At 35.5% G+C, this 57,671-nt stretch carries 62 protein-coding genes and 1 riboswitch (1 of these 63 running past the window's edge); all 62 genes read left to right on the plus strand.

Going from position 1 to position 57,671, the window contains the following annotated elements:
- Positions 1–200, plus strand: a 200-nt coding sequence (locus C7958_RS06870) for a transposase (RefSeq protein ID WP_146608772.1), incomplete at its 5' end; no start/stop codon positions are given.
- 241 nt (positions 201–441) lie between these two features.
- Positions 442–795 (plus strand): response regulator, encoded by a 354-nt coding sequence (locus C7958_RS06875; RefSeq protein WP_111571939.1) that lies wholly within the window; start codon positions 442–444, stop codon positions 793–795.
- A 112-nt stretch (positions 796–907) separates the two neighbouring features.
- A riboswitch (cyclic di-GMP riboswitch) is annotated at positions 908–992 on the plus strand.
- Between the two features lie 57 nt (positions 993–1,049).
- Complete coding sequence (flgB, locus tag C7958_RS06880) at positions 1,050–1,436, plus strand: flagellar basal body rod protein FlgB (protein ID WP_111571940.1); 387 nt, start codon at positions 1,050–1,052, stop codon at positions 1,434–1,436.
- Between the two features lie 3 nt (positions 1,437–1,439).
- Positions 1,440–1,868 carry a flagellar basal body rod protein FlgC gene (gene flgC / locus C7958_RS06885; protein ID WP_111571941.1) on the plus strand — a complete coding sequence of 143 codons (429 nt, stop codon included), beginning with the start codon at positions 1,440–1,442 and terminating at the stop codon, positions 1,866–1,868.
- A gap of 16 nt (positions 1,869–1,884) precedes the next feature.
- Positions 1,885–2,181, plus strand: a complete 297-nt coding sequence (fliE, locus tag C7958_RS06890) for a flagellar hook-basal body complex protein FliE (RefSeq protein ID WP_111571942.1) — start codon at positions 1,885–1,887, stop codon at positions 2,179–2,181.
- 48 nt (positions 2,182–2,229) lie between these two features.
- Positions 2,230–3,768 (plus strand): flagellar basal-body MS-ring/collar protein FliF, encoded by a 1,539-nt coding sequence (gene fliF, locus C7958_RS06895; protein WP_111571943.1) that lies wholly within the window; start codon positions 2,230–2,232, stop codon positions 3,766–3,768.
- Between the two features lie 20 nt (positions 3,769–3,788).
- Positions 3,789–4,793, plus strand: coding sequence for a flagellar motor switch protein FliG (gene fliG, locus C7958_RS06900; RefSeq protein WP_111571944.1), 1,005 nt, complete (start codon positions 3,789–3,791; stop codon positions 4,791–4,793).
- Positions 4,786–5,535, plus strand: a complete 750-nt coding sequence (locus C7958_RS06905) for a FliH/SctL family protein (protein ID WP_111571945.1) — start codon at positions 4,786–4,788, stop codon at positions 5,533–5,535. Before fliG ends, C7958_RS06905 begins: the two co-directional genes overlap by 8 nt.
- A complete protein-coding gene (fliI, locus tag C7958_RS06910) occupies positions 5,528–6,835 on the plus strand; it encodes a flagellar protein export ATPase FliI (protein ID WP_181453813.1) in 1,308 nt (435 codons plus the stop codon). The genes C7958_RS06905 and fliI overlap by 8 nt, the downstream gene beginning before the upstream one ends.
- A 25-nt stretch (positions 6,836–6,860) precedes the next feature.
- Positions 6,861–7,301, plus strand: coding sequence for a flagellar export protein FliJ (locus C7958_RS06915; RefSeq protein ID WP_111571946.1), 441 nt, complete (start codon positions 6,861–6,863; stop codon positions 7,299–7,301).
- Positions 7,298–7,837: a MotE family protein gene (locus tag C7958_RS06920; RefSeq protein WP_111571947.1), complete on the plus strand. Its 540-nt coding sequence runs from the start codon at positions 7,298–7,300 to the stop codon at positions 7,835–7,837. The genes C7958_RS06915 and C7958_RS06920 overlap by 4 nt, the downstream gene beginning before the upstream one ends.
- A gap of 71 nt (positions 7,838–7,908) precedes the next feature.
- Positions 7,909–9,558: a flagellar hook-length control protein FliK gene (locus C7958_RS06925; protein WP_111571948.1), complete on the plus strand. Its 1,650-nt coding sequence runs from the start codon at positions 7,909–7,911 to the stop codon at positions 9,556–9,558.
- Positions 9,559–9,571: 13 nt separating this feature from the next.
- Positions 9,572–10,003, plus strand: coding sequence for a flagellar hook capping FlgD N-terminal domain-containing protein (locus C7958_RS06930; protein WP_111571949.1), 432 nt, complete (start codon positions 9,572–9,574; stop codon positions 10,001–10,003).
- Between the two features lie 20 nt (positions 10,004–10,023).
- The gene (locus C7958_RS06935) at positions 10,024–10,419 is read left to right on the plus strand and encodes a TIGR02530 family flagellar biosynthesis protein (RefSeq protein ID WP_111571950.1); all 396 of its coding nucleotides are present in this window, start codon (positions 10,024–10,026) and stop codon (positions 10,417–10,419) included.
- Positions 10,420–10,612: 193 nt separating this feature from the next.
- The gene (locus C7958_RS06940; protein WP_111571951.1) at positions 10,613–12,238 is read left to right on the plus strand and encodes a flagellar hook protein FlgE; all 1,626 of its coding nucleotides are present in this window, start codon (positions 10,613–10,615) and stop codon (positions 12,236–12,238) included.
- A gap of 81 nt (positions 12,239–12,319) precedes the next feature.
- Positions 12,320–12,529 (plus strand): flagellar FlbD family protein, encoded by a 210-nt coding sequence (locus tag C7958_RS06945; RefSeq protein ID WP_111571952.1) that lies wholly within the window; start codon positions 12,320–12,322, stop codon positions 12,527–12,529.
- Entirely contained in the window at positions 12,530–13,339 is an 810-nt protein-coding gene (locus tag C7958_RS06950; RefSeq protein WP_111571953.1) for a motility protein A, read from the plus strand.
- Positions 13,329–14,183 (plus strand): OmpA/MotB family protein, encoded by an 855-nt coding sequence (locus C7958_RS06955; protein ID WP_111571954.1) that lies wholly within the window; start codon positions 13,329–13,331, stop codon positions 14,181–14,183. Before C7958_RS06950 ends, C7958_RS06955 begins: the two co-directional genes overlap by 11 nt.
- Positions 14,176–14,631: a flagellar basal body-associated FliL family protein gene (locus tag C7958_RS06960; protein WP_111571955.1), complete on the plus strand. Its 456-nt coding sequence runs from the start codon at positions 14,176–14,178 to the stop codon at positions 14,629–14,631. The genes C7958_RS06955 and C7958_RS06960 overlap by 8 nt, the downstream gene beginning before the upstream one ends.
- Positions 14,632–14,643: 12 nt before the next feature.
- The gene (gene fliM, locus C7958_RS06965) at positions 14,644–15,651 is read left to right on the plus strand and encodes a flagellar motor switch protein FliM (RefSeq protein WP_111571956.1); all 1,008 of its coding nucleotides are present in this window, start codon (positions 14,644–14,646) and stop codon (positions 15,649–15,651) included.
- The gene (gene fliY / locus C7958_RS06970; protein ID WP_111571957.1) at positions 15,641–16,897 is read left to right on the plus strand and encodes a flagellar motor switch phosphatase FliY; all 1,257 of its coding nucleotides are present in this window, start codon (positions 15,641–15,643) and stop codon (positions 16,895–16,897) included. The genes fliM and fliY overlap by 11 nt, the downstream gene beginning before the upstream one ends.
- Positions 16,898–16,909: 12 nt before the next feature.
- Positions 16,910–17,275 carry a FliO/MopB family protein gene (locus C7958_RS06975; RefSeq protein ID WP_111571958.1) on the plus strand — a complete coding sequence of 122 codons (366 nt, stop codon included), beginning with the start codon at positions 16,910–16,912 and terminating at the stop codon, positions 17,273–17,275.
- Positions 17,268–18,032, plus strand: a complete 765-nt coding sequence (gene fliP / locus C7958_RS06980) for a flagellar type III secretion system pore protein FliP (protein ID WP_111571959.1) — start codon at positions 17,268–17,270, stop codon at positions 18,030–18,032. Before C7958_RS06975 ends, fliP begins: the two co-directional genes overlap by 8 nt.
- Before the next feature lie 61 nt (positions 18,033–18,093).
- Positions 18,094–18,363 (plus strand): flagellar biosynthesis protein FliQ, encoded by a 270-nt coding sequence (fliQ, locus tag C7958_RS06985; RefSeq protein ID WP_111571960.1) that lies wholly within the window; start codon positions 18,094–18,096, stop codon positions 18,361–18,363.
- 13 nt (positions 18,364–18,376) lie between these two features.
- Positions 18,377–19,162, plus strand: a complete 786-nt coding sequence (fliR, locus tag C7958_RS06990; protein WP_111571961.1) for a flagellar biosynthetic protein FliR — start codon at positions 18,377–18,379, stop codon at positions 19,160–19,162.
- Between the two features lie 74 nt (positions 19,163–19,236).
- Entirely contained in the window at positions 19,237–20,295 is a 1,059-nt protein-coding gene (gene flhB / locus C7958_RS06995; RefSeq protein WP_111571962.1) for a flagellar biosynthesis protein FlhB, read from the plus strand.
- Between the two features lie 152 nt (positions 20,296–20,447).
- On the plus strand, positions 20,448–22,481 hold the full coding sequence (gene flhA, locus C7958_RS07000; RefSeq protein ID WP_347877297.1) for a flagellar biosynthesis protein FlhA: 2,034 nt from the start codon (positions 20,448–20,450) through the stop codon (positions 22,479–22,481).
- Entirely contained in the window at positions 22,482–23,939 is a 1,458-nt protein-coding gene (locus tag C7958_RS07005; protein WP_111571964.1) for a flagellar biosynthesis protein FlhF, read from the plus strand.
- Positions 23,932–24,825 (plus strand): MinD/ParA family protein, encoded by an 894-nt coding sequence (locus tag C7958_RS07010; protein ID WP_111572045.1) that lies wholly within the window; start codon positions 23,932–23,934, stop codon positions 24,823–24,825. The genes C7958_RS07005 and C7958_RS07010 overlap by 8 nt, the downstream gene beginning before the upstream one ends.
- A 17-nt stretch (positions 24,826–24,842) precedes the next feature.
- Complete coding sequence (locus C7958_RS07015; RefSeq protein ID WP_111571965.1) at positions 24,843–25,484, plus strand: flagellar brake protein; 642 nt, start codon at positions 24,843–24,845, stop codon at positions 25,482–25,484.
- A complete protein-coding gene (locus tag C7958_RS07020; protein WP_111571966.1) occupies positions 25,485–25,859 on the plus strand; it encodes a hypothetical protein in 375 nt (124 codons plus the stop codon).
- Between the two features lie 26 nt (positions 25,860–25,885).
- Positions 25,886–26,632, plus strand: a complete 747-nt coding sequence (locus tag C7958_RS07025) for a sigma-70 family RNA polymerase sigma factor (protein WP_111571967.1) — start codon at positions 25,886–25,888, stop codon at positions 26,630–26,632.
- 22 nt (positions 26,633–26,654) lie between these two features.
- Positions 26,655–28,250 (plus strand): DUF342 domain-containing protein, encoded by a 1,596-nt coding sequence (locus tag C7958_RS07030; RefSeq protein WP_243834291.1) that lies wholly within the window; start codon positions 26,655–26,657, stop codon positions 28,248–28,250.
- Between the two features lie 30 nt (positions 28,251–28,280).
- Complete coding sequence (gene flgF / locus C7958_RS07035; RefSeq protein ID WP_111571969.1) at positions 28,281–29,033, plus strand: flagellar basal-body rod protein FlgF; 753 nt, start codon at positions 28,281–28,283, stop codon at positions 29,031–29,033.
- 133 nt (positions 29,034–29,166) lie between these two features.
- Positions 29,167–29,949, plus strand: a complete 783-nt coding sequence (gene flgG, locus C7958_RS07040; protein WP_111571970.1) for a flagellar basal-body rod protein FlgG — start codon at positions 29,167–29,169, stop codon at positions 29,947–29,949.
- A gap of 38 nt (positions 29,950–29,987) precedes the next feature.
- Positions 29,988–30,959, plus strand: coding sequence for a flagellar basal body P-ring formation chaperone FlgA (gene flgA / locus C7958_RS07045; RefSeq protein WP_111571971.1), 972 nt, complete (start codon positions 29,988–29,990; stop codon positions 30,957–30,959).
- Positions 30,960–30,973: 14 nt separating this feature from the next.
- The gene (locus tag C7958_RS07050) at positions 30,974–31,558 is read left to right on the plus strand and encodes a flagellar basal body L-ring protein FlgH (protein WP_111571972.1); all 585 of its coding nucleotides are present in this window, start codon (positions 30,974–30,976) and stop codon (positions 31,556–31,558) included.
- Between the two features lie 21 nt (positions 31,559–31,579).
- Positions 31,580–32,713 (plus strand): flagellar basal body P-ring protein FlgI, encoded by a 1,134-nt coding sequence (locus C7958_RS07055; protein ID WP_111571973.1) that lies wholly within the window; start codon positions 31,580–31,582, stop codon positions 32,711–32,713.
- A 40-nt stretch (positions 32,714–32,753) separates the two neighbouring features.
- Positions 32,754–33,080, plus strand: coding sequence for a rod-binding protein (locus tag C7958_RS07060; protein ID WP_243834285.1), 327 nt, complete (start codon positions 32,754–32,756; stop codon positions 33,078–33,080).
- A gap of 143 nt (positions 33,081–33,223) precedes the next feature.
- The gene (locus C7958_RS07065; RefSeq protein ID WP_111571974.1) at positions 33,224–33,751 is read left to right on the plus strand and encodes a tryptophan transporter; all 528 of its coding nucleotides are present in this window, start codon (positions 33,224–33,226) and stop codon (positions 33,749–33,751) included.
- 61 nt (positions 33,752–33,812) lie between these two features.
- On the plus strand, positions 33,813–34,346 hold the full coding sequence (locus tag C7958_RS07070) for a tryptophan transporter (RefSeq protein WP_243834286.1): 534 nt from the start codon (positions 33,813–33,815) through the stop codon (positions 34,344–34,346).
- A gap of 157 nt (positions 34,347–34,503) precedes the next feature.
- On the plus strand, positions 34,504–34,938 hold the full coding sequence (locus C7958_RS07075) for a MarR family winged helix-turn-helix transcriptional regulator (RefSeq protein WP_111571975.1): 435 nt from the start codon (positions 34,504–34,506) through the stop codon (positions 34,936–34,938).
- A 42-nt stretch (positions 34,939–34,980) separates the two neighbouring features.
- Positions 34,981–37,701 carry an MMPL family transporter gene (locus tag C7958_RS07080; RefSeq protein ID WP_111571976.1) on the plus strand — a complete coding sequence of 907 codons (2,721 nt, stop codon included), beginning with the start codon at positions 34,981–34,983 and terminating at the stop codon, positions 37,699–37,701.
- A 36-nt stretch (positions 37,702–37,737) separates the two neighbouring features.
- Positions 37,738–38,556, plus strand: a complete 819-nt coding sequence (locus tag C7958_RS07085; RefSeq protein ID WP_111571977.1) for an outer membrane lipoprotein-sorting protein — start codon at positions 37,738–37,740, stop codon at positions 38,554–38,556.
- Between the two features lie 31 nt (positions 38,557–38,587).
- The gene (locus C7958_RS07090; RefSeq protein WP_111571978.1) at positions 38,588–39,991 is read left to right on the plus strand and encodes a DUF1302 family protein; all 1,404 of its coding nucleotides are present in this window, start codon (positions 38,588–38,590) and stop codon (positions 39,989–39,991) included.
- A gap of 221 nt (positions 39,992–40,212) precedes the next feature.
- Entirely contained in the window at positions 40,213–40,383 is a 171-nt protein-coding gene (locus C7958_RS07095) for a DUF362 domain-containing protein (protein WP_111571979.1), read from the plus strand.
- Between the two features lie 238 nt (positions 40,384–40,621).
- Positions 40,622–41,851 (plus strand): serine hydroxymethyltransferase, encoded by a 1,230-nt coding sequence (locus C7958_RS07100; RefSeq protein ID WP_111571980.1) that lies wholly within the window; start codon positions 40,622–40,624, stop codon positions 41,849–41,851.
- Between the two features lie 76 nt (positions 41,852–41,927).
- Positions 41,928–42,746, plus strand: a complete 819-nt coding sequence (locus C7958_RS07105; RefSeq protein ID WP_111571981.1) for a Cof-type HAD-IIB family hydrolase — start codon at positions 41,928–41,930, stop codon at positions 42,744–42,746.
- Positions 42,747–42,849: 103 nt separating this feature from the next.
- Positions 42,850–43,512, plus strand: coding sequence for a hypothetical protein (locus C7958_RS07110; protein WP_111571982.1), 663 nt, complete (start codon positions 42,850–42,852; stop codon positions 43,510–43,512).
- A 40-nt stretch (positions 43,513–43,552) separates the two neighbouring features.
- Positions 43,553–44,527, plus strand: a complete 975-nt coding sequence (locus tag C7958_RS07115) for an ROK family protein (protein WP_111571983.1) — start codon at positions 43,553–43,555, stop codon at positions 44,525–44,527.
- Positions 44,520–45,437, plus strand: coding sequence for an HPr(Ser) kinase/phosphatase (hprK, locus tag C7958_RS07120; RefSeq protein ID WP_111571984.1), 918 nt, complete (start codon positions 44,520–44,522; stop codon positions 45,435–45,437). The genes C7958_RS07115 and hprK overlap by 8 nt, the downstream gene beginning before the upstream one ends.
- Positions 45,438–45,463: 26 nt before the next feature.
- Positions 45,464–46,402, plus strand: a complete 939-nt coding sequence (locus C7958_RS07125) for a glucodextranase DOMON-like domain-containing protein (RefSeq protein WP_111571985.1) — start codon at positions 45,464–45,466, stop codon at positions 46,400–46,402.
- 26 nt (positions 46,403–46,428) lie between these two features.
- Positions 46,429–47,397 carry a squalene/phytoene synthase family protein gene (locus tag C7958_RS07130; RefSeq protein WP_111571986.1) on the plus strand — a complete coding sequence of 323 codons (969 nt, stop codon included), beginning with the start codon at positions 46,429–46,431 and terminating at the stop codon, positions 47,395–47,397.
- A 47-nt stretch (positions 47,398–47,444) separates the two neighbouring features.
- Entirely contained in the window at positions 47,445–48,293 is an 849-nt protein-coding gene (gene rapZ / locus C7958_RS07135; protein WP_111571987.1) for an RNase adapter RapZ, read from the plus strand.
- 48 nt (positions 48,294–48,341) lie between these two features.
- On the plus strand, positions 48,342–49,622 hold the full coding sequence (gene yvcK / locus C7958_RS07140) for a gluconeogenesis factor YvcK family protein (RefSeq protein ID WP_111571988.1): 1,281 nt from the start codon (positions 48,342–48,344) through the stop codon (positions 49,620–49,622).
- A gap of 67 nt (positions 49,623–49,689) precedes the next feature.
- A complete protein-coding gene (whiA, locus tag C7958_RS07145) occupies positions 49,690–50,613 on the plus strand; it encodes a DNA-binding protein WhiA (RefSeq protein WP_111571989.1) in 924 nt (307 codons plus the stop codon).
- A gap of 149 nt (positions 50,614–50,762) precedes the next feature.
- Complete coding sequence (locus C7958_RS07150) at positions 50,763–51,812, plus strand: sugar-binding transcriptional regulator (protein ID WP_111571990.1); 1,050 nt, start codon at positions 50,763–50,765, stop codon at positions 51,810–51,812.
- A 100-nt stretch (positions 51,813–51,912) separates the two neighbouring features.
- Positions 51,913–52,908 (plus strand): type I glyceraldehyde-3-phosphate dehydrogenase, encoded by a 996-nt coding sequence (gene gap, locus C7958_RS07155; RefSeq protein ID WP_111571991.1) that lies wholly within the window; start codon positions 51,913–51,915, stop codon positions 52,906–52,908.
- Positions 52,909–53,065: 157 nt separating this feature from the next.
- Positions 53,066–54,250 carry a phosphoglycerate kinase gene (locus tag C7958_RS07160; RefSeq protein ID WP_111571992.1) on the plus strand — a complete coding sequence of 395 codons (1,185 nt, stop codon included), beginning with the start codon at positions 53,066–53,068 and terminating at the stop codon, positions 54,248–54,250.
- Between the two features lie 87 nt (positions 54,251–54,337).
- Positions 54,338–55,102, plus strand: a complete 765-nt coding sequence (gene tpiA / locus C7958_RS07165; RefSeq protein WP_111571993.1) for a triose-phosphate isomerase — start codon at positions 54,338–54,340, stop codon at positions 55,100–55,102.
- A 27-nt stretch (positions 55,103–55,129) separates the two neighbouring features.
- Complete coding sequence (gpmI, locus tag C7958_RS07170) at positions 55,130–56,674, plus strand: 2,3-bisphosphoglycerate-independent phosphoglycerate mutase (protein ID WP_111571994.1); 1,545 nt, start codon at positions 55,130–55,132, stop codon at positions 56,672–56,674.
- Between the two features lie 136 nt (positions 56,675–56,810).
- Positions 56,811–57,671 carry the 5' portion of a phosphopyruvate hydratase gene (gene eno / locus C7958_RS07175; RefSeq protein WP_111572048.1) on the plus strand. It continues 426 nt past the right edge of the window, so the window shows 861 of its 1,287 coding nt (coding positions 1–861); the start codon lies at positions 56,811–56,813; its stop codon lies off the right edge, out of view.

Below are 57,671 nucleotides of genomic sequence, written 5' to 3' on the forward strand. Positions count from 1 at the left end.
CCTGGAGAAAGATCTACAACAAAAGAACCAGTGTTGAAAGAACTTTTTCCAGACTAAAAGAGCATTTAAATTTAGAAAACTTAACTGTAATGGGAACTAAAAAAGTTAAAACTCATCTGCTATTAAGTTCTATCAGTTTGATAGCTGCAAGAATTGCAGCCGAGAAAATCAAACTCCAAAATCAAGTTTTAGCTGCTTAAATATCTTTTTAAAACATGATTTTAAGATACCCAAGCTAAGTGCGTCTAAATTTAGCAGTAAATCTATGGTAAATCATTAAAACCTATAATTTCAAGTTAAAAGGCTTATTTTTATGATTCGTAGACAATATTTTTTTGAATTAAACTAAATTAAGCGTATTATGAAATTCGCTTAAATAAAAATCATTTCTGTTATTATAGTATTTAATAGCGGATATAATCTAGAGGAGGTAATTTTTAAATGCCTAAGGTGTTAATTGTGGATGACGCAGCATTTATGAGATTAAACTTAAAAAATATATTAAAAGACGATTTTGAAGTAGCCGGGGAAGCCGAGAATGGGAAGGAAGCAGTAGAATTATATCAGGAATTGAATCCCGATATAGTAACAATGGATATTACAATGCCAGTAATGGATGGTTTAGAAGCAATAAAAGCTATTCAGGATATTGACCCAGATGCTCAGATTGTAGTCTGTAGTGCTATGGGACAGCAAAAAATTGTTATCCAGGCAATTGAGATGGGTGCCAAAGACTTTATTGTTAAACCCTTTAAAAAAGATAGAGTTATGGAGTCCTTAAAGAAATTATTGTAAAGATTTAAAATTCAAAAATCTTTAATTTGTACTATATTTAACATATAGTGCTATAAATATAATATATAGTACAATATTACATATATTTATTTAAATATATTTGAGTAATTGTATTAAATATTAGCAAAATTAGCGAAAGCTAATGACGCAAAGTTATGGGTCTAAGATATTTTGATTATGACTGCCAGACTGCACATTCGAAAATCTATGGTTCCAGACTATAGATTTTTTTGAGTTCAAAGGGGGAATAGATTATGGAAAACTTAGAAATAATAACCAGAGCCCTTAACGGTTCTGCAAGGCGGGGAGAATTGATTGCTAATAATTTAGCTAATATAAGCACCCCCGGTTATAAACGGCAGGATATTGATTTTAAGTCTGCTCTGAAAAAGGAAATGGGATCAGCCAGTTCAATAAGTTTAAAAACTACCCGGAGCAATCATTTACCTTTCAGTAAACAATATGCTTCCGTTCAAACGGAGCAAAATAGTAGAAACTATAGAAATGATGAAAACAGTGTTGATGTAGATGTAGAGATGGCTGAATTAGCCAAAAACAGCATTTATTATAATGTGATGTCAAATCGTGCTGCAGGACATTTCTCCAGCTTGAATCGTGTTATTCAGCAGGGAGGTCAGTAAATTATGTTTAAAGGAATAGATATCAGTGCATCTGGTTTAACAGCACAGCGTTTGCGGATGGATACAATTTCTTCTAATATTTCTAATTCAGAAACAACTCGTGATGAAGATGGCAATACATATCGAAGAAAAGTTCCTATTTTTAGACAAAAATTGGATAGAGAAATGGGAGCGGGTATCGGAAATGGTAGCGGGTCTAATTCAGCAGGAGTTGAAGTTGACGAAATTGCAGAAGATCAGTCTCCATTCCGTCTGGAATATCGCCCTGAACACCCTGATGCAAATGAAGAGGGTTATGTTGAACTGCCCAATGTTAGTGTGATGACAGAAATGGTAAATATGATAGATGCCAGTCGTGCTTATGAAGCAAATATTCAGGCCATTACTAATTATAAGAGTATGGCAAACAGTGCTTTAAATATCAGCACTTAATTAAGGAGTGGAAAGCATGGAAATAAATCCAATTAAATTTCAGAGTGGATTTGAAAACTTTGCAATTGAAAAGGAAAATAAGAACAACCAGACACAGGCTTTTTCCGACTTATTCCGGGAAAAGCTAAATCAGGTTAATGAACTACAAAAAGATTCTCAGGCAATGACAGCCAGTTTTGCTGCTGGTGAAACAGATAATGTACATGATGTAATGATTGCAGCAGAAAAGGCAAAAGTTGCTGTTAATTTAACTACAGCTGTGCAGACAAAGGTAATAGATGCTTATAATGAAATTATGCGTTTGCAGGTATAAGGTTAAGGACAATATTTATCAAAGAGTATTTACGGAAGAGGTATAGTGATGGCCGAAATTTTCGCAAAATACAAAGAAGAATTACAGAATACATGGCAAAAACTAAATAAAAGTGTACAAATTCTAATTATCATTCTCACAATTATTATGGCTGGTGTTTTCGGCTATCTTATTTTTAGAGGAACTTCTAATAGTTATCAACCACTTTTTACTAATTTAACTACAGAGGATACTGCAGCAATTGTGGAAAGATTGGATGAAAACAATGTTGATTATCAGCTTGGAGGTAATGGTAATACAATTTTAGTTCCAGAAAGTGAGATTTATCGATTGAGATTGGATATGGCTTCAGCTGGCCTTCCGGATCAGGGAGTGGTCGGTTTTGAAATTTTTAACAGCAGTGACTTTGGTACCACCGAGTTCGAAAGAAGAGTTAATTATTACAGAGCACTCGGAGGCGAATTAAGCCGTTCAATTCAATCAATTTCTGGTATTGAATTTGCTCGAGTTCAGATTACTCCGCCTGAGGAAAGTCTCTTTTTAGCTGAGGAAAAGTCCGCTACTGCTTCTGTGATGGTTAAGCTGAGAGCTGGCTATAATATGAGCCCGGAGCAGGTTAGTGCTGTCCAAAATTTAGTTGCCAGTGGAGTTCAAGATCTACCTTTAGATGAAGTGACCATTGTTGATACCAGGGGTAACCTGTTATCTCAACCTTCTAACAGGGGTGATAATAACTGGTCTAATCCTCAAAACTTTGCTATGCAGCAGGAATTTGAATCTTCATTAAAAAATGATTTAACTGCACTTTTAACCAAAGTTTTGGGTCCAAATAATTTTGCAGTTCAGGTTAATGCTAATCTCAATTTTGATCAGAGACAGGCAGAAAGCAAAACTTATACTCCGGTTGTTGATGACAGCGGTATTGTCCGCAGCGAAGAAATCAACACTGAGACTCAGGAGAATGGAGTAACTGGAGGAGCACCTGGTGTTGATGCAAATATTCCTCAATACCAGGGGGCTGGTGCTGCAGAAGCAAGCAGTTATGAACGGGAAAATACAGTTACTAATTACGAAATAAATGAAAGAATAGAACAGCATGTATATGCACCGGGAGAGGTAGAACGTTTATCTGTTTCAGTAATGATTGATCAGAATACTGAGGAAGAAACAATTGATCAGATCAGAAATGCTGTCGGAGCAGCAATTGGTTATAATGAAGACAGAGGCGATGTTTTAAATATTAGCTCTATTGCTTTTGATGATTCTTTAGAAACTGCAGCTCAGGAAGCTATGCAGGCTCAGCAGGCAGCAGAAAGGCGTCAGATGTATATTTATGGTGGTCTTATTTTGTTAGTCTTAATTTTAACTTCCGCTTTAATCATCTACTTATATCGCAAAAAACCTGCAGCAGATAGAGGCAGCAGTGTTAATGTAGCGGTCGAAGAAGATGAAGAAGAAATGGATTTATTTGAACCGGATGCAGATCAGAAAAAAAGAGCTAAACTTAAAAATGAACTTGAAAATGTTATTCATTCCGATCCAGAAAATGCAGCTAAATTAATTCGCAGTTGGTTAGTTGATGAATAAATGTCGAAGGGGTTTTAGTTATGAGAGATGAATTATCAGGTAAAGAAAAAGCAGCTATTTTGTTAATTTCACTTGGACCAGATGTCTCATCAGATGTATTTAAACATTTAGATGATGAAGAGGTAGAGAAATTAACTTTAGAAATTGCCAATCAAAATAAAATTGATCCTGAAATGAAAAGAAAAATTCAGGAAGAATTTCTGCAGCTGCAGAAAGCAAATGATTATATTAATTCCGGTGGAATAAACTATGCCAAAAAAATACTGGAAAAATCTTTTGGTAAAGACAAGACACGAAGTATTATTAATCGTTTAACCGCCACTCTGCAGGTTCGACCCTTTGACTCTATCCGCAAATCAGATCCGACCCAACTCCTGAATTTCATTCAGGGAGAACATCCCCAGACAATCGCTCTGATTCTTGCGTATATTGATGCAACTCAAGCTTCTCAGGTTTTATCCTCACTTTCTCCAGATATCCAGAGTGAAGTAGCTAAAAGAATAGCTGTTATGGATAGAACCTCTCCAGAAATAATTAAAGAGGTTGAATCTGTGCTGGAAAAGAAACTTTCTTCAGTTGCTGCCAATGAATATGCCAGTGCTGGTGGAGTTCAGGCTATTGTTGATGTTTTAAATCAGGTAGATCGAGGTACGGAAAAAAATATTCTTGATAAGCTGGAAGAAGATGACCCAGAATTAGTTGAAGAAATTAAAAAGAGAATGTTTGTCTTTGAGGATATTGTGCTTCTGTCTGATAGAGCAGTGCAGCTTGTACTGCGTCAGGTTGAAACCCATGATCTGGCATTAGCATTAAAAACAGCCAGTGATGAAGTTGAAAATATTATAACTGGTAATATGTCCCAGCGAGCTGCAGAAATGTTGGAAGAAGATATGGAATTTATGGGACCTGTAAGAATTAGAGAAGTAGAAGATGCACAGCAGCGAATTGTTAATGTGATTAGAGAGTTAGAAGAAAGCGGAGAAATTGTCATCGCCAGAGGCGGGGAGAGTGAAGTAATTGTCTAAAGTTATTAAGGCATCCAAGGTTACAGGGGAATATAAAATAAATCAAAAGCCTAAGACTCTTTCTTTTAAGGACAATGATTCGCAGGGTGATTCTAATTTAACTAATAATAAAAAAGTGAAAAAACAGCAGCAGGTTATTGGTAAAGCTGAACAGGAAGCAGAGGAAATTATTAAAAATGCAGAAGCAGAGGCAAAAAAAATAATTGAAAATGCGAAAAAAGAAAAAGAAGATATTTTGGCTAACAAGGATCAAATATATAATGAGATTAAATCTGACGCTAAAGCTGAAGGTTTAGAAAATGCTGAGGCAGAAATAGATCGCTTAAAAAAGGAATTAGCTTCTCTTATTTCCGGTTTTGAAGAAGAATTCAGCCGGGAAAAAGATAGAATTAGAACAGATATTATTGAACTGGCTGTTAAAATTGCAAGTATAGTGATCGATGTTAAATTAGAGACTGAACATGAGATGATTAACAATATTATTTCTGATATGTTGAGTAAAATAGATGATAACCATCGGGATATTGTGGTTAGAGTAAATCCCCAACTGTTACCGTATATTGAGGAAAATCGTTTTTATGAACATATAAATCAGAAAAATATCGAATTTGTTTCAGACCCTGAACTAAAAAAAGGGGACTGTATAGTGGAAACCAGTCTTGGTGGTAAAGAAGGAAGCCTGGAGCACAAACTTGATCAAATTAAAACTGAGTTATTAAAAGAGGTAGAACAGCATGATTAATCTGGATATGTCAAAATTAGAAGATAAGCTTAAAGATATTAATATGACGCGAAACTTTGGCCATATTAATCGTGTAATCGGACTTGTAATTGAGTCAATTGGACCTCAGGCTTCACTGGGAGAACTCTGTTTAATCAAAGGGGATCACGAAGACATTAAAGCAGAAGTAGTTGGCTTTGATGATAATAAAGTTTTGATGATGCCGATTGGTGAGATGGAAGGGATCAAACCTGGGGCCAGAGTAGTAGCAACTGATCAGAAATTAAAGGTTAAAGTAGGTAGAGAGCTGCTTGGTAAAATAATTGACGGCAGTGGAAATGTGATTAGTGATGATAATCTCTCTGGTTTAAATGAAGTTCCTGTCACTCGCAAGCCCCCCAATCCATTAACTCGAGAAAGAATTAAAGAACCATTATCTTTAGGGGTCCGCTGTATTGATGGCTTTTTAACCTGTGGTAAGGGCCAGCGCCTGGGTATTTTTGCCGGTAGTGGTGTTGGTAAATCAACTTTGCTAGGTATGGCTGCCCGAAATACTAATGCTGATATTAATGTAATTGGTCTGGTTGGTGAGCGTGGACGTGAGGTTAGAGATTTTATAGAAAAAGATCTGGGTCCAGAAGGTTTAGAACGCTCAATTGTGGTAGTTGCTACCTCTGATCAACCAGCACTGTTAAGAGTTAAAGCGGCTAATATAGCAACAGCAATTGCTGAATATTTTAGAGATCAGGGTGAAGATGTACTGCTGATGATGGACTCTGTTACCCGGGTCGCGATGGCTTTAAGAGAAGTTGGACTTGCTATTGGCGAGCCCCCGGCAACAAGAGGTTATCCACCTTCTGTATTTGCTGAACTACCGAAGTTATTAGAAAGAACCGGAACAAATGATCTGGGTTCTATCACTGCCTTATACACTGTCCTGGTCGAGGGTGATGATTTTAATGAACCTGTTTCTGATACTGTTCGTGGTATTTTAGATGGACATATTTCTCTATCCAGAGAGCTGGCAGAATCCAGCCATTATCCTGCAGTTGATGTTTTAAGCAGTGTCAGCAGAATTATGGAGGATATAGTGAGTGAGGAACACAGTCAGGCGGCAGCCAGACTGCAGAAATTAATTGCAACCTATAATCAATCTGAGGATTTAATTAATATTGGTGCCTATGAGAAAGGTTCTAATCCAGAGGTTGATAAAGCAATAGATAAGATTGATGAAATAAATGATTTTTTAACTCAGGGAATTAACGAAGAAGCCAATTATGAGGACACTGTCCAGCAGTTAATCAAAATAGCTAATAATTAGTCTAAGTAATAAAGGTGGCTGAAATATGAAGGGATATAAATTTAAGTTTGAAAAAATCTTAAATTTAAGAAACAGACAGGAAGAACAGGAAGAAGACAAATATTTATTTTTAAAAAAAGAGTTAAATGATATTAAAAATAAGATTAAAGCTATAAAATCTGAAAAAGAAGATGTTTTTGAACAGCTGCGGGATCAGGAAAATGATCTTACTTTAAATATCAGCCTCAGACGATATTTAAAGAATTTGAAAGCTAAAGAAGCAGCTGCCCAGAAGGAAAAAGATAAAAAAGAGGAAGAAATAGCTGAACAGCTCGAAGTTTTAATGGAGAAGAAAAAAGAAAGAAAAACTATGGAAAAATTAAAAGAGCGAGAAATTGAAGAGTTTGTAAAAGAATATTTAGAAGATGAACAAAAAGAACTTGATGAATTGGGCAGACATTATTCTATGGGTGGTCGATTAACTTGATAAAAAAGATTTTATTTTTTTTAGCATTATTTTTAATATTATTTGCAATGTTATCCTGGTCTTTTGATGCGCTGGGAATAATTGATATAAAAACAACGGTAAGTAATCTAGCTAACAGCACACCAGTGGTTCAAGATTATATAATTGTCCGGCAGGAGTTAGATTCTTTAGAGGAAGAAAATGCTTCCCTGAGGAATACTATAACTGAAAAAGATAGTCGGATAGCAGATCTGGAAGCTCAAATAGAAGATTTAAATGAGGAACTCGCTCAGAGGGATAATGCAATTGCTGATTTAGAATCAGATTATGAAGCCCTAAATACAGAGGATCAGAACCGAGAAGCAAGATTGGAGAAGATCGCAAATATTTATCGTCGGATGGAGCCAGAAGCTGCAGCAGCTGTAATTCAGGAATTAGAAAATAATCTAGCTGTTGAAGTTTTAAGTAGACTAAACGATGAACAGGCGGCTTTAATTTTAGAGTCTATGCCCCAGCAGCAGGCTGCACAATTTATCAGTCAGCTGGGTTTAGAATAAATAATGGATATATTTCCTTATCCAGCGTTATTAAGTTGGATGATTAATAATCAAAGAAAGGAGGTGAATAAATGACAGAAGCGTTATTAAACAATATTCTTCAGGCAGGCAAGAATGATTTTTCGCCAGCTAAAAGGAAGCAGGCACCTCAGAACAGCAGCAGGAGTTTTTCTGAAACAATGCAGGAGATCAATCAGCGTCGCCAAAGCAGTGAAAAAACTGATTCAAAACGTGATGACTCAATTAAAGCTAAGTCTTCATCGCCCAGTGATCAGGAATTTCTAAGTAAATTAAGAAAAATTCTAAGTAAAAATAACAAAGAAGTTCCAGCAGAATTACTGGCTCTGCTCCAGGGTGGCAGTTTGAGCAGTCAGCAGAAAGCTATGTTAGAACAGCTGATGCTTAACCTGAAAAATAATAATCTGGATGTTTCAGATCTCAAATTACTACTTGCAAAAAATAGCGATAATCAAACTACAGTTAATTCTAAGGAGATTCAGTTCTTTGATCAGGAAAAAATAAGTAAAGAGTCTAAGACTATTAATCCTGACCAGCTGGAAAAACTGGCTTCATTATTAGAAACTGGAGACCAGGAGTTAACTGCACTAGAGAGTTCTAAATTGAAATCAGAACTTGATCAACTTGCTAAAATGCTGATCAACTCAAATTCTGGCAAGCTTGAAAATCCAGAAGTTAAGCTGCAGCAGATTTTAGGTACTGATAATCTAGCTGAAAAGTTAACAGAACTAGCTTCTACTTTAAAGAAAAGTGATCTTAGTTTAGAAGATTTAACTGAAGTTTCTGAGCAAAAAGATTTAAAACTTCCCTTATTATCTCAGACACTTGCTTCTGAAAGCTTAAACTTTAGTCAATTAGGAGAAACTCTCAGTCTGGAAGATAATTCATCACTCTTTGCAGAGCTTAGTGCTCAATTAAAAGAAATGATGACTGAAGAAAACAATAAAGTGGCTAATCAGGAAACACCAACTAATGTTGACTTTAGTGATACTAATATTTTCAGCTTAAACAGTGATTCTACTCTAGAACTTAATTTTGGAGGCGGAGAATTAGAGAGTAAAAATCAAAATAACTTTTTTGATTTAAATAATTCTAATCTCTTATTTAATTTTGATCTGGATAATCAAAGTCCAGCTAATAATTTAAATATTGAAAACTTCAGTCTCAATAGTGAGAATACTACTAATTTAGCTGAAAATGCTGAGTTGAGATCTCAGGTTGTAGAACAGTTTAGAGGAGAATATACTCCGGAAACGAAAGAAATGCAGATTCAATTAAAACCAGAATCACTCGGCAAAATTGATATCAGTCTTGCCTATGATAATGAGAAACTAACAGGAAAAATGTTGGTTGAAAGTGAACTTGTGAGAGCTCAACTGGAAAACAGCCTTAAAGGCTTAAAATCCGATCTGCTTAAACAGGGTATTAATATAGAGCAGTTTAAAATTGAAACTGCCAAAAATGCACCCCAGCAGGTTGAAAAACAGAACAATTTTGCTTTCGAGGATCAAGATGCTGCTTTTAGTGATGGAGAAACCGGTCAAAATCAGGAATATGAACAGCGACAGTTTTTTCAGGGTCAGTACTATGTTCAAAGAAATAGTGGTAATTCAAAACTCGATGGTGAAAATGCAATTATGAGACAGCAGGAAATATTAAGTAGAGCAGCTTTTTCTAACGAAAAGCTTAATCTGCTTGCATAAAGGAGGTAGTTAAATGTCAGATATTACGGGTGTAGCAGCATCACAAAGCACTCAATATGAACAGGAAACACAGCGGCAAAGTCTTGACGGCAATAATGGTTTAGGTCAGGATGCATTTTTTAAGCTATTAATTACTCAGCTTCAAAATCAGGATCCGCTAAACCCAATGGAAGATAGACAGTTTATATCTCAGATGGCAGAATTTAGTTCACTTGAGAAAACTGAAAAACTCTATACTTTATTAGAAGACAAATTAAGTTCCAACCAGGTGATTGATAACAGTAATTTAATTGGAAGAGAAATCACAGCTAATGTTGAAGGTATTGAACTTAAAGGGATTGTGGAAGCTGTTAAATCTTCTAATGACAAAGTATTAGCAGTACTGGATACTGGATCAGAGATTGAGATTAATAATATTACTCAGGTTAAGAATGTTGAAGCTTAAAGTTAAAAGAGGTGTTAAATATGGATAATAGACTACAAATAAATCAGCCAATACAGCCTCTTCGTAAAACACAACAGCAGAATAAGCCGGCTCAGGAAAATAAAAAGTCTGATTCTCCTTCTTTTAAGGATATACTGGGAGAAAAGATAAAGGGAAAAGCAAAATTGTCATTTTCCAAACATGCACAGAAAAGAATTGACTCTCGTTCTATTCCAGTTTCTAAAGCTGAAATTGATAAGCTAAACAGTGGAGTAGAAAAAGCTAGAGACAAAGGTGCAAGAGATTCTCTGGTAATGGTTAATAATGTGGCTTATATTGTTAGTGTGGAAAACAACACAGTCGTTACAGCTGTAGATGAGGATAGTATGGACGATAATGTATTTACCAATATTGATAGTGCTGTGTTTATGAAATAAGGATCTTTATCAAGCAATTAAATAATTGAAAAAAGTAAAATAGAAGCAAAATAAAGAATATGAGCAAGACTTTAAGCTGAAAAATTATAAAATTTAGCTTAAAATCGGATATGAGCTGGACCTTTTTCAGGAAGCTCTGTTCTGCTGTCGATAACAGTGGGGCTCCGATAAATACTGAAGGAGGAAAAATTATATGTTAAGATCGATGTATGCCGGTGTGTCAGGTTTGAACTCACACCAGCAGATGATGGATGTAACAGGTAACAATATTTCTAATGTTAATACAATTGGATTTAAAAGCAGCCGTGTTACTTTTAAGGAAATGTTAAGTCAGACTATTCAGGGTGCTTCTGCACCACAGGATAATCGTGCTGGTACTAACCCACAGCAGGTTGGACTTGGGGTTGGAGTAGGAAGTATTGATAGTGATATGTCTTCCGGTAACCTGCAGTCAACTGGAAAAACATCTGATGTTGCAATTCAGGGAGATGGTTTCTTTGTCTTGAGAGATGGCAATAATCAGGTATATTCTCGAGCAGGGAACCTAAACTTTGATGAGCAGGGAAGGCTATATTCATCCAGTACTGGAATGTTAGTTCAGGGTTGGATGGCAGATGCTAATGGTGACTATGGTGATTTTAATGCCCAGACAATTGATGATATTACCTTAAAACAGGAAATTAACGCTCAGGAAACTGACAGTGTCCGTTTTGGTAAAAATCTTGATGCTGATGCTATGAATACCCTGGAAATACTTGAGCAGAGTTTAGAATTGAGTGCAGGTGGCAATTCTGATACTCTTGAATTTTCACTAACCCCTGTGGAAGGTCAGCATAATGTCTGGGATTTTACACTTTCTGGTGCAGAAACAACTACTGATATTGCTGGTTCAGGCTCAAATAAAATTTCTGGAACTTTAATTACAGATAATGACGGTGAAGTAGTAACTTTTGAAACTAGTAGTAGTACAGACTTAACTTCTGGTTTTAATGTTGATTTAGATGGTTCATCAGTTACTATGGATGCATTAGTAGACTCTTCGGGTAGTTCAATTACAAATATCAATGATGGTTTTTTGATTGCTCAAAATGGGGATACAACTAAAAATGCTAATTTAACTTTTGATCAAACAGCGGTCAGAAACATTGCTGTTGATGTTTTTGATAGTCAGGGAGCAAAACACACTGTTAACCTGGAACTAGAAAAAACTGACAACAATGAATGGACAATTAATGAAAATGAAGTGGAAATTAACGGTAGTACTGTGGCTGGAGTTTTAGGTGGAAGTGACCATCCAATTTCTTTTGATAGTAATGGTAATATCGATGGTGGAGAAACTGTAGACCTTACTTTTACACCCCCAGGACCAGGAACTGCGCAGACAGTGGAACTTGATTTTAGCTCTGTAACTCAGTTTGCTGGTGACATGACCGCTAACTTCTCAAATGTTAATGGTTATGCCTCTGGTGCTTTAGAATCTTTCTCCTTTACAGAAACTGGTGATGTGGTTGGTTCTTACAGTAATGGTTTAACTCAAACTCTGGCTAAGCTGGGTTTAGCAAACTTTTCTAACCCTGCCGGTTTAACCAGACAGGAAGGTGTTTTCCAGACTTCAAGTAACTCCGGCGATCCAGAATTAGGTGCTGCGGCTCAGGGTGGATTTGGTTCCTTGGCTCCAGCGACCTTAGAAATGTCCAATGCTAATCTTTCACAGGAGTTTACAAATATGATTACAGCTCAGAGAGGTTTCCAGGCAAGTTCAAAGTTGATCACAACCTCAGATGAGATGCTACAGGAATTAGTTAATCTAAAAAGATAACTTGAATTAAACTGTCAGGCTGAAGTCTATTTTAGATTTCGGCCTGATAGATAATAATGGTTTTTAATAAGGAAGTGTATGATGATTAAATTGACCAGGACAAGTGGAAAAGAATTTGTATTAAATGCTGACTTGATAGTAGAGGTGCAGGAAACTCCTGACACCGTCATTACTCTGACTAATGGCAAGAAACTGCTTGTCAAAGATACAGCAGATGATATAATTAATAAAGTAGTTAACTTTAGACAGGAAATAATGGCTGGAATTTCTAGAACAGGGGAGAGATCTTAAATGGATTTAGCGACAATAGTTGGATTAGTAGCAGGAGCAATAATATTTTCACTGGTAGCTATACTGGGTGGTAATGTAGTAATCTTTGTTAGTATGCAGTCTGCCCTGGTAGTTCTCGGTGGTACCCTGGCCGGTGTAATGATCAGTTATACTTTCCAAGATTTAAAAAACATACCCAATCTTTTAAGAGTTTCACTACAGAATGACAACATGGAATCAGAACATGTAATCGAAAATTTAGTTAATTTTGCCGAAAAAGCGAGAAGAGAAGGGCTTTTAGCTCTGGAGGATGACGCAGCAGAGATGGATGATGAGTTTTTACAAAAAGGTATTCAGCTGGTTGTTGACGGTACAGACCCAGAATTGGTTAAAAATATTCTGGAAACTAAACTTACTTTTTTAGCAGAGAGACACGCTAAAGGTAGAGGTATTTTTGCAACAATGGGCCAGCTGGCACCTGCCTTTGGAATGATTGGTACTTTAATTGGATTGGTCCAGATGTTAAGTCAGCTTGATGATCCAAATCAGCTTGGTTCAGGGATGGCTGTAGCATTGATTACAACTTTATATGGTGCTCTGCTTGCAAACTGGATATTTATACCGCTTGCTAAAAACTTAGAAACTCAGAGTAATCATGAAATCCATGTTAAAGAAGTTATTATCGAAGGGATTCTTTCAATACAGGCCGGTGAAAACCCGAGAATTGTAAGAGAAAAACTACATGCTTTCCTTTCAGAAGAAGAGAAAGAGGTAGTAGAAGCCAGAATCAACGAAACCGGAGAGGTGGGTGCTGTAGAAAATGCCTCGTAAAAATAGAAACAATAACGGTGGAGGCGATGATGGAGGCGGTTCTCCTGCCTGGATGACCACCTTTGGTGACATGATGACCTTACTCTTAGTGTTTTTTGTGCTGCTTTATTCTTTTTCTTCAATGGATGTAGTAAAATTTCAGGGTTTTATTTCAGCCCTGCAGAGTCAGCTAGGTATTTTAGATAGTGGTAAAACCATTACTGAAAACCCAAATATTGATGCAGGAACATTGGGCCAGGATTATGCCCAGGCACCGCAAAATATTCAGCAGATCATGAGAGAACTGAATAATTATATAGAAAGAAATAATTTGGGAGATCGAGTTAATGTTGAAAATAAAAGAAAAGGCCTGGTAGTCAGTCTGACTGGGGAAATATTGTATGAACAGGGTAGGGCTGAGATAAGGGAACAGGGGATAGATGTGCTGGCTATGATTTCTGATATTTTAATAGATATTCCCAATGATATAATGATTGAGGGACATACAGATGATGTTCCAATTAGAACTAATGAATTTCCTTCTAACTGGGAATTATCAACTGCAAGAGCTGTAAATGTAATAAAATTTTTGATTGAAGAAAGAAATTTTGAACCAGCAAGGCTTTCAGCTGCTGGTTATTCAGAATATAGGCCCGTTGCAGATAATGATAATGCAGAAGGAAGAGCAGAAAACCGAAGGATCGAAGTAGTGGTATTAAATTCTCAGTATACAATAAACAATGGATCTAATGCTGAAACAGTAAATAATAATGCGGCAGATGAAGTAAATATAAATAGTCAGGTTAATACCGAAAATGGTGGCAGCACTGATAATACTGAGGAAGGAGGAAATATAGATGGCTGAAGACGGACAGATGAATTATAAGATGCTGGCCTTAATTGTAGTTTTAGTGATTATTATAACTGGGGTGGCAAGTTTTACATTTTTCACATATTTTTCAGTTTCCAGTGATGAAGAAAATAACGAAAATGAGATTACCAGTGTAGAAGATATTAGACCAACCTATAATGCTGGGGATTACACTGTTAATATTTCCAATAATAATCAAATTAATTTTGTTAGAGCCAGTATAGTTTTTGAACTTGAAAATGCCGAACTGGCAGAAGAACTGGATAAAAGATCATCACAGATTAGAGATCGAGTTATCTCAACTTTAAGAGCACAGAACGAAGAGATATTAGAAGAACCAGGTGCAGATACAATAAAAGGAATTGTTCAGGAAAAAATAAATGAATTATTAATTTCAGGCGAAATTACAAATGTCTGGTTTACAGAACTGGTTGTACAATAGGGAGGACAAAAGATGGCTGATGTACTAAACCAAAACGAAATAGACTCTCTGCTCTCTGCAATCAGTGATGGTAGTCTTGATGTAGAGGAAGCTAAAGAACAATCAGAGGAAAAACAGATCAAAGATTATGATTTTAGAAGACCTGATAAGCTTTCTAAAGAGCAGATGCGTACTTTACAGATGATACACGAAAATTTATCTAGATTATTTACAACCACTTTATCTACTAAACTTCGCAGTATGGTTAATTTCGAAGTAGCCTCAATTGAACAGCTTTCATATTCTGAGTTTATTCACTCCTTACCTGAGCCAACAATTATTGGAATCAGTAATTTGGAACCTCTGGAAGGACAATTTATTTTTGAGATTAATCCAGAAATCGGCTTTGCAGTGATAGATCGCCTCTTTGGAGGTTTTGGTAATCCGATTGATGAGGTTCGTTCATTTACAGATATTGAACAGGTAGTAATCAAAAGAGTTATGAACTGGCTTTTAGAAGGTTTTAGTGAGGCCTGGGAAAATATTTCAGATTTAAAACCAAAGCTGCTTGAACTAGAATCAAATCCTCAATTTACCCAGATTGTTCCTGATAGTGATATGACAATAATTATTACTCTTTCAGCGCGAATTGGTGGTAGTGAAGGGTTGATGAACATCTGCTTACCATATATTATGTTGGAGCCAATTGTAAGTAATTTGAATGCTCAATACTGGTTTTCAAGCACAAGAGAAAAACAGACTCCAGAACATATAGCAAAATTGCGTAAAAGATTAAATGAGGCTCTGGTTGAAGTTGATGCAGTTTTAGGCAGTACAGAAATCACAGTAGAAGATTTTCTTTATCTTCAATCCGGAGATGTAATTCGTCTTGATAAAAAAGTTGAAGAAAATGCTGAACTTAAAATTGGCAGCAGAAGAAAATACGAAGCAGTTGTAGGTAATAAAAACAAACATAAAGCAATACAAATAATTGGTGTAGCGGAAAACTTGTTAGAGGAGAGTGAAGACGATGACGAATGATGGTAACTTTTTATCACAGGACGAAATAGACGCATTGATGAATGATGAGGATGAAGAATCTGTAGCGGAAACTGAAGCTGCTGAGAATGGAGCAGATTTTTCTGATTTAAGTTCAGAAGAAATTGATGTTATTGGAGAAGTAAATAATATTGCTATGGGCTCTTCAGCTACAGCGCTCTCCACATTACTTGACGAAAAAGTAGATATTACAACTCCGGAAGTTGAAGTTCAGACTTTCAAGCAGTTAATTGAAGAATATGATCGTCCCTGTGTATTGGTTAAGGTAGAATATGTAGAGGGAATTGAAGGTTTAAGTTTACTTGTTATTGATACAGAAGATGCTGCAGTAATTGCGGATTTAATGATGGGGGGAGATGGTCTGGAAGGAATGGACCAGGAAATGTTAAATGAAATTTCCATTAGTGCTGTTGGAGAAGCCATGAACCAAATGATGGGAGCTGCTTCTACAGCAATGTCCAATATTTTAGATGTACTGGTAAATATTTCTCCTCCTACAGCAGAATATATTGATCTGGATGATGTGATTGAAGAAGGTAGAGATTGGTTTGATCCGAAAGAGAAAATTGTTGTTACTTCCTTTAAGTTAAAGGTTGGAGATGTAATTGACAGCAGCTTTAAACAGATTTCGTCCTATAAATTTGTCAAAAATTTGGCTGAATCACTTTTAGGCGGCAATACAGGTTTAATGGATAATACAATAGATGAAGCGGAAATTGAGGAAGAGGTAAAAGAGGAAGTTGATACTTCTGTTAAAGAGGAATATCAGGAGGAGACTGCAGCAGGACCAAAGAAATCTGCAGCTTCAAATACAGCTCCGGCTTCTTCCCGGGATTCTCAGTCCAGTTCCAGACAGCAGGCCCCCCAGCAGCGCCGACAGCCTCAAAACAGAAATATTGAGCGGGAAGAGAAAGTGGATGTCCAGTCAGCACAGTTCCCTGAGTTTGACGAGGCTTCTACTCAACCGCTGCCAAACAATATGGAATTAATCAAAGATGTTCCCCTGGAAGTTACAGTCCGCCTTGGTAAAACGGTCATGAAAATCAGAGATATTCTGGATCTGGGAGATGGCTCAATCATAGAGCTGGATAAACTTGCCGGTGAACCTGTAGATTTACTGGTTAATGGTAAGCTGGTAGCTAAGGGAGAAGTTGTTGTTATTGATGAGAACTTTGGTTTTAGAGTCAAGGATATTATTAGTCCCGTTGAACGTTTAAGTAAGATATAGGCTGGTGATATAATGGATTATTTATGGGAAACATTTAAAATAACATTTTATCTTGTTTTAGTAATTGGTTTTATTCTGGCTATTTATTATTTGCTAAAAAATAGATTTAATTTAAATAATTCCCGACAGATGGAAATTATTGATACGATGAGGCTTGCCAATGGAGAAACAATTTATCTGGTCAAGGTTTTTGATGAAATTGTAATGCTTGGCGGCAGCAAAGAAGAACTGAATTATCTTCGAAGCTGGCCTCTGGATGAAATTGATTTAAATTCCAGGGAATTAGAAAAAAATAAAAATAAAACTGATTTCAAGGAAAAATTGAAAAGTCTTATAGCTAAAGACAATAATTCTAACAGCAGTGATCCGGATGCTTAAGAAATTATTTTTACTGATTTTTATCGGGTTTCTATTATTTAGTGTAACTCTTTCAGCTTCTGCTCAGGAATTTAATCTTCCTAACGTTTCTTTTGAAATTGGAGGTGGAGATGCTGAAAATCAGGGTGACGATCTGGTAATGTCACTGCAGATTTTAATGCTTTTAACAATTCTGTCTTTAGCTCCAGCAATCATAATTCTCTTTACCTCGTTTACCAGGATTATAATTGTTTTTTCCATTTTAAAAAGAGCTCTTGCCCTAAATAATATGCCGCCTAATCAGGTTTTAATAGGAATTGCAATCTTTTTGACGATTTTTATTATGGCACCAGTCTGGCAGGGAGTCAATCAGGATGCCCTGCAGCCTTATTTAGCAGAAGAAATATCTTTAGAGGAAGCATATCAAAATACTATTAGTCCAGTCAGAGAATTTATGTTCAATCAGGTTGATGAGCGTTCTTTAGCTTTATTTACTAATATAGCTGAGATTGAACGACCGGAGACCCGGGAAGATTTACCCACCTTTGTTTTGATACCTGCTTTTTTAATTAATGAAATTAAAATTGCCTTTCAGATAGGGTTTTTATTATACATACCATTTTTGATGATTGATATGATTGTGGCCAGTATTTTAATGTCAATGGGAATGATGATGTTACCACCGGTAATTATTTCTTTACCGTTTAAAATCCTGCTGTTTGTGCTGGCTGATGGATGGCACATCTTAATTGGTTCACTTGTAGAAACTTTTATGTAATGAATTTATACAGCTTAAAATATATGAGCTGTGAGCTTTAATAATTTAGGAGTTGAAAATAATGGGAGAAGCAGTAGTCCTTGATGTTGGACGCCAGGCGTTATTTATAGTTATTATAGTTGTGCTGCCTGTTTTAGGTGCCGGTCTGATTACAGGACTTTTGGTTGCCATTTTTCAGGCTACAACTCAGATTCAGGAGCAGACCTTAGCTTTTGTGCCGAAAATATTTGCTGTGCTGGGTTCAATAGCATTTTTTGGCCCCTGGATTATGACAACAGTGGTAGAATTTGTACAGGAACTTTTGCGGACAATCCCAACCTATGTGGGTTAGGGGCTGACAAAAATTGATAGAAAATTTAATGATTAATGAATATATATATTTATTTTTCCTTATTTTTAGCCGCTATCTTGGGATGATGCTCTTAACTCCGGTTTTTAGCAGTCAAGTAATTTTATATCAGGTTAAAGTTCTGGTTGCACTGACTTTAGCTGTCTTAACATTCCCTCTGGTTTCGGGAATGTATCCTCCAGTGTCTCCGGACAATAATTTACTGGTAATTGTTGAGATTATTAGTGAAGCCAGCATTGGCCTTTTTATGGGACTTACTGTTTTTTTAGTTTTTTCAGCAGTACAACTTGGTGGACAAATAATTGATATGCGGATGGGTTTTAGAATAGCAAATGTAGTTGACCCTTTTAGTGGGGCGAATTCTCCAGTTATTGGTCAGCTAAATAATATATTTGTGACTTTGCTTTTTCTGGCTTTAAATGGTCATCTTTATTTAGTCAGGCATTTATATGAGTCCTTTGAGATCATACCACCGGGTAGAGTTAATTTTTCTTCTCAACTCTGGCAGTATTTTTTTAGAAGAAGCGCTGATATGTTTGTTCTGGGTGTTAAAATTGCGCTGCCGATTGCAGGTGCAATCTTTTTTATAGATATTATACTTGCTTTTTTGGCAAGGTCTGTACCCCAGATGAATCTTTTTGTGATTGGGCTGCCAATTAAAATTATGGCCGGCTTGATTCTATTATTCGTCTTAATGCCGGTTTTAAATAATTACTATTCGGAAATAATAATGAATGTAATTAATGAAATACCAGCTCTTTTTCGGCTGATTGCACCTTAATCAATTTTTATAATTTTAATTAACAGTATTTGGAGAATACTTTTAGCTTAGTTTGAATAAAAGGAGTAAAATTTATGGCAGATGGTGGAACTGGAGAAAAAACTGAACAACCCACGGCGAAACGGAAAAGAGAAGCTAAAGAAGAAGGTAATGTAGCCAAGGGGAAAGAAATTGGTCAGGCTGTTACTTTACTGGCAAGTTTTATGTTTCTTTATTTTTTGATGCAGCAGATATTCCTGGGGCTTTTAGATCAAATCCAGTATTATTTTAAAAATTTAATTATAGAGCCATTTACAATTAATATGAGTTTTAATATTTTGTATGATGCTTTTTATGGTGTTGTTGAAGCAATTTATCCGATTATGATTGTGACAGCATTTGCGGGTATCCTGGTTAATTTTTTGCAAATCGGGGCACTTTTTACTACCAAACCACTGGTTCCTGATCTAAAAAAAGTTGATCCGATCAAAGGGGCCAAAAATATCTTTTCCCTTAAAGGTGTTGTGGAATTATTAAAATCTTTATTTAAATTGGCCATGATTGCAGCCATTGCTTATCGATTTTTAATGGGCAATCTTGAAATATTCGAAAAAAGTATTCATCAGGGTTTAAATGAATCATTAATTGCTATTGCTGGCTTAATATCCAGAATGGCCTTTGCGATAATTGCTGCTTTAATTGTGCTGGGAGTATTAGATTTACTCTATCAGCGCTGGCAGCATAATAAGGATCTCAAAATGTCTAAGTATGAAGTTAAACAGGAAAGAAAAGAGATGGAAGGAGATCCCATGATTCAGCAGCAGCGGAAACAGAGACAGCGTGAGATGAGTATGAACAGAATGATGTCTTCTGTTAAAGATGCAGATGTTGTAATCACTAACCCGACCCATATTGCTGTGGCTTTAGAATATGACTTAGATGAAATGGAAGCTCCGGTAATTGTGGCCAAGGGTGAGGACTTTATTGCCCAGAAAATCAAAGAGAAGGCAAGAGAAGCAGAGGTTGAAATAATAGAAAATAAACCTCTTGCTCGTTCGTTGAATAAAATGGCTGAAATTGGAGACCAGGTTCCGGTAGAACTTTATCAGGCAGTTGCTGAAATACTCGCAAAAATATTTCAAAATAGAAATTAATAAGATTACTGCATTAATTGCTGTTTTTGGTTTTAATTTTACCTGATTGTTGATATAATAGTTATGTATTATATGTAGATTTTTGTTTTAAGTGATGGAGGTTAATTTTATTAGTGGATAATAGTGCAGCTTTTACAAATATAACAAAAAATATGGATATTGTTTTTGCCTTAATGGTAGTTGGAATTATAGTAATGTTTATTATTCCACTTCCTACTATGCTTTTAGATATGCTGCTGGCTGCAAATATAACCTTCTCAATGGTTGTTATTCTGGTGAGCATTTATACAACTGAACCGCTTGATCTTTCAGTTTTCCCCTCCCTTTTACTTTTTGCAACTTTATTCAGGTTGGGACTAAATGTTTCTACAACCAGACTGATTTTAGGTCAGGGATATGCTGGAGAAATCATTTTAAGTTTCGGTGATTTTGTTGTCGGAGGTAACTATGTTGTTGGTCTGATTATCTTTTTAATCCTGGTAATTATTCAGCTCGTTGTAATTACCAAAGGTGCAGAAAGAGTTGCCGAAGTAGCAGCCCGTTTTACTCTGGATGCTATGCCCGGTAAACAAATGAGTATCGATGCTGACTTAAATGCCGGTATTATTGATGAACATGAAGCAAAAAGAGAAAGAGAAAAAATTCGTCAGGAAGCAGATTTTTATGGAGCAATGGATGGTGCCAGTAAGTTTGTCAAAGGTGATGCTATTGCAGGTATTATTATCACTTTTATTAATATTATTGCCGGTCTGGTAATTGGTATGCTGCAGCAGAATATGGGCTTTGCTCAGGCTGCCGAAACTTATATATTATTAACTGTTGGTGATGGTCTGGTATCTCAAATCCCGGCCCTGTTAATATCTACAGCGACCGGTATGGTTGTGACCAGAGCCGCCTCTGACAATAACATGGGTAATGAAATGACAGAACAGCTTTTAAAACAGCCAAAAGCTTTATTTATAGCTGCTGCTGTTTTAATGATTCTTGGTTTTGTACCTGGTTTACCAACTCTTCCATTTTTAGTGCTGGCAGTATTTATTGCTACCATGGGTTATTTAATTATTAGAACTGCTGAGATTGAAACTCCCAGGGAAAAAGCTAAACAGAAAAAACCGGAGTTAAGCTCGGAAGAAAAACAGGAAATGAAAGAACGGGAAATCAAGCAGCTAATTAAGGTTGATAAATTAGAGATTGAAGTAGGATATAATTTAATTTCTCTGGTCCTTCCCGAGCAGGGTGGAGATTTTTTAGATAGAGTGGCCAATATTAGAAAACAGATTGCTATGGATTTAGGAATTATTTTACCACCGGTCCGGATTGTAGATAATTTACAGCTGCAGCCCAACACCTATAAAATCAAATTACAGGGAGTTGAGATCAGCGAATATCAGCTTTTTGCTGATAAGTATCTGGCGATGGATCCCGGTGATACTTTTGAAGATATTGAGGGGATAGATACAGAGGAACCGGCTTTTGGAACTCCAGCCATCTGGATTGAAGCTGAACAGCGAGAAAGAGCTGAAATGGCTAACTACACTGTTGTAGATCCGGGTTCAGTAATGGCAACTCATTTAACTGAAATTATCAAGTCTCATGCTTACGAATTACTGGGCAGAGAAGAAGTTAAGAAATTAATTGATAATGTTAAAGAGGAAAATCAGGCAGTTGTAGATGAATTAATTCCGGACTTAATGAATTTAGGAGAAATTCAAAAGATATTACAGAATTTATTATGGGAGAATATTCCAATCAAAAACTTAGTCTTAATTTTAGAAACTCTTGCTGATCATGCAGGTCGAACCAAAGATCAGACAATATTAACTGAATATGTTCGTCAGGGATTATCCAGACAGATCAGCAATCAGTTTACCGATGAAGCTAATAACTTAAATGTCTTTACTATAGATCCACAGAAGGAAGAAAAACTTGCAAATTCCCTGGAACAATCAGATCAGGGGAATTATCTATCACTACAGCCAGCTGAAGCTCAAAATTTAATTAATAATATTGTGCAGCAGGCTAAACAGTTATTAGAGCAGGGTAAAGAACCAATATTATTAACTTCACCAATGATCAGAAGACCAATTAAAGAGATGGTACACCGTACTTTCTCCGATCTGACAGTACTCTCTTTTAATGAACTGGAATCTGATGTTGAACTACAGGTTCAGGGGGTTGTAAAGTAAATGAAAGTAAAAAAATATACAGGTGAAACAATGCAGGATGTAATTTTTCAGGTAAAAGCAGATTTAGGACCAGAAGCTGTTATTGTAAATAAGCGGAAGTTTAAAAAGGGAGGACTTTTTGGTTTTTTTGGCAGAGAAATGTTTGAGGTAGTAGCTGCTTTAGAAGCTAAAAGCGGCAGCTCAAATACTGAACCCTCAGACAATAAGGGTGAACAGGTAGATGATGTTGTAGAAATCTCAAATTACGGCCGAAATTCAAAAAAAGTTGATAGAACAAAGATCCAGAAAACAGCCAGTAAGGATCCTGAAAATAAAAATGCAATCAAAGAATTTATAACTGATTTAAAAACTGCTGCCGATTCTGCTGAAGAAAAAGTTGAAGAAAAAGTTGAAGAAAAAGCTGAAGAAAAAAAGGACAGCCAGGACCAGCTGGATAAAAAAAATATAAAGGCTGATTTTAGCGAAAAATTAACTGAAGAGCAAAGTAATCAACAGAGATATAATTATCAGCCTCAAGAAAACCAGCAGCAGAACAGGAACAAACAGAATTTTAATAAAAACAATAAGATCCAGGGACAGCAGAGTGAAAATGAAGAAAGAAAATTAACAGCTGCTCAGAAATTTCAAAATAAATTTCAAAATAAAACTTCTAACGGCAGTAATCAAAATAAAAAGTTAAATAATAGCAATCAATTATATAATTATCTACTGGATCAGGGAGTAGACAGCAGAAATGTAAATCTTTTTTTAAAACAGATGGACGCTCAAATTGATACAGGTGATGATGCTGATTTTGAAAATCAATTAAAAGAATTTTTAGGCTTCTATTTTTCAGATAATGGTGAAATAAAACTTACTTCAGATCAAAAAATTATTTCATTTATTGGTCCAACTGGTGTTGGTAAAACCACAACTATGGCAAAGATTGCAGCTCATTTTGCAGTTGATAAAAATAAAAATGTTGGCTTGATTACAGCAGACACTTATAGAATTGCTGCAGTGGAACAGCTGCAGACTTACAGTAAAATTATCGATATTCCTTTTGCAGTCTGTTACAGCAGTTCCAGACTGGAAGAAATGATTCGAGGCCAGTTTAGAAACTGTGATTTGATTTTAATTGATACACCAGGCAGCAGCTGGAAGGATCAGCTGCAGCTGGGGAGATTAAAAGGGTATGTAGATCACAGTTTTGTGGATGAAGTTCATCTGCTGTTGAGTTTAAACACAAAGAGCAGTGATTTAAGGAGTATCGTCTCTAAATTCTCCGAACTGGAGCCGGACAGTGCTCTGCTGACCAAACTGGATGAGACCAGCAGTTATGGGGATATCATTAATATTAAAGAAAATTATAATTTGCCGCTTTCTTATCTAACTTTTGGCCAGGATGTTCCCGAAGATCTTGAAGCAGCCACAGCTGATCAGATTTACAAATATTTATTTGGTGATTTTTATGCGTAGTCAGGCGGCAAAGCTTAAAGAAATAATGCAGCAGAAAAGGGAAGAAAAAGGAACTCCAGAATTTAATGCTTCTTCTACCAGAACCATAGCAATTGCAAGTGGTAAAGGTGGAGTTGGTAAATCAACCTTTACTGTTAACTTTGCCTATAATCTACGCAAACTGAACAAAGAAGTGCTGATTATTGACAGTGATATAGGGATGGCCAATCTTGATATTATGCTGGGAGTACAGCCCAATTACGACATGGGGCATCTTCTGCGTGGGGAATGCAGTCTGGATGATGCAGTGATCGAAGGCCCGGCGGGAATTAAACTTCTAAGTGGGATTACCGGGGATGACAGTTTTATTGATATCCAGAATGATGCTATGCAGAAATTAATTGAGCTTGGTGATCAGATAGAAAAAAATTACGATTATCTATTGATTGACCTGGGAGCCGGTGCAGCAAAGAGTATTGTGAATACTATACTGGCTGCAGAAGAGTTGATTTTATTATTAACCACAGAACCAACTTCAGTTATGGATAGTTACAGTCTGATTAAGATTTTGGCAAATCATGAGTATCATAAATCTATTAAGCTGGTTATAAATCAGACAGAAGACGAAAAAGGCGCAGCGAAGACAGCAAAACGAATAATTAAAACTGTAAAAAATTATCTGGATTTAGATTTAACTTTAGTTGGGAGTATCGCCCATGACCGTAAAATTAGTGCTGCTTTACGAAAACAAAAGCCCTATGCAGAAATCTTTTCAAATCGAAAAGCAGCAAGAGATTTTGAAAAAGTAGCCAGAAAAATAGCTGGAGAAGAAAAGGAACAGCAGGCAAGTGGTGTAAAAAGTTATTTTCACAAAATGGTTGGTTTTTTTAATAAACATGTTAAATAGTTGATGGAGTTGAGAATATGAAGCAGTTAGAAATAAACCAAAAAGTCGAAATTGAGGTTTTAACAGGCACCTATCAGGGAAACTATTTGAGCAAAGTTGCTGATTTTGTGGAAGCAGGAGTTATTATTACCGGTCTTTATCGGGAAGGATCACCACTTCCAATTAGACTTAATCAGCTGGTTAATGTTTATTATACTACTGATCGGGCGGCCTATAAATTTGAATCAAAAATTTTGAAAAGAACCAATAAGCCGATACCATTACTGTTAATTGAGGAGTCTGATTCAGTGACCCGGATTCAGCGGCGTGATTATTTCAGGCTGGATGTTACCGGTACAGTTGATGTCTATAAAATGATTGAGGATAAAAATTATCCTAAAAAGCTTGCTGAAGCTCGTCTGCAGGATATAAGTGGCGGCGGAATTGGGATTCAGTTAAAAAAGAAATTTGAAAAAGGGGAAGAAATATTAATTAATTTAAAGAACATTTTAAAACCAAAAGAATTTATTAAATCAAAGATAGTAAGAATCGACAGGGAAAATAATGAACTCTATAATTATGGAGTTGAATTTTTGAAAATAGAAGAAGAGCAGCGAGAAGAAATTATTCAGTGGATTTTTGCCTATCAGAGAAAAAGCAGAAAAAAAGGTTTGAGATAGATGTTAGTAAATTCACTTATTATGGGGTTAATTACATATACAGCTGCAGTGGTTTATAATTTACTGGTCCGGAAAAGCCTGGAAACTGTATTCTATTTAGGTTTAAGATTTCTTATCTATACAACTTTAATGGCTTTATTTATTCAATTAAGCTTTTATCTTATTAAAAATTACAATTCCGAATCTGACCAGGAAGAAGCAGACGATTCTGAGGAAGAAATTACTGATTTATCGCCAGAAGCAGAAGAAAATACAGAGACCTCAGAGTTCGAAAATCAGGAGTTTGAAGAATCTGCAGTTGATAATGAATTTGAAAGTGAAGGATTTTCAGCACTTAATACAGAGGATTTTGATTATCAGCAAAGCAACAATTAATATATACTTACTAAAGGAAGATTATTATGGCTGTAGATAAATCACTATGGAAAAACTACAAAGTTAATGATAATCAACAGGCCAGAGAGGAAATTATTTTAAAACATCTGGGACTGGTAAGATATGCTGTGGGAAGAATAATTATCATGCTTCCAGATCATATTGAGGCTGAAGATTTAGAAAGTTATGGGATTATAGGTTTGATTGAGGCTCTGGAGAAGTTTGATTATCAAAGAGGAGTTGAATTTTCTACTTTTGCCTTACCCAGGATTAAGGGAGAAATTTATGATTATTTAAGAAGCAAAGACTGGCTGCCTGATAATATGCGCCGGGAACTCAAACTGGTAAAAGAAGAAAGAGAGAATTTTAAAGCTGAAACAGGCAGAGAACCAGATCAATCAAAGCTAGCAGAGCTGGCAGGAATCAAAGAAGATAGATTGAATACTATAGAAAGACACAGTCAGCTGGCTAACTGGATTTCGCTTTCCCATGAATTTGAAGGTGTGGAATTAATGGAATTAATTGCTGCTGACTTAGATCAGGCTGTTGATAAACTAACAGATGAAGAAGCACTAAATTTATTGACCCAAAAGCTTGAGCTGCTTTCGAAAAATGAAAAACTGGTTTTAACTTTATATTACTACGAAGAATTAACTCAGGTCGAAATAGCAGAAGTAATGGAGCTGTCTGCTGCAAGGGTTTCCCAGATTCACAGCCAGGCAATCCGGCGTTTAAGGGGAATGTTAAGTAGATCAAAAGAATATTTTTTCTAATGAGAGGTAGGTAATCAAAGTGATGAAAGAGCAGGTTGATCGAAAAGACAAAAATTGTCTGCTTAAGTTTACTGAAGATGAGGTACTACTAAAGTTAAGGTTAGAAAACAATCCGGATATAATGGAAATAGAGGATTTTCTAAAAAAACATAGCATTATGGAAGCAGATTATGATAAAATAAAAGATAAGCTGACTATTCAGGATCAAAACTGGTTTAAAGTAGCTGAAAATATTAATTTACCTTCAGAGGATGATAAAATAAATATTGAAACTTCCAGTGATGGTTTAAAGGCTGTGCTTGATTTTACTCCCGGCAGAGATGGCAGAGAAGTTACATATGAGGATCTAAAAGAACTTCTGGCTGAAAAAAATATTAGTTATGGTATAAATGAGTCCAGGATAAAAAAAGTATTAAAAAGACGCCAGCCGGTCAGTAAAGAGGTAATAGCTGAAGGAGAAGCCGCTAAACCAGGTGAAGATGGATATTTAATTTACCATTTTGAAGAAAAGGAAAAGAAAGTTGGTACAATGCGGGAAGATGGAACAATGGATTTTCACTCCAAGAATTTAATAAATAATGTTCGTAGGGGTGAAAAAATTGTAACTCTGGTTGATCCAACTGAAGGGGAAGCCGGAATAGATGTTTTTGGTAACGTGATAGAACCTCCAGCTTCAAAAGCAGTTAAACTTCCCAGAGCTAAAAATACTGTCAGTAAAGATGATAGTGTCTATGCTGCTAAAGATGGCCAGATAGTTAGAGACGGCCAGAAAATATCAATTGATCCTGTCTACCAGGTTCGAGGTGATGTAGATCTGGAAGAAGGTAATATTGATTTTGTTGGTAGTGTTAAAATCGGCGGTAATGTGCGAGAAGGTTTTATAGTTAAGGCTTCCGATGATATCGAAATAGGTGGTAATGTTGGAGCTGCAGAAATTGAAAGTGGAGGCAGTGTTTTAATCAAAAAAGGATTTTTAGGCAGAAACAAGGGCAAAATCATTGCTAAAGGTGATGTAAATGCTCGTTTTGTAGAGAATGCCGAGATAAAAGCGAATAATGTCCGCATTCATGAGGCAATTATGCACAGCCACGTAACCGCTAAGGACAGTATTATTGTCAATGGTGGTAAAGGTTTAATTGTTGGAGGGCGGGTAATGGCTCAAAATATAATAGAAGCCAATATGATTGGTTCCAGCCTGGCTACAAAAACATATGTAGAAATTGGTCTTGAACCAGAGTTAAGAAAGAATTTTAAGGCTGCCAAAGATGAGCTGGAAACAGTGGAAGATAACCTTGATAAGGTCAATAAGAGTGTTGATTTATTAAAAGCAATGAAAGAAAAAGGGATAAAATTACCCCCTAATAAAAAAGAAATGTTTACTAAATTAAAGACAACTAAAGATGAGCTTGAAACGAGAAAAGTAGAACTGAAAGAAGAGATTGAAGAGTTAGAAGAACAGCTTACCGCTTCTGATGAAGCAGTTATTAAAGTTAATAATTGTATTTTCCCCGGGGTACAGCTTTTAAGCAGTAAAGATAAAATGATAATCAGAAATAAAATATCAAGATGTGCCTTTACCGAGGTGAATAAAGAATTAAGACAAAAAACTAATGCTTAAGAACAATCAGAAATAAAAGGAGGTGTTAAAATGATTAGAGGTTTATATACAGCTGCTTCCTCGATGGATGTGCTGGAGAAAAAGACAAATATTCGCTCCAATAATCTGGCTAATGTTAATACAAATGGTTTCAAAAAATCAGAAGGTATCACCCGCTCATTTCCAGAAATGCTTTTAAGTCGAATTGAAGCTGGTAAAGTTGATCAGGAAATTGGTGAATTATCAACTGGTGCTTATCTGGAAAATTCTTTTAAAGATATGTCCCAGGGGGCTTTTCAACAAACCGGAAATAGTCTTGATTTTGCGGTTGAGGGAGCAGGCTTTTTTGTAATTGAAACTGAAGCAGGCGAGAGATACAGCCGGGATGGCAATTTTACCATTAATGCTGATTCGGAGCTTGTAACTCAGACTGGAAATCATGTTTTAGATACTGCAGGTGAGCGAATTCAGTTAATCCCTGATCAGGATTTTAGAGTCAGTGCAGATGGACAGATTACTTTTAATAATGGTCTGCAGGGGGCTCAAATTGATCTTGTTAATTTTGAAGATGAGGCAGAACTGGTGCAGGAAGGTGATAATCTCTATGCCGCTCAGGATGGAGCAGCTGTCGTAGAAAGTGAAGCTGGAATAGCTCAGGGGTATTTAGAAGGATCCAATGTTAAAATTGTAGAAGAGATGGCAAAGATGATTAAGACTACCCGTCATTATGAGTCAAATCAAAAGGTGATTAGCAGTATTGATCAATCATTAAACAAAGTGATCAACGAAGTAGGACAGGCGTAAATATTTACTTAAATAGAGCCGGACCTGAAGAAGGAAGCTCTTTACTGCTGTTGACCGAAAGAGACGGCAGTTATTAATTAAGCTAAGTATTTATGATGTCTGCTTCAACAAAATATAATTGAGGTGGAAAAATATGATTAGTGCACTATGGACATCAGCAACAGGAATGAACTCACAGCAGACTAATATTGATGTGATTTCTAACAATCTTGCAAACGTAAATACAAGTGGATTTAAAAAATCAAAAATTAATTTTGCAGATTTAATTTATACCAATATGAGACAGCCCGGCACACCTAATGCTCAGGGAGCAGAAATACCCACAGGGATTGAGATTGGACATGGTTCAAAAGTTAACAGTACTCAAAAAATATTTACTCCGGGAAATATTCAAAATACAGATAGTCCTCTAGATATGCTTATTGAGGGAGATGGTTTTTTTAGAGTTCAGCTGCCTGATGGTAATTTTGCTTATACAAGAGACGGTTCTTTTAAACAGGATAGTAATGGTAATGTAGTTACTTCAGATGGTTATCAGATTGACCCTGGTTTTCAGATTCCTCAGGAGGCAACAGAAATTGCAATTACTTCTGATGGAACAGTAAATGCTATTGTAGATGGCGAAAACCAGCAGTTGGGGCAGATTCAGTTATATCGATTTGCAAATCCAGCCGGTCTTTCCAGTGAAGGACGGAATTTGTATACAGATACAGTTGCTTCTGGACAGGCAATGCAGGGAGTTCCTGGTCAGGAAGGTTTTGGTACAGTTACTCAGGGATTTTTAGAAATGTCTAATGTTAAGGTAGTAGAAGAAATGGTTAATATGATTGCAGCTCAGAGAGCTTATGAGACAAATTCTAAGTCTATCCAGGCTTCAGATGAGATGCTGCAGACTGCAAATCAGTTAAAGAGATAATAAATTATGATTAAAGCAGTAGTAAGAGGTGTAAAATTTTGAAGAAGTTAATCATTATCCTGACAGTTTTAATATTTGGAATTACAACTTTTAGTGCTGCTGCTTTCGAAATCAAAATAAATGAAGAAGTAGAGGTCAGTGCTTTGGAGATTACCCTGGCTGAAATAGCAGAAATTAGAGCTCCGGAGCTTTCTGCTGCAGCGGTAGAAGAGTTAAGAAATTTAAGTTTTAAATCTTCTCCTAATCCCGGCTATCAAAAAAGATTGAGTCGGGTGCTGGTAGAGTTAACTATTCAAAATCTGGGTTATAAAAAAAATCAATTTAAGCTGCAGATGCCGGGAACTGTAATTGTCAGCCGCAAAAGTTCTGTGATCACTGAGGCAGAAATTGCTGCCCAGGTTGAAGATTATCTAAAGTCTAATCTTGATTTTGAGGCAGAACAGCTGATAATTGAAAGCAGGTCTTCTCTTAATCAGGTTGAAATACCAGCTGGAGATTATGAACTGAAGGTTGCCGAAAATCAAAGTTTATCACTTCCAAATACAAATGTAAAGCTGGAAGTTTGGCAGAATGGTGAACAAGTGCGCGGTGTTTTTTATCCGGTTAAAATTAGTCTTTTGCTTGAGATTCTAACTGCAAGCAGGGATTTGAGTATTAATTCCAGGATAAAAAAATCGGATTTTGAAATAAAAGAACAAAAGATTTCTGGTGACCCAGAAAAGTTGATTAAGGATTGGTCAGAGATTGATTTAAATAATGTGCGGCTGTCACGGTCTTTAAAAAAGGGGGATATTTTAAGATCAGATAATTTAAAAGTTCCCTATGTGGTAAAATGGGGTCAGAAATTAAATTTAAGGCTTAGTGTTAATAATATTCATGTTTCTACCTTTGTAGAAGCTAAAGAAAGAGGAAGAATTGGTGAGATGATAACTGTTGAAAATCTAAATAGTGGTTATCAATTCCAGGCTGAAGTGGTTTCACCAACTGAGGTTAAAATGATCTCAGATTAAGTGAGGTGCAAAAAATGAGTTTAAAAAAATTAAAAGTAGCAAGTATAATACTATTAATTGTTTTTATAGCCGTTTCTCCAGCAGCTTCAAAATCGCTCTGGAGTGATAATTCTAAAGATTTATATCAGGATTATCCAGACTATGAAATGGGTGATATTATCACCGTAGTTATTGAAGAAGATGCAAGTGCCATTCAGAGTGCAAATTCGGATGCCAGTCAGAGTAGTGAATACAGTGCTCAGGAGGGTGGAGGTATTTTAGATTTCCTGCCATTTTTCGATTTTAGTTACTCTGATTCGGAAACAGCTGATGGCGCAACCCAGAGAAGTGGAACTCTGGAGGCAGATATCACTACACAGGTTGTTGAGTTAGCAGAAAATGGTAATTTAAAGATTCAGGGTAAAAAAAGAGTGAAAATTAATGGAGAAATCCAGACAATAGTTTTAGAAGGAGTTATTAGACCTCAGGATATTAATTTTGATAATGAGGTTTCTTCTAAAAGAGTTAGTAATGCCAATATAGAATATGAAGGTGAGGGTGTTGTTGGAGATAAGCAGGCCCCGGGAGTTCTAACCAGATTATTCAATTTTATTTTTTAAGCATTTGAAAGAAGGGATAGTTTGTTTAATTTAAAAAATCAAAGAAATTTAGTTATTATATTTATATTTATGATCTCAGTCTTAATTATTTTTAATGCAGCTGCTGCAGCTAATAATCCCGAAGTTGAAATTGGGAATATTACCAGAATTAAAGGCCAGCGTGTAAATCAATTAATTGGTTATGGTATTGTAGTCGGTCTTAATGGTAGTGGAGATTCCAATCGAAGTCAGGCTACAGTCCAGAGTGTTGCTAACATGCTGCAGAATTTTGGGGTTAATGTAACTGACAGTCAGGTTGCAAGTCAGAATATAGCTGCCGTGATGATTACTGCAGAGCTGCCAGCTGTTGCTCATAATGGTGATGAGCTTGATATAACAGTTAGTTCAATTGGTGATGCAGATAGTCTGCAGGGAGGAACACTTCTTTTAACACCACTACAGGCTCCAAATGGACAAATTTATGCTTCTGCCCAGGGACCACTTTCTGTAGGTGGATACAGTGTTGGTGGTGGAGGTAATCAGGAACAACAGAATCATCCCACTGTTGGCAAGATTCCGGGGGGAGCTTTAGTCGAAAAAGAAATTAATTCAAGGCTGGATGATGATAATTTAACATATGTACTGGCCAATCCAAATTTTAGAACTGCAAGTCAGATTGTGTCAACAATTAACAGTAATTTTGGTGATGGTACAGCCCGGGCTGCAGATGCTTCGACGATTAATATTTCAATGCCAGATAACTTTAATTATGGGATGGTCGATTTTATTGCTGAGCTCAACAGCTTAAAGGTTACTCCATCTGTGAAAGCAAGAGTGGTAATTGATGAGAGAACTGGTACTGTAGTTTTCAGTCATAATGTTCATATCTCGACTGTTGCGGTAGCCCATGGAAATCTGTCTGTTAGTATTACAACTGATGAAGAAGTTTCTCAACCACCTCCATTTAGTGAGGGAGAAACAACAGTAACTGAAGATGTTCAAATAGAAGTTGAAGAAGGTCAGGAAAGTAATATGTTAATTGTTAGTCAGGAAAACACTATTGAAGATTTAGTTACAGCTTTAAATGCAATTGGAGCAACCCCGCGGGACATTATTTCGATTATCCAGAAAATTGATGCGGCTGGATCTCTACATGCAGAACTAGAAATACAATAATCATTTTTATAATTACTGCTATTTTAAAAAGAAGGTGAAAATGGTGGAGTTAAACAATAATTATCATCAAATTGCTCAATATCAATTAAATAATCAGCAGCAGCTGCAGGCTCAAAGCAAGGTTAATTCTGCTGCCAAAAATGAAGAAAAATTGGAAGAGGTAGCAGCAGAATTCAGTTCTATATTTATTGAAAAAATGTTTTCAGCCATGAAAAAAACACTCTCAGATGAGAAAATGATTGATGGTGGATATGCAGAAGATGTATTCTCTGATATGCTGTACAGAGAATACAGCCAGATGGCTGGTAAGCAGGGAATGCTGACTGAACTTAATCAGGCTCTGGTTGAGCAGCTGAAAAATTCCTGATTCTGGTTTGATTTATTTCAGATAAATATTTTGACAATTTACAATAACTGATGTATAATATTATACAATTAGAAAAGTTAATGGAGATTAGCTTTTAGATGAGTTGAGATGAGAAATAATTATATGAGGAGAGATGAGTTGAGATGAGAACAAAAGATTTAGCACAGGCGTCTTTGTTGGTGGCAATTGCAATGATTTTGAGGTCTCTGACACCTCCAATATTTTTGGGGATGAAACCTGATTTAACTTTAACAATGATGTTTATTATTTTGATTGTTAAAAGGGATATTAAATTGGGTTTTCTGGTAGCTTTAGCGACAGCAATTTTTACAGCTTTAACTACTACATTTCCGGGTGGACAGATCGCTAATATAGTTGACAAATTACTTACTTTTGTAATTGTTTATAATCTGATATCAGTATTTAATAAGTTTATGCAGAGAAAAACTTTAGCTGGTGTCACCACAGCAGTGGGTACAATTATAAGTGGTAGTATTTTTCTAACTATTGCCTCAATGCTGGTAGATTTACCTGCACCTTTTTCTGCCTTATTTATAAGTGTGGTTTTACCGGCAGCAGTTGTTAATACAATAGCTGCAGTTATTTTATTTAGTGTTGTCGATTTTGCAATTGATGTGGAATATAATCAGGTGGAAAACGAAACACTATAAGCTGAGAACATTTTTTAAGTGAGATGAGATGAGTAAAAACAAAAAGGAGAGATGAGTTGAGATGAGAATTAGTACAAAAGATTTAGCACAGGCGGCTTTGTTGGTAGCGATAGGATTTATTTTACATGCTTTTTTTCCTCCAATTGTAATGGGGATGAAACCTGATTTTGCTTTAGCGATGATGTTTATTTTATTAATCATCAAACAGGATTTTAAATTAGGATTTTTAGTTGCAGTAGCTACTGGGATTTTTACTGCTTTAACTACAGGTTTTCCTGGAGGCCAGGTGGCAAATATGGTAGATAAGCTGTTAACATTTATGATAGTTTATCCCTTAATTCCAATTATAGTTAAACTGCCATCTAGAAGATTATCTACCGGAATTATAACAGCTTTTGGTACAATGTTGAGTGGAGGAATTTTCCTCGGTACAGCTGCTTTATTGGTTGGCTTACCCGGTCCATTTACTGTATTATTTTCTACAGTAGTAATCCCGGCAGCAGTTGTAAACACTATCACAGCAGTTATAGTATTTAGTGTAGTTGATTTTGCAATGGATGTAGAAGTAGAAGGTACTGAAAACGAAGCTGTATAATTGTAATTTTTAACTAACCTCTCAATTTTATGAGGGGTTATTTTTTTTTGTCTTTTTAATCTAATTCTAATCAATTTTAGTTGCATCCTCAACTAAAATATGATATTATTTTTATAGAGATAGTTGAGGATGCAACTAATTTTAGAGAGGTGAAATAATGAGAGTTGATGCTCCGATTGGGAAATGGATCGCTAAGTTGTATAAAAATCATGATCAATATGTGGATAATTTGTTGGAAGATTATAATTTAAATCATAGTGAAGGGAATTTACTAGTTTATTTATATAAAGATGGAGATGGAATTAGTCAAAACAAATTAAAAGAGAATTTAGCAGTAGATAAAGCTACAATTTCCAGAGCTATTTATTCATTAATTGAAAAAGATTATTTAAAGAAAAGAAAATCACCAGAAGATGGTAGAGTTAATTTAATATATCTGAGTGAAAAAGCTGAGGCTGTCAAAGAAGAAATAAATGATATTTATCAGCAGTGGTTTCAAATTTTTATTGATAAAATAGGAGAACAGGAAGCTAAAAGAGTACTGGATAATCTAAAAAAAATGTATGAAATTGTTAAGACTAGAGAGAATTAATGAATATAGTTTATATCTTTTTATAAAGCAGGAGGCGCAGTAATGAGCAGAATATTAAAATATAATAAATTTATAGTAATTATAATTTTTTTAATAACTTTATTTTTTCTTTTTCAATTACCCAAGATAGAAATTAATAACGATATTGAAGTATTTTTACCTGATGATCATCCAACAAAAATGAGCAACAATCAATTGAATGATATTTTTGGAGAAAGTGATAGTATAGTAACGGCAGTTAAATTTAAAAATGGGGAGATATTTACTCCTTCTAATTTAGAACGATTATCTGAGTTGAGTTCTGAATTAGAAAACATATCCAGGGTTGATGAAGTTACTTCATTAACAAATGTCGATTATATTGAAGGTAGTTCTGAAGGAATGATTGTGGAAGAACTTGTGGAAGAATTACCAACAAATATAGAAGAAAGTAGAAAAATTAAAAGCAAAATATTAAACTGGGATTTTTATAATGATAATTTGTACTCTGACGATTTCAAATCAACCCAGGTATTAATTAGTCTAAATGATGGTTTAAATAATGAAGAGAAAGAAAAGGCCTATTATCAAATTAAAGATATAACAAATAATTTTAAAAATAGTAATACAGAAGTTTATTTAGCAGGGGCTACAGCTGTTAATGTTTTAATGGGACACAGCATGATTGAAGATATTAAGTATTTAATCCCTTTTATTATAGGAGTTTTGATTTTAGTACTGTATTTATTTTTTAAAAGAAGTTTAGCGGTTGGTTTAATCTTAATGACAGTAATTGTCAGCAGCATCTGGTCTATTGGTTTAATGGCCTATCTTGGCATTAATTTGACTCTGGTTTCAACAGTGATTCCAGTCCTTTTAATTGCTGTTGGAAGTGCTTATGGAATTCATATACTTAGTCATTATTATGACTATATTAATGAATATCAGGGCGAAATTTCAGTATCTGAACAGAAGGAAGTAGTTGTTAAAACAGTAGATAAAATGGGTAAAGCTGTATTTTTGGCAGCTTTAACCACAGTAGCAGGTTTTGGTTCACTGGCCTCTAGTGAGATTGTACCAATAAAAAGTTTTGGTGTTTTTACAGCTTTTGGAATAGCAGCAGCTTTTATAGTTGCATTGTTTTTGATTCCTTCTTTATTGATTATAATTGCTGATTTTAAAGATAATTTTAAAACTAAAAATACTGAAACTGTAGAGTTTAAATACTTCTTAGAAAAACTGCATAATTTTTATTCAAAAAGAAGAATATCTATTATAATAATTGCTATTTTAATTTTAAGCGCTTCTTTTCTTGGATTTGAAGATATAGTTGTAGATACTCCATTAATTGAAATGTTTAAAGAAGATACAGAAATCAGACAGGCAGATAATTTTATTAATGACAATTTTTCTGGAACTAATATAATGAGAGTTATGGTAGAAGGTGAAAAAATGGGAGATCTAAATCATCCAGATATTCTAACCCGGATGGATGGGTTGCAGCAGCATTTAGTTTCTAATTTTGATGAAGTTGGTAAAGTTTCTTCAATAACAGATTATATTAAAAGAATGAACCAGGTAATGAATTATCCGGAAGAAGAAATCACCGATGCTTCTGCTAATAGTGAAGAAAGTACAGAGAGAATTAATGATAGTTCAGAAACCAGTTCCAGTTTTTATGAAAGTAATAGTGAAAAGAGTACATCAAGTTTTTATGAAGAAGAGGAAAAAGAAACGAGTTCAAGTTTTTATAATGAAGCTGAAAAAAATTCTGAAGATAATAGTTCTAGTTTTTATCAAAGTGAAAATAATACAGAGAATGACTCACAACCCGAGAAAAAACTGCTCGAAGGACCTGATAAAGAGAAAAAGATTTCCGAGTATGAATTTATTCAGCTTTTAAATGCTGCTCTGGCAAGAGCAGAAAAACAAGATTTAAATGCAGAAGAGTTAATAAACTTACTAGAAAAAGAAATGAATTATCAAGCTGCAGCTTATTATGAGATTCCAGCTGATTTAGATAAATATGGGGCAGCAACTAAACAGAATCTACAGAATTTGATTTCACAATATTTATTATTATATTCAGGTAGTGTTGACGATTTAATTAATGATCAGTTAGAACCTGATAAAGCTCAAATGTTAATACAGTTAAATGATCCCAGCAATTTAGTTGCTAAAAAAGTTAGAGCAGAAATTTATGATTATAGTGAAAACTTTCCGGAAAAATATAAACTTACTGTTTCCGGTAATGCAACGATGGCTTTAGAAGCTAATGACTTAATAGTCAGCAGTCAGACGAGAAGCATAATGATTTCATTTATTATAGTCTTTTTAATTGTTGCTATTTCCTTTAAATCAGTTATTGCTGGTCTTTATGGGATCGTACCTCTGGCGTTTTCACTTATTATTAACTTCGGTTTAATGGGTCATCTGGGAATAAGATTGGATGTCGGAACTGCGATGGTTGCCTCTATTGCTATAGGTATTGGAGTGGATTACACAATTCATTTCTTGCATTCTTATCATGCTGAAAGAATGAATGAGGATGATCTTCATTTGGTAACTCAAAGAACTTTAACCACTACAGGTAAAGCTATAATTTTCAATGCTATTTCTGTAGCAGCAGGATTTATGGTTCTTTTATTTTCTAATTTTTACCCATTAATCTATTTAGGTTTACTGATTGCAGTAACAATGCTTACATCATCAATAGCTTCGTTAACGATTTTGCCGTTGTTGTTAAATTTATTTAAACCAAAGTTTATCCGTAAAGAATATTAAAGAAATTAATGTAACTTAAAAAGGAGGAAATTTATAATGAAGAAAAAAAAGAAAATTATTTCAATATGTTTACTAGTTTTATTTATTGTCAGTAGTCTAAATATGACGGTTGCTGCCATTGATGGTCGTGAGGTTATGGAAAGAGTTGATGAGCGTGATACAGGTGATAGTAGACATGCCTTAATGGGTATGGATTTAATTGATTCTGATGGTAATGTGAGACCGAGAGTTTTAGAAGTTTGGTCTCAAAAGGTTGATTTTGAGAGAGATCTGGATCATACTGTCATGGTTTTTCACGAGCCTTCTTCCATTAAAAACACAAGATTTTTACAAAAAGAAAATGATGGTGAAGATGATGATCAATGGATATATTTACCTGATTTAGGCAGAGTGCGTAGGATTTCTGGTGGTCAGGGTGGTGATTCATTTATGGGATCAGATTTTACCTATGATGATATGAAATCCAGAGAAATTGATGACTTTGATTATGAATTATTAGATGAAGAAGAGTTCAATGGTTATGAGTGCTATGTAGTGGAAGCAACTCCAAAAAATCCAGAAGACGAGCAGTATGCAAAAACTATAAGCTGGGTTACTAAAGAGCATTATATTCCAGTAAAAGTTGAAATGTATGATAAAGATAGTGAAGAACTTTATAAAGAAATGAGAGTCGAAAGTGAAGTTAAAAAAATTGATGGTATCTGGACAGTATTTTCAACTTTAATGACAGATTTAGATAGTGGCCATAAAACAAATTTATATGTCAAAAAGCGAGATAATAATTACCTACTGGAGTATAACGTTGATATTAATGATAGAAGATTTACTCAGCAGTTCTTACAAACTGGTAGATAGAAGCTAGACTTACCCGGGGGAGGGGTTTTAGATGCGGAGAAACATTTATAAATCAATAGTCTTATTTGTACTACTTCTGCTTTATTTAACTGTTCCAGTAGCTGCCTTTGATGGTGGTGATTTTTATGAAAGTAAAGCTGAAACTGAAAGTGTAGAAATAAATGGTGAAATTGAACCTCAATTTAGAGTTTTTTCAGACAGTGGAGATATAGAAGAAAATTTAAAAGGAGATCTGGAGTTTGTTTATCCAGGTAATAAGCATGAGTTTAATGTTTTAATTGATTATCAAGTTGGAGCAGTAGAAGAAATTGATTTTAATGAAGTGAATTATAAATATTATGGAGAAAAATATAATTTTACTGTTGGTAAAAATATTGTAATCTGGGGAAAAGGTGATAAAGTTCATGTTCTAGATAATATTAATGCGGAAGATATGAGTGACTTTATAAATCCAGAATATAAAAAGCGTCAAATCGGAGAAGAAATGGTTAAAGTTGATCGCTTTTTTAGAGGTGGTAGTGCTAATTTAGAATTTATTTACACACAAGATTTCACCCCGAATCGTCTGGCAGAAGATCCAGATAGTCCTTTAGGAAACTGGATTATTAATCCATTCTCAGCAGAAATGAATCTATCAGATCTAGAAAGAGCTACTGGTTATAGTCCAGCTGAGATTATTAATAGGGTAAAAGATTCGATACCTGATGAAGATAATCAGTTTGGGTTAAGATTTACTGACAGCCGGGGTGGAACAGATTATGGTTTTAGTTATTATAAGGGTTATTTAAGAGAGCCCAGTTATGATAAGGCAGCACTTGCGTCAGAATTTGAAGCTTTTGAAAATGGTAATACCAGCTTTGACTCTGTTTTAGCAGCAGCTGATCTGCAGTACAATGAAGTTGATGTCTTTGGCTTTGAGCTGGCTCGAGTAATTGCTGATATTAACAGCCGTTTAGAGTTAGCATATTTCAGAACTGATGATACTGAGGGCAGTGATCCAAGAGTTAGAAATAACAAGATCGCCTGGGTAATTGGTGGAGACCGTGATCTTCCTATCAGTAATCTTAATTTAAATCTGCAGTTTACAGGTGAGACAATACTGGATGATGATCAGATAGATCAGAATATAGCTGCAATAAATGGAGAGCAAACTAATATTGATCTGCAGTATGCTGAGGATGGAGATTATACGACAAATAGAGCCGTTTTGAAATTAGAAGATAGTTATCAAAACGAAAAGATTATTCCCCAGCTCACCTGGGTCTATAACTTAAATGAACAGGATTATACTCTGGAAGCAGCAGTTGATTATGAACTAAAACAGGATTTAGTTTTAACATTTTCTCATAAAATCTTTAGAGGTGAGCAGGATACTACTTTTGGTCAATTTGAAGATAATGACTATTCAGCTTTTAGATTAAGTTATAACTTTTAAAGATTAGGATTAAGAAATTAGAGAAAATATAGGGTCAGGCTAAAATTTCTACTTATTCAGAGGAATTTTAGCCTAAGCTCATTTAAGCAGAAAATATTATTAATAAACCAATTTTCAAAATTGTAAAGCAGTTGACATTTTAGTACTCTCTGGGTATAATAGTTTTGTGAACTTTTTACAAATATTTTTAAAAAAGCTGAATAGCAGGAGGTGAACAATAAATGGCTCATGTAATTTCTGATGGTTGTATTATGTGTGGTGCCTGTGCACCAGAATGCCCTGTAGATTGTATCAGTGAAGGAGATACTCAGTATGAAATCGATGCGGACGATTGTATCGATTGTGCAGCTTGTGTATCAGTTTGTCCGGTAGATGTTATTAGCCAGGCATAAGTTTATAAATTTTTGAAAAAACCGGGGGCTTTTCTCCGGTCTTTTTCATTTTAAGAAGTCAAATTTCTAAATTTTAGTAAAAAAAGAAGCTAGAAATCAAGCAGGATTTAATGTTATTTTAGCGAAGTATATTTATATATTAAGAGAAGTGTAATTAATATAAATCAATTAAAGTCTTAAGCGTCATTGTTAGTACATAAATAAGTTTTTATCACTAAATTAAGGAGATGAGCTTTGAATGCAGGAACTTAAAAAAATTGATCCGGAAATAGCAGCTATTATTGCAGAAGAAGAAAAAAGACAGGCTCAAAATATTGAATTAATTGCTTCAGAAAACTTTGTTAGTTCTGCTGTAATGGAGGCTGCTGGTTCAGCCCTGACCAACAAGTATGCAGAAGGTTATCCTCACAAAAGATATTATGGAGGCTGTGAGGTGGTTGATAAGGCAGAAGAACTGGCAATTAAAAGGGCCAAAGAATTATTTGGTGCTGAACATGCTAATGTCCAGCCCCATTCTGGTTCACAGGCAAATCAGGCGGTATATTTTTCTCAGGTACCACAAGGTGGAACCATTCTGGCAATGGACCTAACTCACGGCGGACATCTAACTCACGGCAGCCCGGTTAATATGTCAGGTAAATATTATAATTTTGTTCATTATGGGGTCACAAAAGAAAAAGAAATTATTGACTATGATCAGGTAAGAGCTCTGGCCGAAGAACATCAACCGGATTTGATTGTTGCTGGAGCCAGTGCCTATCCCAGAGTAATCAACTTTAAAACATTTAAAGAGATAGCTGATTCAGTTGGAGCATTGTTTATGGTAGATATGGCACATATTGCAGGTCTGGTAGCTGCTGACTTACATCCAAATCCTGTGGGAGCAGCAGATTTTGTAACCACAACAACTCATAAAACTTTAAGAGGAACTAGAGGCGGTATGATTCTCTGCAAAGAAAAGTATGCCAAAGATATTGATAAGGCTATTTTTCCGGGACTGCAGGGAGGACCGCTGATGCATATTATTGCAGCCAAAGCTGTTTCATTTAAAGAAGCTCTAACAGCTGAATTTATGGAATATCAGCAGCAGATTATTGACAATGCTTATACACTGGCGGAAGAATTGAAAAGTTATGGTATGCGGCTTGTATCTGGTGGAACAGATAATCATATGATGCTTGTTGACTTAAATAATATGGAGATAACCGGTAAAGAAGCAGAGGAAGCTCTAGATAAAGTTGGAATTACAGTTAATAAAAACACAATTCCCTTTGAGACTAAAAGTCCTTTTGTAACCAGTGGAATTAGAATTGGAACTCCAGCTGTTACAACAAGGGGCATGAAAGAAAAAGATATGAAAAAAATTGCTGAGTTTATTTTTGAGGCTTTAAAGAATCTTGATAATGAAACAGCACTTAAAGAAATGAAAAAAGAGGTTTATGCGTTTTCTGCTCAGTTTATGGAATAGATTTGAGATAAGCTAATACTTAATTGGGCCGGGGAAACCCGGCTGTTTTTTTAGAATATAAGAAAAAGGTGATATAATGAATGTTAAAATGATTGTTTTTGATCTGGATGGAACTTTATTGGATGCAGAACATCAGCTTCAGGAAAAAACTATTGCTGCCGTTAAAATGATAAGGGAGAAAGGAATTAGAACCCTGGTGGCAACAGGCAGAATGTACTGTTCTGCTAAACCTCATACCGATAAACTGGAAATTGTAGATCCAATAATAACCTATAATGGTGCTCTAGTAGTTGATCCAAAAAATCAACAGCAGATTTTTCATGCACCTATTCCTTTAGAAATTGCAAAAAAAATCACAAAAATGGTAGTCGAAAATGATTATCATCTGCAGCTGTACATTGATGATCAATTATATGTGGCAGAAGAAAATGAATTTACTGATAGATATGAAGAAATATCGGGAATCAAAGCTAATGCTGTGGGTAATCTTGATCAGTTTTTAAGTGCTGAACCGACAAAAATGTTGATAATTGAAGAGGATAAAACCAAACAGGTTGAAATAAATAATTTTTTAAAAAACAATTTTGCAGATGAGATTGAACTGTCTTCTTCCTATCCATCGTTTATTGAGATTACAAAAAAAGACATGTCTAAGGCAGTACCTATCAAAAAACTGGCAGCAGATTTTAAGATTAAACAGCAGGATATTATGATTTTTGGAGATGGCTTAAATGATCTGACAATGATTGAATGGGCCGGTCAGGGTATTGCAATGCAGAATGCCCATCCGGAACTGCAGGAACATGCTGATGATACAGCCCCCAATCATGATGATCTTGGTATTGCAAGATACTTAAAAAAATATTTTAAACTTGATCTTGACCTGGAAATTTAAAATAGCTGAGAAAAGCTATCAGAATTATGCATTTATAAACTATATATGTTATAATTAAAGTTGGTGGTTGAGCTGAGTATTTGAGGAAAATGGAGGGGTTTATTTGGAAATTTTTTCGATTTTAAAATCTACATTTAAAGATTTCTATGAATATTTGTTTAAACTGGTGCTGCTAAGTGTAGCCTGGTTTGTTATTAGTTCTGTCTTATTGTTTGCGGTTTTTATTGGTTTACAGAGCGGCTGGTATTTAATTATTCTATTACCACTTATTTTTTTAGGACCAGTATTTTTAACTTCACTTTATGGGGCTAATGAGATTTTAGAAGAGGGAAGAGTTGCTTTTAAATCACTTTTTAGCTATTTCAAAAATAATTTTTGGCGTGGATTTTTAGTTTTCTTGATTTCGGTTATTTTATATATTGTTTTTGTAGTAGATTTACGTTTCTTTTTAATCAGAGGACAGGAAAACATCTGGCTTTTAGCATTTGCTTTTTTATTTGCTTATTTATTAATTTATTTTTCAATTTATCAGGCTTATTTGTGGGGGTTGTTGATTATTCAGGGAGATAGATCACTTACAGACATTTTTAAAAATGCTGTTATTCTCAGTCTGGATAATGTAGTCTTCTCACTGCTCTGGTTTCTGTCAATTTTCTTATTAACGGTACTTTTGTTTGTGATCGGTATTGGCCTGCCGGCAGGATTTATCGGAATTATTGGCTTATTAATTATTCAGGGAACTAAAGAAATGCTAGCAAAATATTAAAATACAATCATTTAGAAGTTTATCTGAGAGGGGAATAGTAATGAAGGAATATTATTTAGGGCTGGATCTTGGGGGAACAAAAATTCTCACTGGTCTGGCTGATAGTGAAGGAAAGATTATTACAAGATCTCGTAGAGATACTGAAGCTGAGCTTGGAGAAGATAAAATAATAGAAAATATGATTGCAACTATAGAAGCTGTACTTGAAAAAGCCGATGTTGATCGCGACCAGGTTAGAACTCTGGGGATTGGCAGTCCTGGGCCCCTTGATGCCAAAAAGGGGATCATAATTGAAAATGCTAATTTACCCTGGAAAAATGTACCGTTGGTTGAAAGAATAGAGTCAGCACTGGGAATCAAGACTCTCTTAAAAAATGATGCCAATGCAGCTGCTCTGGGTGAAAAATGGTTTGGAGCCGGTAAAAGTGTTGACAATATGGTTTACATAACTATTTCTACCGGTATTGGTGGAGGTGCAATTATTAATAAAGAACTATTTACTGGAATTAATGATAATGCCTGTGAAGTGGGACACACAGTGATTGACCCCAATGGACCGCTCTGCGGTTGTGGAAATCACGGCTGTCTGGAGGCTTTTTCCTCTGGAACTTCTATTGGTAAGAGAGCAAGAGAAGCTGCTGCAGCAGGACAGAGCAAAGAAATGCTGGAGCTAGCAGATAATATTGTTGAGGATATAGATGCAGTTATCTGTGCTCAGGCTGCCTACCAGGGTGATCAGGTAGCTAAGGAAATTTTTGAGAATGCCGGTTATCACCTCGGGATTGGTCTGGGTAATGTTGTTAATACATTTAATACTGAGATGATAATTCTGGGTGGAGGAGTAATGAAGGCCTCAGATTTATTCTTAGATAAAGCAATTAAAACTATGGAAGATATAGCCCTGGCTGGATCTTTAGAAATGGTAACGGTTAAAGAAGCAGAACTGGGTTCTGATATTGGTTTAATGGGTGCTATAGCTGTAGCAATGGAAGACAGGTTGAAAAAAAATGATTGATGAAGATAAAGTATTAGTTCTAGATATTTTTAACCGCTTTGATCTGGAAATCAAAGCCGGTCGTTCAGGTATTAAAAGAGAGGTTAAAGTTAGTGATATTAAACGACCAGGAATTGAACTGGCCGGTTTCTGGAAGCACTTTGTACCGGAGCGGGTTAATTTAATTGGAAGAACCGAGCTTTCTTTTCTGCGCGGACTTGATGAGCAGATACTGCAGGAGCGGATTGAAGAATATGTTGATTATAATCCGGTCTGCATTATAGTTGCCCGGGGAGAGCATATTCCTGATTATCTGCTGGAGAGAGCAAATCAAAAAGGGATTCCTGTTCTTTCGACAGAAATTTCTACAACCAGATTTAGCAGTATGCTTTTAAACTATCTGGAAGAAAAATTAGCACCTGTTAAGGTTATTCACGGTGTTCTGGTAGATATTTATGGAATAGGAGTCTTAATTAAAGGCCAGAGCGGAATTGGAAAAAGTGAGACAGCTATTGAACTGGTTAAAAGAGGCCACCGCCTGGTTGCTGATGATATAATTGAAATCAAAAAAATAGGTGAGCTTCGTTTGAATGGTACAGCTCCCAATAATTCTCGTTATTTTCTTGAGATGCGCGGAATTGGAATAATTAATGTTAAAACTTTATTTGGGGCGGGAGCAGTAAAACACGAATCTCCAATTAATCTTGCCATTAAATTAGAAAGATGGAAAGATGGAGAAGAATATGAAAGACTTGGTATTGACAGCCGCAAAACAGCAATTATGGATTTAGAAATTGACGAGATTGTAATTCCGGTAAAACCCGGTAGAAATTTAGCTTTAGTATTAGAAGTGGCAGCCATGAATTATAGAATGAAAACAATGGGCTATAATGCTGCAGTTGATTTTACAGAGAATATAATGAATAGATAGATAATGTTTTTAGTAGAGGTGGAAAAATGGCTTTTAAAAAAATAAAAAATAAAAGGCAAAAATTAATAATCCTGTTTATTATCTGTCTTTTCATTTTGCCTGCAGCAGTTAGTGCAGAAAATTATAAAGTGATTTTTAATCACCTTGATGGAATTGGTGATGATTATGGTCCTGGAGATTATGAATATCCTCAGAATCATATCTTCCAGAATAAAGGTCATTTATTTGATTTGAAGGCGATGACTATTTTTGAAGGAGAAAATGAATATAAGATTCGTTTTTCTTTTTCAAATTTAACTGATCCCTGGGGAGCTGAATTTGGATTTTCATTACCTTTAATAGAAATGTATATTGATCATCAAAGTGGGGGTAGTAATCAAATATTTCATGAGGGAGCAAATGTCAGCTTTAAAGAAAATTTCAACTGGAATAAATTCATAAAAATAAGCGGCTGGTGGGTTAGAGTATTTAATCCGAATAGTGAAAAAGAAAATTTAATGAATATTAATGAGTTATCACTTAGTGATCCGGATTCAAATGGAAATCTTAGTTTAAGTCGAAAAGATAATGATCTATTTTTAAAAATACCTAAAAGTGAGATTGATTCGCTGGAAAAGAGTAGAATTGTTGTCATGGTGGGCAGTTTTGATCCTTTTGGTTATGATCATTTTCGTTCTCTATCCAGAACTAAAAGCTACTGGCAGGTATATTCGGAAAATGAGATTTTGGATTCAAAATCTCCCAGACTTCTTGATCTTTTAGTTCCTGGAGGTCAAAGTCAAAAAGAAGTATTAAGTGGTCAATTACCAGAACTGCCGTATCTAAAAGTTGAGAGTGAGCTGCCGGTCAGAGAGCCAACTCTGGTAGATAAGCTGCAGCCTTTAAATAAAATTTCTTTATCAATACTTTTTCTTTACATACTATTTTTAATTTTTGTGATTTATAAATTTAAGTACCATAAATAACTTTGAACTTTTAAAGAGGTGAGATAATGACAGCAGAGCCAATGAAATACGCCAGAGAGATATTAAAAAAAGTATCCCGCAGTTTCGCTCTGACAATTCCTATGCTCGATGACCAGATCAAAGATGAAGTCCTTCTGGCTTATCTCCAGGATAGAATTTTAGATAATTTTGAGGATGAAATTCATCCACCTGATCTTAAACTACAGCAGGAAATGATGGATCGAGTCAGCAGAATATTTTCTCCAGCAGAATATGATCGCAGTTCTGATTTTGCAATTATTAAAGAAAAGAGCAGTTTAATAGAAAAAGATTCACTGCGGGAATTAAATGAAAATATTGATTTGATCTACAGGAGTTATCAGAGTTTTGTTCCTGAAATTCAGGAGATTTCTCATAAATGGCTGCAGGAAATGAATCAGGGAATGCAGAAATATTTAAGCAGAGAAGTAGAAACATTTGCAGAACTGGATGAATACTGTTATTATGTTGCTGGTACAGTCGGAGGATTTTTGACTGAAACTATTATTTATAAATTTGAAATTGAGGCTCAGAATGAAAAAATATTAATGAATAATTTTAACCAGGCAGGTCTGTTTCTGCAGAAAGTTAATTTGATTAGAGATATCAGAGAAGATTTAGAGAGTAGAGATAAGCATTTCTGGCCTTTAAAAGATCTAGGAATTACTGAAAAAGAACTTGCTGATTCCCAATCTGAAGAACAGGCGCTTGCTGCTTTAGAGCAGATGCTGGCAGATTTAAAAACTCACATCCCAGCTTTAAAAAAATATTATCAGGCGCTGCCGGCTGAACTTAAAGGCTATAAAAAGTTTTTTGCTGTTAATAATGCTCTGGGCCTGGCAACCATGGATAAGCTAAAAAACAATTCTGATGTATTTTACGGGAATAAACCGGTCAAAACTTCTAAATTAACTTTTTTAAATATAATGCGGGCTCCGGAAAAATACTTTCTGGATCATATAGATCAATATCAATAATAAATTCAAGAATATAGTTTTTGTTTTAGGAAGGAGAATAATTCCAGATGGATTTTTTACTTATTACGGGCATGTCAGGAGCAGGAAAGTCTCTGGCCTTAAATTATTTTGAAGATAGAGGTTATTTTTGTGTAGATAATTTACCGCCAGCTTTAATTTCAAAGTTTGCAGAATTATGTCTGCAGTCAGATTTAGATAAAATTGCTCTTGTCAGTGATATTAGGGGACGAGAGTTTTTTAATGAACTTTTTGCGGAACTGGAAAAAATAGAAAAAATGAACTTAAATTATAATATTCTTTTTCTGGAAGCTTCAGATGAAGTTTTAATCAGAAGGTATAAGGAGAGTAGAAGGCGCCATCCACTTGATGAAGAAGGTAGAATTCTGGATGCCATTGAGCGAGAAAGAAAATTGTTAGAAGAACTGCGGGGAAGGGCCACTAAAATAATTGATACTGGAGAATTAAAAATTTCAGAACTGCAGGAAGAACTGAATCAATTATTTTTAGCGGAAGCGGATAAGAATTTACTGCATTTAAGTTTAATTTCCTTTGGTTTTAAGTATGGTATTCCCAGAGATGCAGATCTGGTAATGGATGTCCGCTTTTTACCTAACCCTTATTATGTAGAATCTTTAAGAGAAAAAACAGGTAATGATCAGGTAGTTCAGGATTATGTCTTAAAATGGCCGATAACTGATAAATTTTATAAAAAGTTTTTTGATTTAATAGATTTCTTACTGCCGGAATATAAAAAAGAAGGTAAAAGTCATCTATCTGTTGCCATTGGCTGTACTGGTGGTAAGCACCGTTCAGTTACCACAGTCAATAAGCTGGCAGAATTTTTAGCAGACAAAGAATTTAATATTAATCTAGAACATCGAGATATCGAAAAATAAAAGTTTTATTTGAGCATTAAAAAGCAATTATTAAAAGGAAGTGTAATTATGAACCTGCCAAAATGGTTTTTTCCAGGTTTAGGTGTTAAAAGATGGTTTTTGGTAATAATATTTGCCTTTATATTAATTAGTCTGGGAATTACCCCTTTGTTTGGTTTTGATTTGAGTGTTTATGTAGCTAAAAATTTATTAGTTATTTTAAGTAATATTTTTGGAAATCAGGCAGGATTTATTCTCAAATTTACTGCAGTGATAATGATTTTAAGTGGTATTGCTTTAACTTATTATTCATTAATTAAGATCAGATCAGAATTTAATACCCATATTACGCCAAATGGAGAAATACTGGATTTATTATATGAAAAAAGAAGATCTAATCGAGGCCCAGAAATAGTTGCTTTTGGTGGTGGAACAGGTCTTTCTAATCTTTTGCGCGGCCTTAAAACAAATAGTGATAATCTGACAGCAGTCGTCACGGTAGCAGATGATGGTGGTAGTTCGGGACGCCTGAGAGATGAAATGGGTATCTTACCACCTGGTGATATTAGAAACTGTCTGGTAGCTCTTGCTGACAGAGAACCGTTAATGGAAAAATTATTTCAGCACCGCTTTGAATCAGAAGGGGGGCTTGAAGGTCACAGCTTTGGTAATTTATATATTGCAGCAATGACTGAAGTGCTGGGTGATTTTGAAGAAGCTGTTAGAGCCTCCAGCAAAGTTCTGGCAATCAGGGGTAAGGTTTTACCAGCTACTAATGAAGATATCAAGCTGGGAGCAATTTACCATGACCAGGAAGAAAGAATAGGAGAATCTGCTATTCCAGTTTATAATAAGGAGATTAATAGAGTCTTTTTATATCCAGAAAATGCGAGTACTACTCCTGAAGTAAGAGAATCTATAAAAAAAGCAGATGTGATTATTATTGGTCCTGGAAGCCTTTATACCAGTATTTTACCAAATTTGCTGGTAAAAGGGATTGCAGCAGAAATCAAAAAAAGTGAGGCTCTGAAATTATATATTTGTAATGTTATGACCCAGCCAGGAGAAACAGATGGTTATACTGCCGCTGATCATGCTCAGGCAATAATAGACCACTGCGGCAGCGGAGTTTTTGATTACATGATCGTTAATAATCGTCAGGGAACTGCAGAACTACGCCAGAAATATGAGGCTGAAGGGGCTTATTCGGTTCAAATAGATCATCAGCGCTTAGAGGAGCTGGGTGTTAAAATTATTGAAGCAGATCTCTTAAAAAAAGACAGTTATTTGCGACATGATCCCCAGGCACTGGCAGATCTAATATATGATTTGAATAAAAAATACAACTAAAATAGATTAAAAATTTAAAGTAATCATTTAGTTCAAACAACAATTATAGATTTTAAAGGTGATATAAATGTCTTTTACTGATCAGGTCAAAGAAGAATTAACCCATAAAGATAAGTTTGATTATCAGGAACAGCTGGCTGAACTTTCAGCCTTAATTAGAATAGATGGTTCAATCCAGATTTCAAACAAACATCTGGCTGTTAAGGTCACACTTTATCATGGGAATCTGGCCCGCAGAATTTATTCCTTAATTAAAGAGCGTTTTGGCTTTAGTATTGAGATCAGGGTCAGACAGGATAGAAGATTTAATTTAAGCCACAGCTATGATATTATCGTAACACCTCAGCCAGGTGTGAGAGAATTTTTGCTGGAACTCGGGTTTTTAACTCCGGCTAATAATCTGGTTTTTCATATTAAAGAAGAATATTTAGATTCCCGCAAATTATCTCAGGCATATTTACGAGGCTTATTTTTAGGAGGAGGCTCGGTTAACAGTCCTCAGAGCGAATATCATTTAGAATTCCGCTGTGAAAGGGAGAGTGTGGCAGAAGACTTAAAAGTTTTACTGGCTAAATTCGACTTAGAAGCACATCAAACCGAGCATAAAGGTTATCAGGTAATTTATTTTAAGAGCTATGCTGAAGTAGTAAAGGTTTTAAATATAATTGGAGCCCATCAGGCAATGCTTAAAATGGAAAATGATCATATTGTCAAAGAGTTGAAAAATGATGTTAACCGCCGGGTGAATTTTGAGACAGCAAATCTGGAAAAATCAGTTTCAGCAGCTATGGACCAGCTGGAATATATTGATATTATAGAAAGAAAAGAAGGACTGGAAACATTAAGTCCCGGACTGCAGGAAATAGCTGAACTCCGCAGAGCTAATCCGTATGCTTCCTTAAAGGAATTGGGAGAAATTCTGGACCTCAGCAAATCCGGGGTCAATCACCGTTTGCGAAGAATTAAAAAAATTGCTCAAGATTTAACTTGAAATTATTTTAAAAGATGATATAATATTAACTGGAAGTTGAAAAAACAATATCAAAACTTGCTGCTGATTTAAAGATCAGCTTAGTTTTTGGCTGTATCGGGACAATTTTGTTCCATTTGGACAAAAACGTTCCAGCTCGGAGGTTAAACATGAATAAACTGTTTAAAATTCAGCAAAAAATTGTACCGGAAATTGTTAAGACAGCCCAGCAAAGATACAATATTTTACGCGGTATTTATTATAATCAGCCAATTGGCAGAAGAGCCCTGGCCAAAATCTTAGGTCTCAGCGAAAGAACCATCCGCAATGACCTGGAGTTTTTTGAAAAAAATGCTTTGATAACTATTACTCCTGCAGGTACTCAAATAACTAGAATTGGAGAGGAATTTCTGATAGAATTAGATGAGTACATAAAGGAATTAAGAGATATCAGTCATTTAGAAAAAAGACTGGAGAATATTCTGGGGATAGAAAAGGTAAAACTGGTGAATGGGGCTGTTCCAGCCGGAGATTTGAAAGCAGAAATTGGACGTATGGCCTCACAGCTTTTACAGCAGGAGATTAAAAATGGGGATATACTTGCTGTAACAGGAGGGACGACTCTGGCCCAGGTGGCATCTGAGATGAGCTACAGTGCAGAATCTAGAGATGTAACGGTGGTTCCTGGTAGAGGGGGTCTGAGTGAGGATGTCGAAATTCAGGCCAATACAATTGCTGCCAAGATTGCTAAAAAACTTGGGGGCAGCTATCATCTGCTACATATTCCGGACAATATGGCTGAAGAAAATATTTATCACATAACTAAAGAACCGACAATCAAGAGAACTTTAGAAATTTTAAAAAGAGCCAACATTTTAATTCACGGAGTCGGAACTGCTGAAGATATGGCGGGACGCCGGGGAATGGATGAAAAGGAGATAAAGGATCTCATTAATGCAGGAGCAGTTGGTGAAGCCTTTGGTTTTTATTTCAACTCTCAGGGTGAGATAATTTATTCAACGACAAGTGTTGGTTTAAATCTGGATGATCTGCAGACAATTAATAAAGTGATTGTGGTTGCAGGCGGAGAAAATAAAGCGGAGGCAATAATTTCTGCAGTTTCTCCTAAATACCAGGATATTTTAATTACTGATGAAATTACGGCCCGAAAAATTATCTCTTTTAAAGGAGGTGAGGCTGAAGACAGGCTGGCAAACTGAAATCAGCAGGTTATAAACTTTCAAACTTTTTTAAGTCTTTGTTTAATAAATTAAAATTTATATTTGTAAATGATTCACCAATTATAAGGAGGAATTAATAATGAAAAGAGTAGCAATTAATGGTTTTGGAAGAATTGGTAGAGGATATCTACGACTGGTAGAAGGAAGAGATACAGAGGAAATTGAAATCGTTGCAATTAACGATTTAGTAGATGTTGAAAACTTAGCTTACTTACTTAAGTATGATTCTGTACACGGCCGTTTTGATGGTACAGTAGAAGTTAAAGATGGTGATTTAGTAGTTAATGGCAAGAAAATTAAGGTTTCTGCAATTAAAGACCCTAAAGAATTACCATGGGGAGAAAACAACATTGATGTTGTAATCGAGTCCACTGGTGTATTCCGTAAAAAGGCCCAGTTAATGAATCATATTGAAGCTGGTGCGAAAAAAGTTATTTTAACAGTACCTGCTAAAGATGAAATTGATAACACTATTGTACTTGGTGTTAATGATGACGATCTAAGTGATGATGACTTAATCGTATCTAATGCTTCCTGTACAACAAATTGTCTGGCACCTTTAGCTAAGGCTTTAAATGACGAGTTTGGAATTGAAAAAGGTCTAATCACTACTGTTCACGGTTATACTACAAGTCAGGCTATCTTAGATATGCCAGCAGGAAAAACAAGAAGAGGTAGAACAGCTGCTGAAAATATTATTCCTACAACTACTGGTGCTGCTATTGCAACAACAAAAGTACTGCCTGAGCTAGATGGTAAGATTGATGGAATGGCAATTAGAGTTCCAGTACCTAATGGTTCCTGTGTAGACGGAGTATTTACTCTAGAAAAAGATGTAACAGTTGAAGAAGTAAATGCAATGTTTAAAGAAAAAGCGGAAGGTGAAATGAAAGGTGTATTAGGTTATACTGAAGAAGAATTAGTTTCCAGAGATATTATGGGACAATTCGAATCTTCTAAGATTGACGCCCAGTCTACTATGGTTGTTAATGGCAACATGGTTAAAGTTATCTCCTGGTATGACAATGAGTTAAGTTACACAAATAGAGTTGTAGACTTAACATTAAAGCTGTAATTTAAATATAAAATTATTTCAGGGTGGGGCAGACTAATTTACCTGCCCTGAAATTTTCTCAATAAATTTTTTTGCCCTATTTTTAGATATAGATATTTAACTTTAAGCTTATTTTCAAAAAATTAGTAATAGCTAATTAATAACGGAGGTATAAAAAATGAAAAAAACACTTAAAGATATGGACTTTAAAGGAAAGAAAGTCTTAGTTAGAGTTGACTTTAATGTTCCTCTAAAAGAAGGTGTTGTTGGTGATAAGACAAGAATTAGAGCTGCTCTCCCAACAATTGAATACTTAATTAAAGAAGATGCAAAAGTATTACTTATTTCTCACCTTGGACGTCCAGGTGGAGAAGCTAAAGATGACTTAAGAATGGATCCGGTTGCGAAAGCACTGGCTAATTTATTAAACAAAGAAGTTAAAAAAGCTGATGACTGTATCGGCAAAGAAGTTAAAAAAGCTGTTAACAGTTTGGAAAATGGCGAGGTAATGTTATTAGAAAACAGCCGCTTCCACGCTGGAGAAAAGCAAAATGACCCTGAATTTGCAAAAGAATTAGCATCACTTGCTGATCTTTATGTAAATGATGCTTTTGGTGCCGCTCACAGAGCTCATGCAACTACAGTTGGTGTAACAGAATATTTACCGGCTGCTGCAGGTTTCTTAATGCAGAGAGAATTAAATGCACTTGGTGAAGTAATGGAAAATCCAGAAAGTCCTTTTGTGGCTATCATGGGTGGAGCCAAGGTTTCTGATAAAATTGATGTAATTAAAAACTTAATCACTAAAGTAGACAAATTAATCGTTGCCGGTGGAATTGCAAATACCTTCCTGCTGGCAAAAGGTTATGAAGTCGGGGATTCTCTTGTAGAAGCTGATAAGGTTGATCTGGCTAAAGAATTAATGGAAGAAGCAGAAGCAAAGGGAGTAGAAATTGTGCTTCCGATCGATGTTGTAATTGCTGATGATTTCTCCAATGATGCAAATACAAAAACAGTTTCCGTTAAAGATGTTCCTGCTGGCTGGCAGATTTTAGATTGTGGCGGTCCTCAGAGCTTAGAAAAATATAAAGAAATTATTAAAAATGCTAAAACAGTTATCTGGAATGGACCATTAGGAGTATTCGAAATGGAGAAATTTGCTAAGGGTACTGTTGAATTAGCTAAGGCTTTAGCTGAATCAGATGCACATTCCGTAATCGGTGGTGGAGATTCCGCGGCTGCAATTAACGAAGCTGGTGTAGCTGATAAGATGAGCCACATTTCTACCGGTGGTGGAGCTTCTCTAATGTTCTTTGAAGGTAAAGAACTTCCTGGTGTAGCTGCACTTGACGATACTGAATAAATTTAAATCAAGGAACTATTTAATTAATTTTGAATAAATTCGAATCTAAATTTTTGCTGTTCAGGCAAAATTTGAGGAGGAATATTAATGCGTAAACCATTTATATGTGGAAACTGGAAAATGAATAAAAATGTTAAAGAAGCAGAAGCAATGATTACTGCTTTAAAATCTAAAGTTGCAAATGTAGATAATGTTGAAATGGGAATCTGTCCAACAGCTCTCTGTTTAACAACAGTTAAAGAGGCTGCTCAGGGTAGTGATATTGTAACAGGTGCTGAAAATATTTACTGGAAAGATTCCGGTGCTTATACCGGTGAAATTTCTGCTAAGATGCTGGCTGATAGTGGTATTGAATATACTATTGTGGGTCACTCAGAAAGAAGAGAAATTTTTGGTGAAAGTGATTATGAGGTAAACAAAAAAGTTTTATCTGCCCTGGAACATGGTGTAAAGCCAATTGTCTGTGTTGGAGAAACTTTAGAAGAAAGAAAAGCTGATCAAATAGAAGCAAAAGTTAATTTTCAGGTTGATTCTGCTCTGGCAGGATTAAGCGAAGAAGAAGCTGAAGATGTAGTAATTGCTTATGAACCTATCTGGGCAATTGGTACAGGTGAGACTGCTTCGGCTGAAGAAGCTAATCGGGTAATTGGAATTATTAGAGATAATATTAGAAAAGAATACCCTGAAGCTGCTGATAAGATTAGAATTCAGTATGGTGGTAGTGTTAAACCCCATAATGTAGAAGAAATTATGGCTCAGTCAGAAATCGATGGTGCTTTAGTTGGTGGAGCCAGCTTAGAAGCAGACTCTTTTTCTGAAATTATTTTAAAAACTGCCGAGATCTATAAGTAAATAAGTAAGTCTATAAGGAGGATTATTATGGCAAGACCTAAACCACTGGCCCTGATTATTGCAGATGGGCTGGGAATAAATGAAAATGCAGAAGGAAATGCTGTCTATCAGGCAGATACTCCTTTTCTGGACAAATTAAATAAAGAATATCCACATTCAATTTTGAAACCTTCAGGTGAGGCTGTTGGTCTCCCGGAAGGTCAGATGGGTAACTCTGAGGTTGGACACTTAAATATTGGTGCCGGCCGCATAGTTTATCAGGATTTTACAAGAATTAATAAGGCTGTTGAAGAAAAACATCTGCTGGACAATGAGGCACTTAAAAAAGCAGTAGACCATGCTAAAGAAAATGATGGTGCTCTGCACTTAATCGGACTTCTATCTGATGGTGGTGTCCACAGCCATATCAAACATCTTTTTGGTTTAATCGAGATGGCTGACCGTGCAGATCTGGAAAAAGTATATATCCATCCAATCTTAGATGGTAGAGATACTCCCCCTACCAGCGGGACAGGTTATTTAAAAGAACTGCAGGACGAGCTGGATAGAGTTGGTACCGGCAGGATTGCAACTGTCAGCGGCCGTTATTACACAATGGATCGTGATAACCGCTGGGAAAGAACTAAGAAATCATATGATATGTTAGTTCTGGGAGAAGGAAATAAAGCAGAAGATGCTATTAAAGCTGTAGAAGCTTCTTATGAAGAGGATGTAGAAGACGAATTTGTTGTACCAACAGTGATCACCGAAAATGGAGAGCCTGTAGGTCCAATGAATGACCATGATTCTGTAATTTTCTTCAACTTTAGAGCTGATAGGGCCCGTCAGATCACCAAGGCCTTAACTATTGATGGTTTTGAGGGCTTTGAGCGGGAACCAGAACATCCTGAAGATTTATACTATGTCACAATGACAGAGTATGATGAAGAATTCGATTTACCGGTGGCTTTTGAGCCAGTAGAAATCGAAGATGGACTGGGAGATGTTCTAAGTCGAGAAGGTTTAAAACAGCTTAGAATTGCTGAAACAGAAAAATATGCTCATGTTACTTTCTTCTTTAATGGAGGAGTTGAAGAGCCAAATGAGGGTGAAGATAGAATCTTAATTCCTTCCCCCCAGGTTGCAACTTATGAGATGCAGCCAGAAATGAGTGCTTATGAAGTAACTGATAAGCTCTTAGAAAAAATAGAAGCAGAAGAGTATGATGTAATTATCTTAAACTATGCAAATATAGATATGGTTGGACATACAGGTTATATGGATGCAGCTATTGAAGCTGTAGAGACTGTAGATGAATGCCTATCTAAAATAATCCCTGCTATGTTAGATAAAGGTGGTCAGGCTTTAATTACAGCTGACCACGGTAATGGAGAAAAAATGAAAGAAGATGATGGTTCTCCATTTACAGCTCATACTTCTAATATAGTTCCTCTCTATTATGTAGGTGGACCGAAAAATAAAGGTATAGCTTCTGGTAAATTAGCTGATTTAGCTCCAACAATGTTAGAAATTCTGGGAATTGAAAAACCAGAAAAAATGACAGGAGAATCTCTAATTATAGATAATGATTAAGCTTTTAAAAAAGATCATTAGAGCTTAATCTGAGCACAGTTTAAATCAATTAATAAGCAGGAGCAGTTTTTGCTGTCCTGCAGAAATATAACTTAAAAATAGTTTCACTGTAAAATTATAAGGAGGTCAATTAATGATGTTAAGTACAACAATTGTAGAAGTATATGCTCGCGAAATTTTAGATTCACGTGGTAACCCAACTGTAGAGGTAGAGGTAGTACTCGAAGATGGAACATTTGGCAGAGCAGCTGTTCCATCTGGAGCTTCAACTGGAGAATACGAAGCTGTAGAATTAAGAGATGGTGGAGATCGTTACATGGGTAAAGGTGTTTTAGATGCAATTGAAAACGTAAATGAAGTAATTGCACCTGAATTATTAGGTTTGGATGTCAGAGATCAGGTTGACATTGACAACTTAATGCGCGAATTAGATGGAACTGAAAACAAAGGTAAATTAGGTGCTAATGCTATTTTAGGTGTTTCAATGGCAGTTGCTAAAGCAGCAGCTAATGCTACTGGAACTCAGCTGTATAATTATATTGGCGGCATGAATGCTAAAACTCTTCCAGTACCAATGATGAATATTTTAAATGGTGGAGAACATGCTGATAATAATGTAGATCTACAGGAATTTATGATTATGCCTGTTGGTGCAGTAAGCTTCCGTGAAGCTCTGCAGATGGGTGCAGAAGTATATCATAACTTAAAGAAAGTACTGCAGGAAAAAAATCTGGGTACAGGTGTTGGTGATGAAGGTGGATTTGCACCTGATTTAGGATCCAACGAAGAAGCTCTCCAGGTAATTGTAGAAGCTATTGAAGCTGCAGGTTATGAAGCTGGTGAAGATTTCTATCTAGCTATTGATGCAGCAGCATCTGAAATTTATAAAGATGGTAAGTATGACCTGGCTGGAGAAGGTGTCAAAAAGACTTCTGCAGAAATGGTAGATTTTTATGCAGAGTTAATTGATAAGTATCCAATTATTTCACTTGAAGAT

The organism is Halanaerobium saccharolyticum (genome assembly GCF_003259895.1).
In the GTDB taxonomy this organism is placed as follows: domain Bacteria; phylum Bacillota; class Halanaerobiia; order Halanaerobiales; family Halanaerobiaceae; genus Halanaerobium; species Halanaerobium saccharolyticum_A.

Bases quoted from the DNA above. Each gene is read 5' to 3' on its own strand.
- C7958_RS07050 (WP_111571972.1), top strand. From the start codon at position 30,974: ATGAGTTTAAAAAAATTAAAAGTAGCAAGTATAATACTATTAATTGTT.
- C7958_RS06955 (WP_111571954.1), top strand. From the start codon at position 13,329: ATGCCTCGTAAAAATAGAAACAATAACGGTGGAGGCGATGATGGAGGC.
- yvcK (WP_111571988.1), top strand. From the start codon at position 48,342: ATGAACCTGCCAAAATGGTTTTTTCCAGGTTTAGGTGTTAAAAGATGG.
- C7958_RS07085 (WP_111571977.1), top strand. From the start codon at position 37,738: ATGAAGAAAAAAAAGAAAATTATTTCAATATGTTTACTAGTTTTATTT.
- C7958_RS07105 (WP_111571981.1), top strand. From the start codon at position 41,928: ATGAATGTTAAAATGATTGTTTTTGATCTGGATGGAACTTTATTGGAT.
- C7958_RS06875 (WP_111571939.1), top strand. From the start codon at position 442: ATGCCTAAGGTGTTAATTGTGGATGACGCAGCATTTATGAGATTAAAC.
- fliF (WP_111571943.1), top strand. From the start codon at position 2,230: ATGGCCGAAATTTTCGCAAAATACAAAGAAGAATTACAGAATACATGG.
- C7958_RS07095 (WP_111571979.1), top strand. From the start codon at position 40,213: ATGGCTCATGTAATTTCTGATGGTTGTATTATGTGTGGTGCCTGTGCA.
- fliE (WP_111571942.1), top strand. From the start codon at position 1,885: ATGGAAATAAATCCAATTAAATTTCAGAGTGGATTTGAAAACTTTGCA.
- fliP (WP_111571959.1), top strand. From the start codon at position 17,268: ATGCTTAAGAAATTATTTTTACTGATTTTTATCGGGTTTCTATTATTT.
- whiA (WP_111571989.1), top strand. From the start codon at position 49,690: ATGTCTTTTACTGATCAGGTCAAAGAAGAATTAACCCATAAAGATAAG.
- C7958_RS07020 (WP_111571966.1), top strand. From the start codon at position 25,485: ATGTTAGTAAATTCACTTATTATGGGGTTAATTACATATACAGCTGCA.
- C7958_RS07080 (WP_111571976.1), top strand. From the start codon at position 34,981: ATGAGCAGAATATTAAAATATAATAAATTTATAGTAATTATAATTTTT.
- C7958_RS06925 (WP_111571948.1), top strand. From the start codon at position 7,909: ATGACAGAAGCGTTATTAAACAATATTCTTCAGGCAGGCAAGAATGAT.
- fliQ (WP_111571960.1), top strand. From the start codon at position 18,094: ATGGGAGAAGCAGTAGTCCTTGATGTTGGACGCCAGGCGTTATTTATA.
- flgF (WP_111571969.1), top strand. From the start codon at position 28,281: ATGATTAGAGGTTTATATACAGCTGCTTCCTCGATGGATGTGCTGGAG.
- C7958_RS07130 (WP_111571986.1), top strand. From the start codon at position 46,429: ATGACAGCAGAGCCAATGAAATACGCCAGAGAGATATTAAAAAAAGTA.
- C7958_RS06975 (WP_111571958.1), top strand. From the start codon at position 16,910: ATGGATTATTTATGGGAAACATTTAAAATAACATTTTATCTTGTTTTA.
- fliI (WP_181453813.1), top strand. From the start codon at position 5,528: ATGATTAATCTGGATATGTCAAAATTAGAAGATAAGCTTAAAGATATT.
- C7958_RS07090 (WP_111571978.1), top strand. From the start codon at position 38,588: ATGCGGAGAAACATTTATAAATCAATAGTCTTATTTGTACTACTTCTG.
- gpmI (WP_111571994.1), top strand. From the start codon at position 55,130: ATGGCAAGACCTAAACCACTGGCCCTGATTATTGCAGATGGGCTGGGA.
- C7958_RS07160 (WP_111571992.1), top strand. From the start codon at position 53,066: ATGAAAAAAACACTTAAAGATATGGACTTTAAAGGAAAGAAAGTCTTA.
- C7958_RS07025 (WP_111571967.1), top strand. From the start codon at position 25,886: ATGGCTGTAGATAAATCACTATGGAAAAACTACAAAGTTAATGATAAT.
- fliG (WP_111571944.1), top strand. From the start codon at position 3,789: ATGAGAGATGAATTATCAGGTAAAGAAAAAGCAGCTATTTTGTTAATT.
- fliY (WP_111571957.1), top strand. From the start codon at position 15,641: ATGACGAATGATGGTAACTTTTTATCACAGGACGAAATAGACGCATTG.
- C7958_RS07060 (WP_243834285.1), top strand. From the start codon at position 32,754: ATGGTGGAGTTAAACAATAATTATCATCAAATTGCTCAATATCAATTA.
- flgG (WP_111571970.1), top strand. From the start codon at position 29,167: ATGATTAGTGCACTATGGACATCAGCAACAGGAATGAACTCACAGCAG.
- C7958_RS06960 (WP_111571955.1), top strand. From the start codon at position 14,176: ATGGCTGAAGACGGACAGATGAATTATAAGATGCTGGCCTTAATTGTA.
- C7958_RS07010 (WP_111572045.1), top strand. From the start codon at position 23,932: ATGCGTAGTCAGGCGGCAAAGCTTAAAGAAATAATGCAGCAGAAAAGG.
- flgC (WP_111571941.1), top strand. From the start codon at position 1,440: ATGTTTAAAGGAATAGATATCAGTGCATCTGGTTTAACAGCACAGCGT.
- C7958_RS07125 (WP_111571985.1), top strand. From the start codon at position 45,464: ATGGCTTTTAAAAAAATAAAAAATAAAAGGCAAAAATTAATAATCCTG.
- flhB (WP_111571962.1), top strand. From the start codon at position 19,237: ATGGCAGATGGTGGAACTGGAGAAAAAACTGAACAACCCACGGCGAAA.
- flhA (WP_347877297.1), top strand. From the start codon at position 20,448: ATGGATATTGTTTTTGCCTTAATGGTAGTTGGAATTATAGTAATGTTT.
- C7958_RS06950 (WP_111571953.1), top strand. From the start codon at position 12,530: ATGGATTTAGCGACAATAGTTGGATTAGTAGCAGGAGCAATAATATTT.
- C7958_RS07100 (WP_111571980.1), top strand. From the start codon at position 40,622: ATGCAGGAACTTAAAAAAATTGATCCGGAAATAGCAGCTATTATTGCA.
- rapZ (WP_111571987.1), top strand. From the start codon at position 47,445: ATGGATTTTTTACTTATTACGGGCATGTCAGGAGCAGGAAAGTCTCTG.
- C7958_RS06945 (WP_111571952.1), top strand. From the start codon at position 12,320: ATGATTAAATTGACCAGGACAAGTGGAAAAGAATTTGTATTAAATGCT.
- tpiA (WP_111571993.1), top strand. From the start codon at position 54,338: ATGCGTAAACCATTTATATGTGGAAACTGGAAAATGAATAAAAATGTT.
- C7958_RS06935 (WP_111571950.1), top strand. From the start codon at position 10,024: ATGGATAATAGACTACAAATAAATCAGCCAATACAGCCTCTTCGTAAA.
- flgB (WP_111571940.1), top strand. From the start codon at position 1,050: ATGGAAAACTTAGAAATAATAACCAGAGCCCTTAACGGTTCTGCAAGG.
- C7958_RS07150 (WP_111571990.1), top strand. From the start codon at position 50,763: ATGAATAAACTGTTTAAAATTCAGCAAAAAATTGTACCGGAAATTGTT.
- C7958_RS07030 (WP_243834291.1), top strand. From the start codon at position 26,655: ATGAAAGAGCAGGTTGATCGAAAAGACAAAAATTGTCTGCTTAAGTTT.
- C7958_RS07015 (WP_111571965.1), top strand. From the start codon at position 24,843: ATGAAGCAGTTAGAAATAAACCAAAAAGTCGAAATTGAGGTTTTAACA.
- C7958_RS06930 (WP_111571949.1), top strand. From the start codon at position 9,572: ATGTCAGATATTACGGGTGTAGCAGCATCACAAAGCACTCAATATGAA.
- C7958_RS07075 (WP_111571975.1), top strand. From the start codon at position 34,504: ATGAGAGTTGATGCTCCGATTGGGAAATGGATCGCTAAGTTGTATAAA.
- C7958_RS06915 (WP_111571946.1), top strand. From the start codon at position 6,861: ATGAAGGGATATAAATTTAAGTTTGAAAAAATCTTAAATTTAAGAAAC.
- C7958_RS06940 (WP_111571951.1), top strand. From the start codon at position 10,613: ATGTTAAGATCGATGTATGCCGGTGTGTCAGGTTTGAACTCACACCAG.
- hprK (WP_111571984.1), top strand. From the start codon at position 44,520: ATGATTGATGAAGATAAAGTATTAGTTCTAGATATTTTTAACCGCTTT.
- C7958_RS07070 (WP_243834286.1), top strand. From the start codon at position 33,813: ATGAGAATTAGTACAAAAGATTTAGCACAGGCGGCTTTGTTGGTAGCG.
- fliM (WP_111571956.1), top strand. From the start codon at position 14,644: ATGGCTGATGTACTAAACCAAAACGAAATAGACTCTCTGCTCTCTGCA.
- C7958_RS07115 (WP_111571983.1), top strand. From the start codon at position 43,553: ATGAAGGAATATTATTTAGGGCTGGATCTTGGGGGAACAAAAATTCTC.
- C7958_RS07065 (WP_111571974.1), top strand. From the start codon at position 33,224: ATGAGAACAAAAGATTTAGCACAGGCGTCTTTGTTGGTGGCAATTGCA.
- gap (WP_111571991.1), top strand. From the start codon at position 51,913: ATGAAAAGAGTAGCAATTAATGGTTTTGGAAGAATTGGTAGAGGATAT.
- C7958_RS07005 (WP_111571964.1), top strand. From the start codon at position 22,482: ATGAAAGTAAAAAAATATACAGGTGAAACAATGCAGGATGTAATTTTT.